The organism is Alkalihalobacterium sp. TH-98 (assembly GCF_057473385.1).
This window is the reverse complement of record NZ_JBYCKM010000026.1, coordinates 1-57,671: the sequence shown is the minus strand read 5'-3', so window position 1 is coordinate 57,671 and position 57,671 is coordinate 1. Positions and strand designations below refer to the sequence as shown.

Here is a 57,671-nt window from a genome sequence, read left to right as displayed (position 1 = left end):
GCTCAAGGAGCCGTTTTTAGAATATCATCAACAAAATGCGTGAAGATATTTGCTAACAAAAAACACAAACTTTTGGAAGAGTCTGTATTAACAAGTGCACAATCTTCGCCATTTTTCCCGAAAGTCTATGAAGTTGGAGCGAATTATATTGTCATGGAGTACATTAAAGGAGATTCTTTACGGAACTACCTAAATAAAAATAACAGTATACCAGAATGGCTTTCATTACAATTATTCACCATGCTCAAGGAAATGAAAAGGCTGAATTTTACTCGTCACGATGCCAGACTTCGCCACATTATTGTTATGGAAAATAAAAAACAGATAAAAGTAATTGATCACGTAAACTCAAAAAGAGTTAATGAACCTAAACCAAGACATTTATTTAGAGGACTAAAAAAAGCAGAAGTATTAGATCAATTTTTAGCTCATATTAAATCAGCTGATGAGTTAACCTATAAAAATTGGCAAGTTTCTATGAAGAAATATCTTTAAAATACTAACTAATCTAATCGGTTTCAATAGATTAGGAGGTGAATTTATGTCAGATGATTTTAAAAAGATTAAAGTATACCCGGGTAAAAGAGCTGTCAAATATAATAATCCAACCTCATATCCATTAATCGGCAGAGGACAATCTGGCGCTGTTTTTAAACTATCCAATAATAAATGTGTAAAAGTTTTTTATAGTTCTAATAGTGCTCGTTTAGAAGCTAAAGCATTAGAAATTGGACAAAGTTCCCCTATCATCCCAAGACTATATGATACAGGAAGCAAATATATTGTAATGGAATATATAACTGGTTTAGATCTATATGAGTATCTGCGTTTAAAAAAAGAATTACCTGATCATATTTCCAAACAAATACTCTACTGTTTAAAAGAATTAAAAAAAATAGGCTTTACAAGATTAAACATTCATGCCCGCCATTTTATCGTTACAGAAAATGAGCAACTTAGAGTGATAGATCATGGTCATGCTTTTAAAAACGTAGAACCTAAACCAATTTATTTATTAAGAAAGCTAAAAAAGCTTGGTGTTAAGAAAGATTTTTTAAATTATGTAAAACGTACCGAACCTAAGATTTATAAGAACTGGATGAGTTGATATATCTTTTACTTGAATTTAAAATCGATCTGAATGTAAGTAAGTAAGTAAGTAAGTATAAAAATATCCATGTAAGGTAATTGAGGAATAACCTTACATGGATTTTAAATTACAACTTTCCTTTCAATAAGGAGATATACAGTTGTTCTATCTGATTTGTTGTTGTTTTATTATCAAAGTGTTTCTTTATAAATTCAAAGCCTCGTTTACCAATCTTTTCTCTTTTCTCTTTATTTTTATCAAGTAACATTTTTCTTAAACAGTCCTCTAATAATATAGAAGTACATAGAGGTAACTCATTACTAGCATGATCTCCAAAACCAGTTCTTAACGCTTTATTATAATTTTTATTATCAACAATTCCTACGAAGCCTTTAATACCTGCAGCTATTAAGGGGCGCTCACATGCCATCGCTTCCATTGCCGACCTTCCTGTGGCAACAACAACAGTACTTGATGAATACAACTTCGGCATATCGTAGTATCTTCCAATCACATGAAGAAATGGCCCACCCATTTCTTCATTATAAATATTGGCTGCTTGCACCATCTTGTTATGGTTGCTACCACTACCCGCAAAGACAGCATGTAAAGGAATATTATAATTTTTACGTAGATTGTAACATGCTTCCATTAAATGTCTGCCAATTCGATACTTTCTTCCATCCTGTCTTGACGGGTAAAGAATTATTGGCTCATGATTTGTTATTCCTAAATTTTTTCTAATTGAAGGGTCATCACTTTTATAGAAAAACTGCTCAAAATTAATCCCATTTTGAATCATGACTGATGGAATTTTTAGCTTTTCTGATAAATATTTTTCCACTGCAGGACTACAGCTTATAATAGCTGTACTTTTTTTGGCTACAGATATTATTTTTTTATCTTTATAATACGTGCCGTGATAAGTTGTAACTAAGGGAAGTTTATATTTCTTTGAAATTTTACCCGCATATCCTGCAGCAACTAATTGATGAGCATGCATGATTTGTATACGTTCTTCTTTAACTATCTTCTTAAGTTTTTGATAAGCTTTATCTCGTGAACCTTTAAAATTGATATAATATACTGGAAATCCCTTTTGTTTAAACACCTTCGCAAAAGCACCTTTGCTACCAGTAATAACTACTTTCATTCCACGCTCCCTCAAATCCTGAGCTAAACTAAGCACGTGAGTTTTTGAACCGCTTATATTTAAATAATCAAGAAGCATGAGAATACGCACTCCTTTTACCGATCCCAATTTTACCCCTCCCCTTTATTACTTTTATAATGACGTACCGTTTCTTTTAGTCCATTACTAAGTGAATAAACTGGGGTCCAGTTTAACAACTTTTCCGCTTTTCTATTACTAACCATGCTGTCTCTTATTTCTCCTGGTCTGCCATTTATAAATTCAGCATCCCTTGAAACTCCGGTAATATTTTTAATACATTCATATAGTTTATTAATAGAGATGGAATGGTTATACGAAATATTTATCGTTTCATTACATCCCTCAGTTAAAGATTTAAGGTTTGCCCTCGCTACATCTTTAACAAAGATAAAATCTCTAGTTTGCTCTCCATCATTATAAATTACAGGCGTTTTATTCGAGAGCAGTTGATGGATAAATATAGATACAACCCCACCTTCCCCGTCCCATCGCTGCCTCGGTCCATATACATTGGAATACCTTAGGATTGTATAGTTCAAGTTATATAATTTGCTATACATCTTGATGTACATTTCAGGAATTAATTTAGAATACCCATAAAAAGATTCTGGGTTTGCCTGTAATTCTTCGTGAATCATTTGTTTCCCGTTATCACCATAAATTGCACAGCTCGAAGCGTATATTAATTTCTTTATATTATATTTTCTGCATAACTCAACGATATTGATTGTACCGATTATATTAACTCTTGCATCCTTAACTGGATTTTCCATGGATGCTGTAACAGAAACTTGTGCTGCTTGGTGTATCACGTATTGTGGACTCTCATTGTTAAAGACATCTTCCAATGATTGACTCAATATATCTATTGGATAATACGTAATACCCCTTGGTATATTTTCACTCTTACCTGTTGAGATATTATCCACAACGATCACTTCAAAACCATTGTTTAATAACATTTCAACTATATGGGAACCGATAAATCCAGCCCCTCCAGTTACTAATACTTTGTCCAAGAGTTACAACTCCTTTTGATTAAGATATTTTATAATACCTTATGAAAAAATAAGGCTGTCCGAATAAGTAAAATATCCATTTTCACCATAAATTGGCACAAATCTAAATATAAATACAAAAGATTTATGAAACTCTTAAGTTTTCTAGGACAAAGGTAGTTACAACTCCTTTCAAAATTCATATCAATATAAATATAGAAAGAGACGATGTGACTATTTAATAATAGGAGCTGATCTTATGCTTTATCTTCTAAAAGGGAGATATGAGATATCAGGAGAAAAGTTAGGGGAAGGTAACTCTAGCAAAGTATTTAAAGCAATAGATACGTACAAAAATAGAGTGGTAGCTATAAAAAGAATGAAAAATAAAAAACAGGCCAAAAAAGAAGCAAAAATAATGGAAAGATATCCATCTCATCCTCATTTAATTGAGTTTTATGATTTTTTTATTGAGGATCGATATGCGTATATCATCATGGAAGCATATAGTGGAAAACGATTAGGTTATTACAAATATGGAGCGCAGTACCCTATAGAGACTGCAGTCAGAATAACCGTTAGTACATTAAAAGCTATTTATGTTTTAAATGAATATGGAATTCTTCATGGTGACATTATGCCACATAATGTTTTAATCAAAGACAATAATCCAGAAAACTTAAAATTAATTGATTTTGGTGTAGCAGTAAAGAAGAACGAAGACAACTCATTTAGAGGGAAAAGAAAATGGGGAACCAAAGAATATTCTCCTCCAGAGTCCAAGCACCGTTACATTGAAATTAATGATAGTGCAGATGTCTTTGGAGCAGGATGTCTATGCCTATATTTAATAACTGGAAAAGCCCCGACTGATTTAAACAAAGCTTATAAATTAGTAAAGAATAAAAAATTAAAAGTCATATTAAAAAAAGCAACTTCTTCTAATCCAAGTGATAGATATCAATCTGCACAGGAGTTTATGAGGGCATTGGAATGCAACTATCTCAATTGATTTAACAAAAGCTCATATAAGGTATTTTCCTTAAATGAGCTTTTTAATACTGATATGTTGAAGTTCTTCATATGATTTGCAAGGGCCTAATCTATTTCCGTGGCTTTTAGTTCACAAAGACAAGCTCACAGATGACGTATATCTTCAATTATTACCGAATGAGCTGCTGTAATTCATCATTTACATATTGGATTGGAATTGCTAACCCTACTGAGTTGTTATCATCAAGTAATCGTGGAACCGTTCGAGCATAGACTACCCCAATAACCTTTCCTTCTTCATTGATAACAGGACTTCCGCTATTACCGCTATAAATCGGTGCCGAAATTTTTAACACATGTAGACGGTCTTCATTTTCCACGATTTCCCCGTCGGTCACAATTTGAGAATGCATTAATGGATTACCGATGACATAAATCGGATCTCCAATGGATCCACTGTTTTCATCTAAAGCAAGGTGCGGAACATCCTTGGCAGGAACAGATACAAAAGCGAGATCTAAGTCTTCATTGGAATCAATTACCGTTCCTTCATACAAATCTCCATTTGGAAAACTAACGACAAGTTGTCCTTTCCCATCCACTACGTGGTGATTGGTAATGATCATCCCGTCTGGCGACACAGCAAAGCCCGTTCCTCTTGAGTTGCTACCTTGAATGGTGACAACGGCTTCTTTATATAATTGAATATCTTCTTGTTTGGATAGTTCATTAGACGTTCTTAAAAATTGCAGTGCATTTAAATTAAACATATTTAACCATACACCTAATACGTTCAAAACTAATAAAAAAGAAACACTAATGGCAACGGTTTTTATAATAAAGACTTTACGCTTTTTTTGCTTTTCAACTCGTTCAAGATCTTCTTCGTCTTCTTCAAATAAAAAATCTTCCGGTGACGGCTCCTCGTATTGATGCTCTTCTATATTTTCATTTTCTTTATCGCTCATAAGCTCCTCCACCCTCTTATAAATACTATTCTAATCATATCATTTTTATTTAGAAAACACGAAGTATCACTGTACTCTCTATCGCTATAGAGGAACAAATATGTAATCCTTATCCTGGACTTTTTGTCCATATAAAAAAGACAGGAATTCATCCTGTCTTTTATCGTATCCTAAGACTAGTAACTACTCTAACAAGTCTAAAGAAGCTATATTCCGTTTACTTTTTCACCAATTGCCCTCTTGTTACGCCCAGCTGGTTTGTAGCTTTTAACTCTCTCCACACACTGCCGCCAGAACGTTTGCCGTCTAAGGCTTCACGGTACAACGATAAGACTTCTTTTACCTTTTCACCCGTTTCTTCTAAAAATTCAACGCGATAATGTTGAATCCCTAATTGTAAGAATTGCGGTATATATTCTGCCCCAGATTGTTCAATCGCATTGTAGACCGTATTTCTACAACCGATATCCACACGAACTGGGTGAGAAAAGCCGACACGGTCTTGTAAGGAGATACGATGTTCCTCACAAGGACGGCCACAGTTTGTAAAATCTGTTCCTTCACTTAAGAATGTGCAGTACACACAGTGTTCTGTATGGAACATCGGCAAGTGTTGATGAATCACCAGCTCCATTTGATCGGTTGGTGCTACTTCAAGCATATCGACCATTTGCTGAACATTTAAGTCATAAGAAGGCGTTACACGTTCTAATCCACGACTTAAGAATAATTCAGCTGCTTTATGATTGGCGATATTAAGTGAGAAATCACCAAACAATGGTAAATCTAAATTTTGAGAAGTATAATATTGCACCGCACCTAAGCTTCGAACAAGAATAGCATCTGGTTTTGCTTTTAAAATTCCATTTAAAATACCATTTTCGCCAGGCATATGAATACGAGGCGTTGCTAGGGCGATCGGCTTATTATATTTTCTAGCGACTTCAACCGCAGCCGGATAATCTGTCGTAAACTCAAAGTCCGCATATACATAATGGACATCCGTCTGACAAGCTGCTTCGATTTGCTCCATCGAGCGGCAAAGAGCAATCAACTCACTTGTCATTGCTTTTCCTGCACGTTGATTTTTATCAAAAAGTGGTAACTCTTCATTTACTTTGTATTGACGCGGTCTTTCTCGAAGTTCAAGCAATTGTTCAGTTGCAACCCGGCGCATGCGGTTAAGTTCTTTTACTGGAACAATTACGTCTCCTTCTATCTGAAGCTCTAACTGTGCCAATTCAAAAATGGTCCCGCCTAAACGCCCCCATTGCTCCGCTAAATATTCTTTCGTTAAAGGTCGCTTCATCGCCATCTCTAGTTCCATATCAGAATGGACAACGACCGAATTTCCGTTAACTACATCGGTCCATTTCGCAACAAGCGGTTGTCCTTGTGCACCACTCACTTCAATTCGAACAGGGAATAACTTAAACGTAATCTCACCCTCAAATGTTTTACGTAAGCGATTTTCAAGCTCTTGGTCACTCGTTTTCCATATTTTATCGCCAACTTTAACTTTTGTTAAGTTCACATCATGGCGTCCGGGAACAATTTCAATCAAACCAGAAGGAATTTCACCTGGCACTTTTTCTCCACGTTTTCGAAGGTCATATACGCGTCCGCCTTCTTCTTTTTTTTCAGGTCGACCCGCATCAAATACAATTCCATCGCCACGTTTTAATGGGGCTTCAATGTCACAGAGCACTGCATCCTTTAATACTTTTTTAACCGTACCTAAATAAACACCACGTTTTTTCGGGAACGTTCCATCAAGAAGTTTTTTATGATTTGTTCCTTCTAGGAATCCGTGTGTAAATCCACGGCTAAAACTCTGTTCTAGTTCACGAATATCTTCTACTGACGGGCGGTAATCTGACCCTGCCATATATTCATCAATGGCTTTACGGTATTTACTAACAACGTTTGCAACATACTCAGGAGACTTTAAGCGTCCTTCAATTTTAAAAGAAGAAACTCCAGCCTCAATCAGCTCTGGTACGAGGTCAATGGCCGCAAGATCTTTCGGCGATAGAACGTAAGCGATATTGCCCATTTCTTTTCTTTCCCCATCAACCATTAGATCATATGGCAAACGACAGGCTTGGGCACATTCGCCGCGGTTGGCTGAACGCCCTCCCCACATTTCTGAAGTTAAGCATTGTCCGGAATACGATACACAAAGTGCACCGTGAACAAACACTTCTAGTGGCGTTTCCGTCTTATTGGAAATCGATTTAATCTGTTTTAAGTTATTTTCGCGTCCAAGTACGACAACTTCAATGTCATATGGTGCTAAAAAGTCAACTGCTTCTGCAGAAGTTACTGTCATTTGAGTAGAGCCATGGATCGGAAAGTCAGGGGACATTTCGCGAATCATCTGCATAAGACCCATATCTTGAACAATTAATGCATCAACACCTGCTTCGATACAGGCTGTAACGAGTTGTCTTGCATCATTTAGCTCGTTTTCAAATACTAAAATGTTAAAAGTTACATAACCGCGTACATTATATTTGTGTAAGTACGCCATAATATGAGGGAGCTCTTCCATTTGAAAATTATCCGCTCGGACTCTGGCGTTATATTTTCCAATACCAAAAAAAACAGCATCTGCCCCGTTGGCAACAGCTGCACGTAAACAATCCCAATTTCCGACAGGTGCTAATAATTCAACATTTTTATTTAAAAAAGGATTCAAGAGTGAACCATCCTTTCATTATCACGACAATTTTTATTAAAATACCTATAACCAAAATAGAAAGGTAAAATTTAGATTTTTTATTTTTTGATTTATAGCCTTAAGAAAGTTTTAACTTCGTAAAGATTGTAAACGACCTTTTCTATTTTATACGATAATCTGCAACTCTGTAAGCTTTTTTATTTATCTAACAATTTCGACATGCAATACTCGTCCACGTACTCTTCATTGACGAGTAATGAATGACGTTTCGTTCCCTCGAGTTCAAAGCCGACTTTTTTATATAATTGGAAGGCTCTCTCGTTATGGGTCATTACGGATAATTCCAAACGCGTGATGTGATGGTCCCTTGCCCATTTTTCTAATTCAGAAAATAAGTCTTTTCCTAAGCCTTGTCCAGTTGCTTGCTGAAGAATTCCGATAACAATACTCGCGCTGTGCCGGTTTCTATTTGCGTTTCGACCTTTTGCTAAAATGTGTCCGATTAGTCTCCCGTTGTTTTCTGCTACTAGTATGGTCGAATTTTCTTGCTTTAAAAACACTTCAATCATTTTTTCGGTATGTCCTTTTGATGTATTTCTTTCGCCCGGTTCTAATAATAAAAAATCTGTTTCTTCTTCTAATTTTTTCAAAAGAATTCCGTACTCAACTGCATCATTAAGCGCTATCGTCCGTATCATTAGCTTCACCCCACGTATAGTTATTTCATATACATTTGTACATACTAACGGTAATGAAAAAGATTTAAGGAGTGGTTATCATTTTTAAACATTTAAACCCCATCCTCATAAAAATGGCTATGACAATCATTGTACTCGTTCTTGTTATGTCTGTCGCCTATAACTACCCGCTTTGGACTCCGATTGGGATAGGGATATTGGTTGCTGCGGTTAGTTATTCTGTAGGTGATTTGTATATCTTAAAGATTTCAAATAACGTCATCGCTTCCTTAGCAGATCTCTTTATGGCCACTTGGTTAATTTGGATCATTGGGCCGCTGTTCCAGGGCTTAAGAATTCCATTTTTCGTTGCCTTGATATCCGCGCTACTCATTACTGGTGGAGAATGGTTTTTTCATAAGTACATGGTCAATTACAGAAAAAATATCCACCATAATCCTAAATATCCAAATTAATATTCTGAATACACTACAATGCACAATTTCAAATTAGGCATGGAGAAACGTTCTCCATGCCTTTTCATTACTCCTTATTCATAAAAAACAAGAACAGCCTTAGTAAACATCTCACTTATAGGTGCAATGAACGAACTTATATTTAGCTTCAATTCCTTAAACAGAAAACTCCAACTCTACTCCCCAAACATCTACTCTAGTAATTTTTTTAAAATCAAAGTATAAATTACTAGATTCGCTCATAGTCTAGAACAAACCATTTAGGAGGTAGTCAAATGATTACAAAATGGAAACGTCTAGATCTTCAAGAAAAGAGCCTTGTTATTGGAATGTCTTTATCTGTAGCGTTCTTTCTGTTTATGAGTGCCGTTAAATATATGTAACTTCTCTTACATACGAGCGAACTCCGCTTCAATTTAAACGTCTATTCCAATCCTCAACAGACAGACCACAAAAGACACCTTTAACACAATAAAGCATTAAAGGTGCCTGGTACCATGTTTTTAAATGTCGTTGAAAAATTGTTGAATGTATCGATAGCTTTGTCCGAGGTCTCCGAATGGGCCTTGTTTTGAACAGTGAATATCAATTGCACATTTAAAAGGGTCTATTTTAAATACTGTAATTATCATTAAATAAGGCATACCCTTTTTCTTTTCTACAATAATTTCACCACGCTCTTTATCGACTTTCTTTATCTGCCAATCAGGAAACTTTTGGTTGATCGTAGTTGAAACATGTTCAATCATCGCTTGCTGATTTTTGCTAAAATATCGTGTTTTTAATTCCGGAACTTTTGGTTGTTCACTCGTTTCTTCTGAACTTCTCCATAGCCCGGTTAACGTTCGCATTAAGCTCATGTATTGAGTCCCTCCTCTTGGTGCCACTATTCTTTCATTATTTCTTCTTTCATAAGCTTTTATAGCATATCATTTATTTTCTTGTATTTCATCTCTCGTTCCATTACTTTTAAAATATAAATGTACAAGGTCAGGTATATAATCGTTTACACTTCTAAAGGTAAAGCCTATCTGTTCTGCCTTTTTGGAACAAAGTGAATAGGAGGCAGGTAAAGTATACGGCGACATTGTGTTTTCATTCTGTTCATCCGTATAAATTGCTTTTTTATCTACTATGCTTTCTATTTGTTTCATTAGATCTCGAAAGGATAGATCATCAGGTGCTGCACCGTTAATCGGACCTTCAAACGAACTGAGTCCTAATTCATATAAAAAATTAGCTGCTTCATCCGAAGTGATGAAATCAAGGATGTTATCAAGGTTAGGAATATGAAGCGGTTCTCCGTTAACTACTTTTTCGACATGAAACTTTAAACGTTCTGTATAATCATCTTCTCCAACAACTAGCGGTAACCTAACTGCGACGACAGGAAAGCTCGCCTTTTGAAAATAGACGGCTTCTGCAGTACGTTTTGCTTCCTGGTAACCTAAAATACCTTTGTACTGTCGTCTTCCTTTTAACTCAGAAGTGGAATACGTATACGGATCGAAATCACCTTCAACTTTATCCACTCCAAAATCATATACCGCCCCACTCGATGTAAAAACTAGTTTAGAAATCTTGCCATTCAAAATATCACAAATATCTAATGCCTCTTGTGGCGAAAAACAGCTTTGATCATAGACGATGTCAAATGACCGATTAGATAGAGCTGCAACTATTGTGTTTTTATCTTCACGGTCAACAATTAACCGTTCCACACGGTCACCAAAGTCATCATTCGCCTGTCCCCTCGTTGCAATCGTTACAGTAACACCTTCTTTTAATAAGCGTTCAACTAGCTTTTTTCCAAAAAACATCGTTCCACCTAATACTAGAGCTTTTTTCATTTTATCCCCTTCTTTCAGTCATTTTTTTGTCTGTTCTCATTCTAGCTATGTTTACTCGCATACAAATTAATTTTCGTTCACCCAAATTGCTAGAAATATGATATCGTAAAATTAAGTAGATTAGAAAAATGAAAGGGTGCATGGTTGTGATTAAAACTGTAACAACTCGATTAGCCGCTGAATCAGACATAGATGTAGTAAAAATTATTTATAACCAAGGAATTGAAGATCGAATTGCTACATTAGAAACAGAAACAAAAGACCATGCCTATATGCAAGAATGGTTTAGAAATCACCAAGGTCGTTATGGTGTCATAGTCGCAGAGATTGAAGGAATGATTGCGGGATGGGCTTCTCTTAATCAATATTCGCCTCGCGCTGCTTATGATGGAGTGGCTAGTTTATCGATATACATTCACAGAGATTTTCGTGGAAAAGGTATTGGCAGCCACCTCTTGCAATCGATTGAACATTTCGCGAGACAAAATGATTTTTATAAAATTGTTCTCTTCACATTTCCTCATAATGAGATGGCACAATCTCTTTATCGTAAAAATGGCTATCGCGAAGTAGGTATCTTCCACAACCAGGGCAGATTGGACGGAAAATTTATTGATATTATGGCAATGGAAAAATGCTTCGTATAATATAGATAAAACGGCACTCTGGGTGCCGTTTTTATGTTTATAACAATTTCAAAATCACCGGATCATCTCTTTTTGTAACCGATCAACTGTCGGAATATCAGCTGGCGCCCAGTTTAATTGGTGAAGACTTTCTATAGGCACCCATCTTAACTCAGCGTGTTCCATCGGTTTAGGCGCACCCTCAATAATCTTTGCTAAGTAAGTGTGTAAATGAACGATCACGGAGTCGGTTTGATGATGTGTATCCATAATCTTTTCTACTACTTCAATCTGACAACCCAGTTCTTCATCAATTTCTCGAATTAACGCATCTTCCAAGTTCTCGCCCTTTTCTATTTTCCCGCCTGGAAACTCCCAATAATTCGCCATCGACATCGTTTCAGACCGTAATGCACAAAGAATATGATTGTTTTCATTGATCATAACGGCTCCGACTACTTCAATCGTTTTCAATTAAAATCACTCACTTTTAGCTATTTGTTCCAGTGTGACATAGTCTGTTTTTCCGCTGCCCAAAAGAGGAATTTCTTCAACTTGCTTTACTTCAGCTGGAATTAATAGGGCCGAATGTTTATGAGCTTTGACATACCGCTTTAGTTCACGCATATTAAATTCTTCTTTATTCGTAAACAATACGATCTTTTCACCTTTTCGCTTATCTGGAATACTAACAGCAGCAAACCCGATATCATCGAAACATTGGGCAACAATTTCTTCGACGAGATTTAATGAGACCATCTCACCACCGATTTTTGCAAAACGTTTTAATCGTGATTTGATTGTAATGTAGCCGTAATCATCGATTTCAACGACATCTCCCGTATCATACCAATCATTCAGTGGCACAAACCCTTTTCCATGGATTAGATATCCTTTCATTAAGTTCGGTCCTTTGATTAACAGGCTTCCACCATTTTCGATCCCTTCAACCTTTTGGAGTTTGTATTGAACACCAGGGATCATTTTTCCTACCGACTGTTCTTTTGCATGCATTGCAGTATTTACTGCTAACAGAGGTGAAGCTTCTGTTGCACCGTAACCTTCTAATATCCGAATGCCAAACTTGCGTTGAAACAGCTCTTTAATTTCTTCTTTTACGCTTTCCGCTCCTGCGATGACATAACGGACGGTATGAAAATCAAATGGATGACCGTTTTTCCCATATCCATTTAAAAACGTTGGTGTACTTAAAATAATTGTAATGTCCTCATTATAAAGAAGTTCCGGAATGACCTTATATTGAATCGGCGACGGATGTATGACAACAGAAATACCTGATAATAACGGTAAAAATGTTCCAATTGTTAATCCAAAGCTATGAAACATAGGTAACGGATTTAACATTCGATCTCCGGTATGTAAATCAATAACAGATAAAGCTTGGTGTATGTTTGCATAAATATTGTCGTGGGTTAAGATAACACCTTTAGGTTTATTCTCACTACCGGAAGTAAATAAAATAACCTCATTTTTAGCATGAACAGATCGCTGTGAACTTGCATGATTTTTTAAGCCGACAATTTTATCTTTTGAATTCAAGCTTTCTTTTACATCTTCAAGATAAATGATCGACAGGCCATTGTTTTTAAATACATCAATAATCTCATCTAATTCTGCTTTTTCAATAAATACTTTTGATGTTAAAATCGTTTTTACACTTGCTGTTTCACAACAATCAATCAACGTGGAGTGACCCATCGTAAAGTTTAATACCGCTGGCGTAATACCGATCTTAAATAAAGAAAACAAGCAAACGGCTTGTCCAATAGAGGAAGGCAAGAATACCCCGACTCTTTCTTCATCTAAAATCGTTTCTAACTTAGAGCTTAACACTTGAACTCCTAGCAAAAACTTTTTGTACGATAGTGCATTTGTAGGGTCCTTAATAATAATCTTGTTTTGATCATGTACCTTTGATGCTTCAAGAAGTTCGTTAAATAAATTGACATTATATTTGTACATTGATTTTGCATAAAGGTTCGTCATCTTTTGGTAAATGATAGATGTTGCCAGTTGCTTTTCATTCACACCAGGCTTCTTCTCAATGTTAATTTGAAAAGGTTCTCCAATATGTATCGATGCATCTTTTTCTGAAAATGGATTTAACGATGTAAAGTTTATCAAGGCGTTCTTGGTGTCATTCGTTTGAATGATAACCGGATATATCGTCGCTTCCGTGCGATTTGCAATAAATGCAATTTCTTCATAGATTTTCATAATATTACCCGTTCGAGAAATTCTGATCTCTGGAAATACAAGTACAGGCTCTTCTGATTCTATAATCGAGATCGCTTTTTTTAACACATCAGCCGTAATCTCTTCAAAGTATGTTACTTTTCGTCCGACCAAGTTCTTTTCATTCAGTTCATACTCTTCTTTATTAAAAATAAAAAAATGTACATGTAACGGAAGTTCCCGGTGCAAATAAACTAAATCATTTTTGGAAACATGGTTTGACATGTATATGACTCGATTTGTTTTCGGTTTCTCTATCTTATTTTCTGTTTTCTTTTTAAATAATCCAAACAATGGAAGTCCTCCAGTCTTGTCTAACCTTTTGTAAAGTTTTAATTATATCCATTATAGTATTTTACAGGTAAATTGAAAAATGTCACACTGTTTAAACTAATAAAAAGTAACGTTTAACCAATTTTCTTTATCCCATACTTCATCCGTCCATTCCTATGTTTCAATACTCATAAATTTCTAAGTTTGTTAAATTATCCTTGTAAACGTTAGGTGTGAGTTGATATCGCTGTGGATACATTAAAATACGGGAGGTGAATAGGATGACCAAGAACAAGAAAAAGGCCGATATGAGTATGGACCATATTCGTACAGAGTTAGGCGGAATGGGACTTTATGGGACAACTGGAACAACAGAAGTCGCAGGTTATAAAATGTCTGGAGATATAGAAAATGCAGGTCAGCTGGACAAAGGCTTTAAAAAAGAAGATGGTACATCAGGTTCTACAGCTTCCTTACGTAAAAGCCCGCAGCGCGGTAATTATTAAAAAATCGGTAAAAAGGTATCCCACGTCAAGTGAGATACCTTTAAAATTAATTATATTGAGCAAAACGACCGCGCTGTCGCATGAGCTCACGGTATAAATTTGGATTTTTCTCAAATGCTGCCCTGCCGTGGAGCCAGAATAGATTGTTTAACATCACAAGATCTCCTGTTGGCAACACAAGCTCCAATAAGTTTTTATCATTCTCCATGGAGTCGGATAAATCCTTCAAATACTTCGCTTGGTCGGTCGTTTCTGGATTTACAAATTGGTCAATAAAGCACATGCACGGTTTATTGTTAACAAGGAAAAACGGTGCTCGCTTCACTTCTTGAGCAACATTTTTACTTGCGGGTGCTTTATACGTAAATTCATAGGAAGCCAATGGATGTTGGTAGAACACATCTAACTCTTCCCAGTCATCCAAATGCAGTAAACGAGACTCTCCACCTACCGCATTTTCTTCCTGCATTTTCATCATTAGTAACCAGTCAGTTGCTTCATCAACAAACGTTCCATCTGTATGCAGGGTGAACAGTCGATAAGCTTGGCGTAAGTAAGAGTCACTATTATCCGTATCCTGAACCGTAAAGCGAGCATAATATTTTCCTGACATCGCATCGTGGTTTGGAATACCTACTAAGTGGGTTATAGCTGTAGCAAAGATGACATAGTCTTCATGACTCGTAGTTTCTCCCTGAACACCAACGGTAAAGCCACCTGTTTGACGGTCTTGCAAAATATTGCGCAATACCTCTTTAAACTGACTGCCTAAAATTTCTTCAAGCTGCGCTGCCACAATTAATCTCATGTACGGTACATATTCTAAGCGTTGCGGGCTGACGTCATTTAGTTTTGATAAAAACTGTTGTACAATTCCGGGTGCAAACTCAATATGATATAAACGTTCACTTTGTGGATGTCTCTTAATCTCATAGCTCACCGTCTTTTGTAAAAATATCATAGCCTTTTCTTGTAACATACTCATATTTACTACCTCCATTGATTTAGTTTGCAGGCTATTAGTAGGAGAAAAATATAAAAGCCAGCTATTTCATGACGAGTCATAAAATAACTGGCTTATAATTTACTTCGCTGCTCTACGGCAATAGAGTCATAGTAAACCGACAGTTGAATGATATTAATTTTTCTTCACTATTAACCTTTTTATATAACCAAACTCACGTACATTGAAAGAGGTCATCGATCACGCGGCGAGTTTTTGTTATTTATTACAATTATTAGTTTATATTACCGAAGTTTAATTGTCAATAAATTCTGATAAAATAATTCATTAAAGGTTATTTATCTGTCTTTTTTATCTGCTCATATTGTAAGTGGAGATCTTTAATGGCTGAAGCAAGTGCATTGATAGCCTTCCCACGATAATGCTCTTGGATGAGTTGGATAGGTTTATCAATTCCATCATTCAGACTAATCCCACGTAACAAGTTCCCGATAAATTCACGACCATGTTTTGTAGCAAGCGTACAGGACGCCTCAACAATGACCCCATATTTCTTATCCACTTCTGCTGTAATCGTCAGCGTATCAAACACACTTTTTGCCGCCATTCCTTGCGGCAGTCTTGCGTGACCTGCTATAAAGTATAGATTTGAAACCATGCCTACCTTCCCCACTTTCCATTTTGAATTTCTTATTTGCTGCATATATTAACTGGCCAATTTTCAAATTGATTTTACGCTATATTGCCTTAGACAGAAGGTGCTCTTGGTTTGGTATTTTCGAGACAACCTCCTTGCCAATTTGGATAGAAGCCGTTGCTGCAGGCGAAGGGGCATTACAGACATGGACACTATGTTTTCCAAAGATTATATGAAAATCATCAACTAAACTTCCATCTCTTTTTAACGCTTGGGCCCTTACTCCTGCAGGTGCACTTTCTAGGTCCGTTGCAGTCACTTCTGGAATTAATTCTTGCAGGCTCTCTACAAATTTGGCTTTACTAAAAGAACGGATCATCTCATCGAGACCTTCTTTCATATACTTGCTTGCAAGCTTCCAAAAACCTGGGTAGCCCATCACTTCCATAAAGTCTTGTAAATTAAAATCTGTTTTTTTGTATCCTTCTCTTTTTAAGCTCAACACAGCATTCGGACCGGCCTCAACACCTCCTCCTATCATTCTCGTAAAATGAACTCCAAGAAAAGGAAAGTTAGGATTGGGAACCGGGTATACTAAATGTTTTACTAAATCTCGACTATCAGGCTTAAGTTCATAATACTCACCGCGGAACGGAATGATCTTCATATCAGTTTCATAGCCGGCCAGCTTAGCGATTCGATCACTATGTAGACCCGCACAATTAATCATGAGCTTCGCCTGAATAACACCCTTATTTGTTTCGATTTCTACGCCCGACCCGTTTTCTCGGATGTTCTCAACTTTTGTGTTTAGTTTCAGTTCTCCCCCATGATTACGAATAATTTTCGCGAACGTTTCACTAACTTGCTTATAATTGACGATCCCTGCCATTGGAACTTGAATTGCCGCTTTTCCACTGACATGCGGCTCTATTTCCTTTAGTTCATCTGAAGTAATTTTTTTGATCGCTAATTCATTGTCTAACCCTCTTTCATACAAGTCTTCTAGTAGAGGAAGTTCCTCTTCCTTTGTCGCCACAATCACTTTTCCGCATATGTCATGGTCAATATCGTATTCCTCACAGAAACGAACCATTGACTGACTGCCTTCTCGAGCGAAGCGAGCTTTATAGCTTCCCGGTTTATAGTAAATACCTGAGTGAATGACCCCGCTATTGTGTCCTGTCTGGTGTGAGGCCCACTCATTTTCTTTTTCAAGAACTACTAACTTCGCATTTGGATACTTTTCATAAAGTGCTTTTCCTACCGATAACCCAACTATTCCCCCACCGATGATAGCAAAATCGTACATCTTCATTCCTCCCCTTCCATTTAGCAGACAAAAAACCAGTTATATTCAATACGATATTACAACATCCATTGTAATAGATAAATAAATGATGTCGCTAAAGCAAACATAAACAAAACATAGATCCCGTTCCATTTCAAACCAACAACTAAACCACTTTGTTTGACATAACTGGCGACTAACATATTAATCGCATTTAACGGACTAAGAACAGCCGACATTGTCCAACCTAAAATAAATATAAATGCCAGAATTTCCGGTTGTGTCCCGACCATTTCCGCATTAATTTGCATCGCTAAGATTGGAACGACAATAATTTGGTGTACCCCAATAAAAGACAATAAGATGATTGTCCCAATAACAACGACGATAAATAAGAAAAAAGAATAGCTGGACACCCCAGTTAACACTTGACGAATCCATTCAGCAAATACGGTTTGAGACAGAGCACTCCCGAACAAACCAGCACTTAAAAACAGTACAATTTCATTATTCATAAATGATGGCAGACCTTTAGCGTAATCCTTCATATGTGAAACAATCTCTTTTACACTCCGAACAACAAGCATCCACAAAAACGGGAATACTACCGCAATTAGGCTGACTAGCATGATCATTGGATACCCGCTTACATATTCTAGTACTAGTAAAATCGTAATCAGTGAAAAGAGCATAATAATAAGCTTAACCATATTATGCTTATGAATGACTGGTGTCATCTCTTCGGAATTACAAACGTGTTCTTCTGGCAAATGCTGTTTAGACCACGTCCGGAATAATAGATTACCAATACAAAGTTGAATGACAGCAAAAAGCAGTCCGATAAAAACGTAGTTAATAATCGGTACATCCACGTAAAACAGAACTAACGCAACAGAAGCAAAATAAGGCGACCAAAACATAGTCGTTGAAAACCCCACTAAGTAAGATTTCCCTAGAATGACAGGCTTTAATTTTAATTCGTCTGCTATTTCATGAATCATGCGAACTGTCCCCATGTTTAAAATCGGTCCGAGTAAGGCAATTAACCCGGATAAACCAAAAAATGCCTGGGTCGAACGGTGCTTCCAATGGTTCATATAATATAGCGCGGATTCGATATAACCACTCACTTTCATCGGAATGGCGATCAAAGGGACGAGCAAGAGCAGAGTTAATAACGGTAGATTTCTCGTTAATCCTTCTAAAGTCTCCCAAAAGTTATTTCCCGTCCAAACGTTGAGCAATAAACCCCCAGATAAAAGGAGTAAGCCGATCGTGAGTAAGACTTTACCCACTTTAAAAAGGCTTAGCAGTAACACGACGGCTGTAATGATTGATAGAGTGGTAGACAACCACGCGATCGGATAAAAAAAGTAAATAATATAAAGCATACACATCATTAAGATAAGAACACTTTTTAACATCATACCAACTGCTTTCAAAACAGACTTCTAGGTCATTCTACGAACATTTAACCATTGACCGCCTCGGAAATAGAGTTACCCCCCTGCATTATTCATTAAATGGACTAACTTACAATACCCTTGCTTCCATCTGTCACAATGAACCTCTTATTTTCGATCTCAAATTCTCCTCCCTTATAAATGAACGCCACCATCGACGATAAGAGTGTGGCCTGTCACAAAGTCACTAGCACTTGAGGCTAGGTAAAGTGCAGCACCTTTTAACATATTTTCATCGCCAATCCTTTTTAAAGGAATATGAGCGGTAACTTTGTCACCCTTCCTATCAAGAACAGCCTTCGTCATCTTCGTCGGGAAAAATCCAGGTGCAATCGAGTTAACGTAAACCCCATGTTCTGCCCATTTACGAGCCAAATCTTTGGTAAAATGAATGACTGCTGCTTTACTCGTACTGTAACCGACTGCGTTTAACACCTCAGGAGGCTCTGCTTTAATTCCAGCGACAGAAGAAATATTGACGATTTTCCCCGTTTGATTTCCAATCATATGTTTTCCGACTGCCTGGGACATGAGAAAAGTCCCTTTAACGTTGACATTCATGACCTTATCCCATGCTTCCTCTGGCATCTCCTCGACAGTTGCTCCCCAGGTTGCTCCACTATTATTGACCAAAATATCGATCCTGCCAAACTCAGCAATAACTTGTTTGACGACCTGTTTTACATCTTCTTTACTAGTTACATCACAGGCGATCGCCATGGTTTGTATACCCTTATCCTGAAGCTCTTTAGCTGTTTCCTCACAGTTTTCTAATTTTCGGGAACAGACAACAATATGAGCTCCTGCATCTGCATACGCCTCAGCTATTTGCTTTCCCAGCCCTCGCCCGCCACCTGTAATTAACGCTACTTTTCCGCTTAAATCAAATAGTTCAAATACGTTCATAGAGCTCCTCCTTATGTAGAATGCCCAGCCCAACTTTTTTTCGTTGAACTGGGTCATTCCATGATTCCTCCTTAATTGATGATACCAGCTTCTTGGTAGAACTTAAGTGCACCTGGGTGTAATTGATCAACTTCTAAACCATTTAAAGCGGTGTCTAACGTCATGTATTCCGCACGTGCCGGCAGTTGGTCTACATACATCTGATGATTATCCCAAATCATTTTGGTTAAGTAATAAACAAATTCTTCATCCAAGTCCGCCTTTACTGTAAACATAGATTCCATCGTCCAAGTTGGAATCTCTTCCGTTTGACCGTCATATGTGCCTGCAGGCAGTTTAGCTGAAGCCATACCATATCCTTTTTCTTCAACTGTAGTTAAAACATCCTCATTAATTGGGATGATCTTTACTTTGTTTGTAACTTCGAGCTCATGTAATGCCACAACCCCTGGCGCTCCCCCGCCGAAGAACACATCAACATTTCCATCACTTAACATAGATGCACCATCATTGTAATTTCCATACGAAATGCGTCCACCGTTTTCTCTAAAGGTATCTTCTGTAATTCCATATTCCTCCATGACTCTCCAGAACCCAACGATAGAACCGCCACCCTGTGGCCCAAGAAACACGTGTTTACTAACAATATCCTCAACAGTATTAATATCATTACGACTTGCTAGAGTTGCAATCTGCGAGAATGCAGGATAGAGAGAACCTATCGCCGCAATATTATCATAAGGTGTATCGAAATCGCCCCGTCCACTTAAAGCATCCGCAAAGTCTGAAGAAAAGTTAATCGCCATATCTATATCTTGACCTTGCTGTAGTAAACGAAGATTGGACGTTGAACCCCCTTCAATTTGAGAAACATTAAGACCATTAAAGTTATCCATATATATCTCTGCAGCCAGAGTTGTAACTGGATACCAACCTGAACCCATCGGACCACTTCCAATTCGTAAAAATTGGACCGGTGCTGATGCTTTATCGGTGTCGCCCTCTTTACCCGAAGTTGATGTCCCTTCAGAACTTCCACATGCTATTAGTACTGGAACCATTGTCAATATCATTACAAGAGTAACAAACCATTTTTTCAATATAATCTCTCCCTTTAATTTTTTTTATTTATGCACTTAACCTTTGCTCACTTCGAACGTTTTTTCGATGAGCTAAGTATACAGCGACTAATAACACAATCCCAATAATGTCCGTTACATAACCTGGGACTACTAATAAAACTGCTGATAGTAGCACAAGTAGTCTCGTCAACTGCTGCAATGGCTGGATCCAATATTTTTCAATACCAATCGCAAAGGCGTAACAGCTAATGACCGCGGTAAATACTGCTAAAACACTATTTACAATGGAGTCAGTTTGCAACAGCAATTCCGGGCTATAAACAAAGATGAATGGAATGATAAACCCACCTATCCCTATCCGCATGGAGTAAAAGGCCGTTGCCATCGGTTTGGATCCGGCTATACCCGCGGTCGTAAATGAAGTGATCGCAACAGGAGGTGTAATTCCCGACATGACACCAAAATAAAACACAAAGAAATGAGCAGCGACAAGGTCTACACCTAATTGAGTTAATGCTGGTACACCTAACACCGCTAATATGACATAAGCAGAAACGGTTGGCATCCCCATCCCAAGAATGATGGAAGCTACGGCCGTTAATACGAGTAGTAATAATAGGTTTTCGCCAGAAATGTTAATGACAAAGCGAGAAAAGGTCAGACCGAGTCCGGTTAGCGACACAGCACCGACGATAATTCCCGCTGTCGCACAGGCAGCAATAACAACTAACGAACTTCTAGCTCCCTTTTCTAACGCCGCTAAAATATCAAGCAGCCCCATACGTGTTTCTGAACGAACCCAGCTCAAGATGACCGTTAAAATGATCGCATAAAAACCAGCCTTCATCGGGCTGTAGCCCATTAACATAAAGCCAATAATGGCCAGTATCGGTAAAAATAAATATCCTTGTGTTATCAATACCATTTTTAAATCCGGAAGCTGGCTTTTCGGGACCCCAGATAACTGGAGTTTTTTTGCATGGAAGTAAATAAGAAACGCAGTGATTAAAAAGTAAATCAATGCTGGAATAAGCGCATAAAGAGCTAGTTTGATATAAGGAATACCCGTCGTTTCAGCCATAATAAAAATCGATGCTCCCATGATCGGCGGCATGATTTGTCCGCCTTGTGAGGCAACTGCTTCTACTGAAGCAGCAAACTTGGAACGGTATCCTAGTTTCTTCATTAGAGGAATAGTGAATGCCCCCGTAATCGCAGCATTGGCTGCACCATTACCTGTAATCGTGCCTACGAGTGCACTCGCCCCAACCCCCGACAACGCCGGGCCGCCGGTTTTGTTTCCTAATGCTGCAAAGGCAAAATTCGTAAAGAATTGTCCACCGCCTGAACGCATGAGAAAAGCACCAAATATAACAAACAGGACGAGAACAGTGGAACTGACGTAGATAGGCGTGCTAAAAATACCTAATGTACCGTTAAACATATTACTGATCATCGTCTCATAACGGACACCTGGGTGCGCAAGAGCGCCCGGAAAATACTTGCCGTAAAAAATGTACACTAAGAAGAAGGCTGCAATCCCGGACATTAAGAGTCCATTGGTCCGGCGCGTCGCTTCTAATACGAGAATGATAAGCAATGTCCCCATCATTAAGTCCAGATCACTAATTTGTCCTTGGCGTTGCTCAATCTCTGGGTAACCCGTTAAAATGACCCAAAACATAACCAAGCTGGCGAAAATCGTAATCACATCAATCCATGTAAATCCTTTGGCTTTTCTAGCCGGGAACAGTAGGAAGATTAACAATAAAGCCCATGCGACATGTATACTGCGTTGATGCCAGGATGGTAAAGTTCCAAAACCAGCAGTATATAGGTGAAAGGCAGAAAAGCCGATTGATAAAATGACAACGATCAGCATCGCTAACCGTTTTAAATTCCATTTTTCTTTACGTTCTTTCCACAACATTTCTATATCTGCCGGTTTTTCTTTTAAAGTTAAATCCATTTTCTTTGGTTGAGTGTTCGTCAAGACTATCTTCCTCCTTTCTTTCACACCAAGAAGAAAGCGCTTACCATACTTGGTGTGATTGAATATGGTAAATAAATATGATTACAATTTTTCAAGCATAATCGCCATTCCCTGGCCTCCGCCAATACATAAAGTAGCCATTCCAAACTGCTCGTTTCGTCTTCTCATTTCAAAGAGTAACGTCGTCGTGATTTTGCAGCCGGTCGCTCCTAGTGGATGACCTAAGGCAATTGCACCTCCGTTGACATTCACTTTGTCGATATCTAATTTAGCTTCTTGAATGACCCCAAGCGCTTGAGCCGCAAATGCTTCATTCAATTCAATCAACCCAATGTCATCCAACGTTTTACCAGTTCGCGTTAACAGCCTTTCGATAGCTGGAACAGGTCCTATGCCCATTACTTCTGGCGAAACTCCAGCCGTTGCCCAGTCGACGATTTTGGCTAACGGTTTCAGTCCTAGTGCGTTTGCTTTTGCAGCAGTCATCAGAACGACTGCCGCAGCACCATCATTACGGCCACAAGCATTTCCAGCCGTTACTGTACCATTTTCTTTAAACGCGGGTTTAAGGCGTTGTAAGTCTTCGATTGTCGTTTGCGGCCTTGGAAATTCGTCGGTGTCGAAGGTCAAGGTTTTCTTCTTTTCCTTTACTACAATTGGTACAATTTCATCTTTGAAAACACCTTTTTCAAGTGCTACTGCCGCTTTTTGCTGACTTAACAGCGCAAATTGATCCTGCTGCTCACGTGTAATTCCATAAAGTTCTGCAACATTTTCAGCCGTAATCCCCATCCCAAGCTTGGATCCGAAAATTTCATTCGGTTGCTGACCGTTCTCAAGATTGGAGTCTACTAATACAGGATTCCCTTCTCCAAATCGTGAATTCTTTAAGTAGATCGGGGCTTTACTCATCGCTTCCGTTCCACCCGCAACAATGATCTCCGCTTGATTAGATATGATTTGCTGGATCCCTGAAGTGATCGCCTGCATCCCAGACGCACAAAGGCGGTTCACTGTAAATGCTGGTGCGGTGTCAGGTACCCCGGCTCTTAGGGCAGCAACTCTTGCAACGTTAGACGATTCAGTCGTTTGCCTCACTTCTCCTAAAATAACTTCGTCAATTTGCTCAGGTGCTACGTTTGCTCGCTCGATCGCTTCTTTAATGACGACAGCCCCGAGTTGTCCAGAGTTAAACCCCTTAAGAGACCCGCCAAAGCGACCTACCGCTGTTCGTGCTGCACTTACGATTACGATATCTTGACTCATAAACTAGCAACCTCCTTTATTTTTTATACTCTTTACGCAGCTGGGCAGAAATAATGTTTTTCTGAATTTCAGACGTTCCTTCGTAGATTCTAGTAATTCGAGCGTCTCTAAAGTAACGTTCAATCGGATACTCTTGAATATAACCAATTCCCCCGTGTATTTGCACTGCTTTATCCGCTACCCGGTTATACACTTCAGATCCATACAATTTAAGCATAGCGGCCTCTTTTATCACCGTTTTCCCTTCATCTACCATCCAAGCAACACGGTATGTAAACGAGCGCAAAGCTTCTATTTCCATTGCCATTTCGGCCACCATATGAGCGACTGCTTGATGTTCAATTATCGGTACACCAAATTGTTCACGTTCTTCAACAAACGCCATCGTTAGATCTAAAAGCTTTTGACAAGAGCCTAGGTTTCTAGCAGCAAGGCCTGCTCTGCCATTCGCTAATATTTTCAGAGCATTCACATATCCTTGCCCTTCCGTTCCAAGCACATTCTCAACTGGAACCTCACAATCTTCGAAAAATAATTCTGCAGACTGCGAACCTCTTAGTCCCATCTTCTTTTCCTTTGCGCCGATTTTAAAACCTGGAAAGTCTTTTTCCACGATGAAAGAAGTAATTCCTTTTGCTCCTTTCGAAGGGTCAGTCACTGCCATGACCGTAAACACATCAGCAATCGGTGCGTTAGTAATATAGTGCTTCGACCCGTTTAAAATGAACTTATCTCCTTTTCTAACCGCTGTTGTCTTTAAGTTCGTTGCATGTGACCCTGCAGATGGTTCCGTTAAAGCAAAGGCACCGATTTTCTCACCACGCGCCATCACAGGTAGGTATTTCTTTTTTTGTTCTTCATTACCCATCTCCACAATACCAACCGTTCCAATCCCTGTATGAGCACCGATTAATGTCGTATAGCCGTTATGGGTCTTACCAATTTCTTCGAACAAAGCACATTTCCCAACCATTCCGATACCAAGGCCGCCATACTCTTCAGGAATACTTAATCCAAATAGACCGAGCTCCTTAGACATTTCAACAATTTTAGCTGGTATCTCATCGCTTTCTTCTATTTCCATCGCTAGTGGATCTACTTCATTTTTCACGAAATCTAGAATGTTTCTTTTTAAAAACTGAATTTCTTCATCGAGTTGAAAATTCATGCTCCCCACCCCTATGTGTAGTCATAAAATCCTTTTCCTGTTTTTCTCCCAAGCCTTCCTGCTTTTACATATTTTACAAGAATCGGACAAGGGCGATACTTTTCCCCTAATGTTTGATACAAGTACTCCATATTACGAAGACGTGTATCAAGTCCAACTAAGTCGGCAAGCTCCAAAGGTCCCATCGGATGATTTAAGCCAAGCTTCATCGCTTTATCAATGTCCTCTGCGGCTGCAACACCTTCCATCAGCATGTTCATCGCTTCGTTACCGATGAGGCAGTTCATCCGACTGACAGCAAACCCTGGAAACTCGTTCACTTTAATACATTCCTTCCCCATCTTCTCCCCGACAGCAAATGCTTTTTCAATCGTTTCCTCGGCCGTCTCCAATCCGCAAATGACTTCGATCAGCTTCATTTTAGGAACCGGATTAAAAAAGTGCATCGCAATACATTGATCTGGTCTCGATGTTTGTGCGGCAATTTCTGTCGGACTCATCGTCGAAGTATTGGTCGCTAATATTGCATGTGGTGGAGCTATATCATCCAGTTGTTTGAAAATGTTAGTTTTCAGTTCCATAATTTCTAGAACCGCTTCAATCACGAGATCGGCATCATAAGCCGCCATTTTTAGGTCCGTTGTATAAGAAATTCTTGTTTGAACCTCAGCTGCTTGATCCTCCATCAGCCACCCTTTGATTACACTTTTCTCCAACTGCTTCGTGATATAACTTTCAGCAACCTTTAAAGACTCTTCATTAATATCCTGCACCTTCACCTGAAACCCAGCCACAACGGCAGAATACGCAATACCTCTTCCCATCGTCCCTGACCCTATAACAGCTATATTGTTCATATCGTGAACATCCCCTTACACCCGTAGAGGAGTACTTTTTTTAATTCTTCTGTAAGTAACGGAACGACTTCCCCTAAAACAAAAACTTTTTTCGTCATCGTTTTATCCTCCTTTACAGAATTTTCGCTTCATTTTTGTATGAAACAAACTCTATTACCTCGGACGATTGACTTTGAATGTCCCTGACCCTTTGACGAGCAGATTTCCTTGGTCGTCAAAGATTTCCCCTTCCCCCGTTACAATCCGGTAGCCCTGCTGCAACAGCTTCCCTTTTGCCATAAGATACCCTTCTTTAATAGGAGCTAAGTAATGAATGTTTAGATTCACAGTGACGACAGGATTTTTAGCAGCAGCCCGGACGACTAAGCTTAAAATATTATCAACCATCGTTGCTAAAACCCCACCATGAACCGTACCATTCGTATTAATAAGTTCCGGAGTAATCGGGAGTTTTAATAAAATTTCTTCCTCATCGCTTCTGACAATTTCAAATCCGAGGTGGGTAAAGAACGGGCTCGTTTCAAATGTATACCTTAACTCGTTTGTGATATTCGACAAATAGAGCCCCTCCTATCTTCCTGTAAAACTTGGTTTTCTTTTTTCCAGAAACGCAGCCGTCCCTTCCCGTTTATCTTCTGAAGCAAAAAGGATTGCTTGAGCTAATTTCTCTATCATTAGTCCTGTTTTCAGGTCGGTTTCACTACCCATGTTAATGGCTAGCTTTGCTAGTTTAACAGCAAGCGGTCCCTTAGCTAGTATTTGGTTTGCAACTTCCTCTGTTTTAGCCTGCAACTCGCCAGGAGCAACGACTTCACTTACGAGTCCGAACCGTTCCGCTTGTTCAGCACTCACAATTTTTCCTGTTAAGATCATTTCTAACGCTTTTCCTTTACCGACAATTCTTGCTAGACGCTGTGTTCCACCCGCTCCAGGGATAATGGAAAGATTGAGTTCCGGGAGACCAAGCTTGGCGTTCGTAGAGGCAATGCGAATATCACACGCCATCGCCAGTTCACAGCCCCCTCCAAGAGCAAAGCCGTTAATCATGGCAATCGTTGGCTTCTCGTAACTTTCAATATAATCATAGACTTGTTGCATCCCATCTGAACGAAGCGCATCAACCGTTGTCTTTTCTTTTAACTGGGCAATGTCAGCGCCTGCAGCAAACGACCTCTCACCACTCCCAGTAAATACAACACATCCGATTTGCTCATCCTGTTGCAGAGTTTGCATAGCATACACTATTTCCTCCAACGTTTGCTTGTTTAAAGCATTACGAACTTCGGGTCGATTAATGACGATATAAGCAAGCTGATCTTTTGCTTCCACATAAATATTTTGATACTCCATGTTGCACCCCCATTCTTCTGAGTATTCAGAAAATTATTGATACGAATAAAACCCTTTGCCTGTTTTTCTTCCGAGCTCGCCCCGATCCACTCGTTCCGTGACCGTGTGTGAAGGTTTATCCTCTTCATCTCCGCTCTCGTTATAGCGCTGCATCCGAACATTATAGTGAACATCCAATCCGGTGAGATCAATGAGCTTGAATGGACCAATTGGATGATTTAACGCTTTTGTACAGGCGAGGTCAATTTCTTCAAAGGTTGCTATATCATTTTCTAATAGGAAAATCGCTTCGTTCATCAGTTTTCCGAGAATACGGTTTGCGACAAAACCAGAAATCTCTTTTTTTAACCAAATCGGTGTCTTGCCTAAACTTTTTGATAAATCATAAGTGACTTTCGCCGTTTCCTCAGATGTGTGTGGTCCTTGAACCACTTCAACGAGCTCCATTACTAATGCTGGATTAAAGAAGTGCATATTACACACTTTTTCTGGACGATTCGTTGCATCAGCTACTTTCGAGCTAACGATTGTCGAGCTATTTGTTGCTAAAATCGTATGAGCAGGAGTCAATTCATCTAGCTGCTTAAACAGCTCACGTTTAATATCTATTTTTTCCACGATGGCCTCGATCACATAATCTGTGTCTTGGACCGCTTCTTTTAAGTCAGAGACAAAGGCTAAACGGTTGAATGCTTCTTGAACTTTGCCCTCTGTTAATCTTCCTTTTTCAATCCGACGTTTCATATGACCTTCGAGTGACTGTTTAGCTGTATCAAGACTTACTTCGTTTATATCCTGTAAAACAACCTCATAGCCAGCCAATACACAAACCATCGCTATTTGCGAACCCATCGCACCCGAACCAATGACGCTGATCTTTTTTAGTTCTTCAATATTCATCGTTTCACCTCTTCTATCGTTCTAGCAATAACACAATTTCTTGGCTGCCACTATTCAAGCGGATACAAGACTGTGTTTTACATCAATTATTTACCCATTATTCGCTGTTTTTTCAATTTCTTCTTCCACAAGCTTTCTTCTCAAAATTTTACCCACCGTTGTTTTCGGAAGCTCGGTTCTAAAGCTCACGGCTTTTGGAACTTTATATTTAGCCATCTTCGCAGAACACCAGTCTATCAATTCTTCCTCAGTAAGCTGATGACCTTGCTTCAATACGATGACCGCTTTCACGGTTTCTCCGCGGTACGAGTTCGGAACTCCAAACACACACACCTCGGCAATGGCATGATGCTGATATAAAATATCCTCGACTTCAGCCGGATAAATATTATAACCGCTCGCAATGATCATGTCTTTTTTACGTCCAACGATATAAAAATATCCATCTTCGTCCATCATCGCTAAATCACCTGTAAATAACCACCCGTCGCGGACTGTTTGAAACGTTTCTTCCTCATTGTTCCAATAGCCTTTCATGACCTGCGGCCCTTTAACGACTAGTTCCCCAACTTCCCCCGGGTGAAGATCCTTGAGACCTGTTTCTTGGTCAACAATTTTAGCATCCGTATTGGGAAGCGGAATACCGATACTACCAGCTTTTTTCACGCCAAAGATCGGATTCCGATGGGTCACTGGTGATGACTCCGATAAGCCGTAACCTTCAACAATCGCTGCCCCTGTTTTGTCTTCAAACTCTCTAATTAGCTCAATCGGCATCGGAGCTGAACCACTATTACAAATTTTAATAGACTGTAAGATTTCCGGGGATGAATCCGGATGATGAAGTAAGGCAATGTACATCGTCGGCACTCCAGGAAAAATCGTCGGTCGATATTTTTTCATTAGCTCTAATGTTTTTTCGACAGTAAACCGCTGTAAGCAAATTACAGTACCTGCAGCAAAAATTGCCACGTTCATCGCACTTGTCATACCGTAAACATGAAAGAAAGGAGACACACTTAGTACTCTTTCCCCTGGCCGTTCATAGACACCAGCTGAAAACACATAGCTTTGATAAACATTGGAGATTAAGTTGAAATGGGTTAACATTACACCCTTACTTTTTCCCGTTGTCCCTCCTGTATATTGAAGTACTGCGATCCCTTCTTTTGGATCTATGTGAACATCCGGAGGATCTTCCCTCGTTTCTTCTACCAATTGATAAAGGGAATATTCTTGACTGCCCAACTCTTCCTCTTCCTTCACATGAAAGATCTTGTTCATGCCCGTGCAATATGGAATAGCTTGGAGCTTTCTCTTTTGAGAGTATAGACCGACAAACCATCTAGCCCTAGAATTTTCTAAAATATACTCCAGCTCCCCAAGCTGATACATCGGGTTGACCTGAACAACGACACCGCCAAGGCGCTGGGTTGCAAAATACGCGAGCATGTACTCAGCCGAGTTCGGAAACATGACGGCCATGCGGTCGCCCTGTTGAAAACCGAGCTGGTGAAGTGCCGTTGCCAGACGCTCCACCTTCGATTTTAGTTCCGCATACGTCCATTGCTGTTCCTCATCTATGACCGCGATTTGATCTGGATAATCTTTCTCAGTACGGTCTAATATTTGAAAGATATCCATCGAAGGAATATCAATTTCTGTCGGGACTCGCTCTGGGTAAAATTTATACCAAGGTCTACTCAAGCTTTCCCCTCCTTTTAATTTTCATCGAGGACATGACGTGCCACGACAATACGCTGAATTTCATTAGTTCCTTCATAAATTTTTGTAATTCTCGCATCTCGGTAAAAACGTTCCACGGGGTATTCTGCAATATAGCCCATTCCGCCGTGGATTTGTACCGCTTTGTCTGCAACACGGTTAAATACTTCGGTTGCAAACATTTTCGCCATCGACGCTTCTTTTATTGCTTTTTTTCCTTCATCTATTAAACTAGCGGTTTTTAAGGTTAGAACTCTCGCTGCTTCTGTTTCTGTAGCCATATCTGCAATCATCCACTGAATCCCTTGATTGCTTGCAATTGGTTTCCCGAATTGAACACGTTCCTTCGCGTAACGGGCAGAAAGTTCAATTAATTTGTCACAAGAACCTACGGAACGAGCAGCTAAACCAACTCGACCTTCGCCTAAAATTTTGAGTGCTGACATATAGCCCATGCCCACTTCACCAATTACATTCTCCTCTGGTACTTCACAATCCTCAAAAATGATTTGGCATGTATAAGAACCGCGCAAGCCCATTTTCTTATCTTCTTTTCCACGGATGAAACCAGGAAAGTCTTTTTCTACCAAGAATGCTGTGATGCCGCCTTTGGCTCCTTTTTCCTTATCGGTTACAGCAAATACAGTGAACACATCAGCTACCGGACCATTGGTAATAAAATGCTTCATTCCATTTAAGATCCATTTGTCACCGACTTTATGAGCTTTTGTTGATAAGTTCGTAGCATCCGATCCGGCTCCTGGTTCAGATAGAGCAAATGCGGCTATTTTCTCTCCAGCAGCCATCGCTGGTAGGTATTTGCGTTTTAACTGTTCATTCGCAAGCTTGACAAGCCCTGTGCTTCCAATTCCTGTATGTGCACTAATTAGCGATACATAACCATTGTGTGTACGGCCCAATTGCTCAAGGACTACCGCTTTTCCTGTCATGTTCAAGCCAATTCCACCATACTCTTCTGGAATACTCATACCGAAAAGCCCTAATTCTTTCGCTTTGTCAATTAAGTGTTCTGGAATTCGATCTTCATCTTCAATGATTTGGGCGTATGGTTCTACCTCGTTTTCTACAAAACTTCTAATCATTGTTTTCATTTGTAGCAGTTCATCTGTAATGAATGCAGTTGTCATAATTCCACCCCATCTTTTTAGTTTGTTCATTTTATCTATTGCAAAAACTGTGCCAAATTCTTAATAGGTTTATTTTAAAGCACTTTCAGATATTTGGATTTTAATAGAAATTCATTATTGAATTAATATAGTCGAAGATATAGCAAATTAACCAATTCATATTTGAATTGAGTAATTCAAATATGAATTGGTTAAAGGTCTATAAAAATAGCCAGTCTCTTTAAAAAGAGCCGGCTATTAATTATCTATGTCACCTCGGTTATTTGTGGGTGGATAGCTGATATTTTTGTAATTTACGGACAATCGTCGCTTGGCTGGAACCTAACTGATTTGCAATCTCATACGTCGTTCCCCACTTTTGAACAGCTTGCTGTAGGATTTTTCGTTCTGCCTCTTCAACTGCCTCTGTCAAGGATTGAATTTCAGTTGATTTGTTTCGTTCTTTTTTTTCACGGTATTCTTCCGGTAAATCTTCGAAAGTTAACGTTTTAGCTGGAATTGTGAGCATCAAGCGTTCTACTAGATTAGCAAGCTCTCTGACATTCCCCGGCCACTCATAAAGATAGAAATATTCTCTTAGACCAGGGTCAATCGTTTTAGAGATTTTATACTTGCTGTTGCATTGATCAATAAAATGTTGTACTAAAGGTAAAATATCATCCTTTCGTTCACGCAAAGGCGGAATTAAAACTGGCACAACATGTAAACGGTAATATAAATCCTCACGGAACTTCCCCTCTTTTACCATTTCCCTTAAGTCTCGATTAGTAGCTGCAATGACCCGGACGTCAATCTTCTTTGTCTTCGTGCCACCAATGCGTTGAATTTCTTTTTCTTGTAGAACCCGGAGCAGCTTCACCTGGAGATCTAGCGGTAGTTCTCCAACTTCATCTAAAAATAAAATTCCATCGTGAGCCAACTCAAACATCCCTATTTTTCCTGCTTTACTTGCGCCGGAAAAAGCGCCGCCTTCATAACCAAAAAGTTCCGACTCCAACAGATCCTTAGGTATCGCTCCACAGTTAATCTTTACAAATTTTCCTTTGTCAAAACGTTCACTTACTCGGTATAAATGTCTAGCAAATACATCTTTTCCAACCCCTGTTTCTCCAAGTACAAGTACTGTGGCATCTACATTTGCTAAACGCTCAGCAATTGAAAATAGCTCTAACATCTTTTTACTCTTTAGGACCACATCGGAATTTTGTATTGAGACGGCTTTTAACTTTTCAAGTTCTCGCTTGTACTTCTCATTTAACTTTTGAACTTTATTAAGCTCTGAATGTAGATGGTTCAGCTCGCTTAAATCACGAATATTGGTGACTACTTTTTCTACTTCACCCTCCTCGTTAAATATTGGGCTTCCGGTAAGCAAAGTTTCTTTATGATTATAGTTTTTTTGAACGACACTGACAGTTGCTCTTCGCTCAAGTACTTTTGTTGTAACTGACTCTTTTAATATCCCTCGCCCAATTAAATCTTGAATATTTTTCCCTAAATAATAGTGCTTCGGAATTCCTGTAATCCTTTCAATAGCAGAATTTGTCTTTAAGGTTACCCCTTGGTTATCCGTAATGTAAATACCGTCATAGGAAGACTCAATGATTGCATCTAGTTCTTTATTCGCTTTATCGAGCTCTTTTAATTTTTTATGTAATTTGTAAAATTTCGTCCCATCAATGATCACATTTATAGACAGCTTTGGACTTATCTTTTCAATAAGAAGTACATAATATTGAGCTCCTCTTTTAACATAAATTATATTATTTTCTTCTTCATCCTGGATTTCAAAAAGCTGTTCGTACGAAATCCCTATTTGGATGTCTTGTAATATTCCTTGTGATTTTCGGTTGTACTTTTGAATTTTGCCTTTTTCATCTGTAATAAACATTGGTAGCGGTATCAATTCTAGATTTTCTAATACCATTCGATCACCGCGCTTTATCGATGAAAGCTAGTACTGAATAAATGGCTTTTAGTGTGGGAACCTCAACTCCAAGACTATGCGCCTTTTTTACATAGTAACCACATAATGCTTCAACTTCCATCGGCTTTCCTCTTTCAAGATCTTGAAGCATAGATGTTTTATGGCCACGAACAAGAGCCGCATCTGAGAACACTCGTTTCTTTGCTTCCTCTTTAACAGTAAAACCAGCACTTCTGCATAATGCAATCATTTCGGAAAGAACTGTTTCAGCGGTTTGAGTAAGTAGCGGATCATCGAGAATTTCACCAACGGTTGCTTTCGTAACTGCTGACAGCGGATTAAAGGTCACATTCCAAAGTGTCTTCTCCCATTTTTTTTGCATAATATTTGGCAATTGAGATGATCGAATACCTGCTTCATTAAAATGGCTGACGATCTCCGCTAATTTATCTTCCCTAGTTCCCTTTAGGTCGCCGATAAAAAACACAAAATCTCCCTTCTGCTTAATTACCCCAGGTCTTTCTACTTCCGCTGATATATAAGAAGCTCCTGACAGTACATGGTCCTTGCCAAAATGAGAGCTAAGAATTTCTTCATTGTTTACACCATTTTGAAGTGTCAATATGTAAGCCTCTTTATTTACATAAGGTTTGAGTTGTTCAGCTATTTTGTTTGTTTCTGTGGCTTTTACGGTAAAGAGAATTAGCTCAGCTCCTTGCACCTGGGCCAGATCATTTGTAAATGTTTGGTTTACAGTAACTGACTGATGATCTTGCTTTACTGTAAGCCCATAATTCTGCATGGCTTCTAAATGGGCTCCCCTAGCAACAAACGTGACATCATGACCATTATTTTGTAATAAACCTCCTACAAATCCACCAACAGCTCCTGCGCCTATAACTGCTATCTTCATATAAATCCCCCTTTTTAATGTTATATTTCTATAGTGTACCTAAAAATCCCTGTTTATAGTTAGAATTTTTCGAATATAAAAACTCTAAATTGACCACTTGCCTTACTTTAAGTTGACAAAAGAGAAATTTCTTATGCAGTTATCCTCCATCAAAAACTTATACAAAAAAAGCGGTACCTGACACCTTTAAAGGTGTCAGGTACCGCCACTCTATTAAAGCATTAAAGCAATCCGCTCTACATAAACGCATTATTATTTTTCTCGTTAATATATAGGAAAAGTGAAAAATACGTTTTAAGTTCTTTGATTGACAAGTAATCATAGTCTTCAAACGAAAAGTAACTAAAAAATGACTCTAGCGCTTCTTCTTCTGCGCTCATCAAAATAGTTTCTTGTAGAATATAACTACGAATTTGTTCAAATAATTGGCCGTAACCGTAAAGTTTAAACACATCACCGACTTGCTCATCTTCCATCCATCATCCCTCCACTACTAGTATGGTATGAAGGTTAACTAAATAAACGTGTCATAAAATCTAACAATCATGTAGTCTTAAATCTTTGTTCTTGAGTAAAATTAAATGATCAAAGTTTTATCAAGGGGTTTTTTTATGAACAAATGGGTTTCTGCACACGAAAAGAAAGCTTTCTTAATGTGGTTTCTTGAAAACCATCGATTAAAGAAAGCGGATGCGAGACGATTATTAGAGGTTTTAATAAAAAACTTTCATATATTAGACCATGTTCATTTCACAGACGAGTTAAAAACCAATCGAAGAACCGTCGTTATCTCAAGTATCAACTCAGATGAAATAGGATTTAAATACTACCAATCGGGACGGTTATATGAAGAAGTTGCTGTTGCTTACAATGACATCACTACGAATCCAACGGAACCCGTTTATCTTTTATTACATTTTTACGGTAAATTAAACAATCAGCGATACTTACAGCTGATTGAGAACAAAATGATCGATAATATTAGGCGTTATGAATACTACGAAAAAGTCACGAAAGAAGCCGAACGAGTGATTGGGCAATCCCTTGATGAAAATAAAAAAGAGATATTACTACGCCAAATCGATAAAGCTTTAGATGAGAAAGATGAAGAACTCTTCCAACAGCTCGCAAAGCAACTACAAAACTATAATTAAGTCCTCTGAATTATAGTCTGAGTTCTTTCTTGCCTTCATATGATGAAATAGAATTCGTGAATGAAGAGGTAACTTTATCTCTCCTTAGGAAGGATTCTTGAGACAGCGAAGAAATAAGGAGGTATAAGATTGTGACCTGGTATGAGGTATTCCTCTTTTTGAAATTAGTTTTAGCGATTTACTTCATTCTCTTTATTCATAAATGGGGCCATTACTGCTTTGCCCGTTTCACTGGTTTAAAAGTGACTAACTTCAACATAGGGCGTGGGCCAATTATTTATCATACCGTTAAAAATCATTGCAGGTGGTCTTTTCAGTTGTTCCCCGTAAGCGGAAAAGTATCGGTTCACCCCATACAATTTCAACGATCCAATATAAGTATTAAGGTAGGATATATTCTGGCAGGTTCACTAACCAATCTAATGCTTTATGTACTATGTTATGGTTACTTCAGTTTTCAACAAACAGGTGCATTTTGGGGAGGCATCGTCCAAGCAATAAGAGGGATTTATCACCTATTATTACTTATACCTTCTATAAAAATTTCAACGATCTACTCACCAGAGCGCGACTTGGTCGGCCAACTTGAATTATATACTTCTTTAGCGCAATTAATGAACAGTACTGTACTCGGTTTAGCACTTCTCAGTTTACTATATGCGATGATTAACCTGCTCCCCATCCCTGGCCTTGACGGTGGGCGGATGGTCTTACTTATCCTTGAAGAGGTTGGAACTCAGCTAGGCTTAAAAGAAAGTTTTTTACAAAAAAGTATGAAGGCTTGTCTTATAGTAGGAACCTTTTTTCTTTTATCACCATTCATTATTAACAACATCTGGTCGATAAGTCTGGAGCTTGGACTACCATTTATAGAAATCACCCTATGGATCATGCTGCTTATTAGTGTCCTTATGAATATCCGTATTTTTCTGGAAAAACAAGAAGTTCTAAGAAAACGTTAAAGAAAACTCGCCGATTGGCGAGCCTTAGGGGCAGACAGGGACGTAGTTGCCCTTATACTTCGTACTTTAAAATTTTCACCCTCGTCAAGAACCATTTATGCTAATAAAATATAACAACCTAAAAAAGGAGAGCGACAATCGCCCTCCTTTTATTATCACGTCATGGTCCTTCCTGCTTAGCTTAGCTCATTACCTGGAATATTCAATCCTACATTTTTTCGCATAAAATCCCCTTAAAAATTAAGCAGACTTTTTGGAGTTTCACTCTGTTTTTAATGGCTCGACATTCCAATAATAAATCTTTGGCAAATGAATATATGTTATATAATCTTGAACTAATGAAATCCCGACAAACGATAGCATTTGCAGTTCAATTCCTTTTATCATGCTGATCCCCCCTCTTCGTATATTTATGGGATTTACAGTTTGTCTCAATACATCTAAACTCAGCTAGTGTATAATAAAATGAAAATCCACTTTTTATGAATGAGGAGTCATAATGAAACAAACGGAAATTTACATCCTTTCGGGGTTTTTAGGCAGTGGAAAGACCACTCTATTGAGAAAGTTATTACAACATGAAAAAGAAACTGGTAGAAATGTCGGCGTCGTAATGAATGAAATTGGAAAGGTTTCAATTGATAGTACTGCTGTATCTGAGGATTTACCATTAAGAGAATTACTTGATGGATGTGTGTGCTGTACAATTATTGATCAATTTGAGGATCAGTTAGCCAAATTACTTGAGGAACACGAACTTGATGCCATATATATAGAAACGACAGGAGCCGCTCACCCATTAGAAGTATTTGATGCATGCTTGGCTCCATCCATCGCAGCTAAAATTCAAATGAAAGGCATCATTACGGTCGTTGATCTCCCACTTTGGTTGAAGCGACATTCACTTGACCCCAATGTAGAAGACCTAATCATTGAACAAGTAAAGCATGCGGATTTATTACTATTAAATAAAAGTGATCTGCTTCAAGAAAGCGATCAAGCGTCTGTTCTTTATTCAATTCAGGGCTTGAACTCGAAAGCATTAGCTATACTCACATCTAATGCCGACATTAACCCAGCAATTATTACCGGCCTTATATTAAATGAAAAAGACGAGAAATCTTCAGTAACTATTGATAAACTAGCATTACAAACTTATGTCCATACGTTCAACGCCCCTGTTCATCACGAGCGGTTTGAACAATTTATCTCTAGATTACCGGCATCCATCTATCGGGTGAAAGGCTTTATTCGCTTTATGGAGTCCAACTTACTATATTCCTTTCAATATACAAATGGACAACCCATTCTATTGCCTGATCTGTCCGACCACCCGGCAACAATTGTGTTTATCGGTTCACAATTAAACAAAGAAGAATTAAAGGAAGCATTAGATTTACTATAAAAAAGACTGACTCCCTTGACCTCAAACCTCTTTTTGGCGTTATATCATAAATAACGCCTGAAAAGGAGAGCGACGGAGTCAGTCTTTTCACATGAATTCAGTTAAAATACCCTCAATTATTAATTCCGATGAGTTCTAATAGTTAAACTTCTTGAAAGTAATCTTTGTAATAGCCTCCAACTTTACCTGTGTTGTCGACAACAAAATAAAACTCTTCTGTTTCATTTTTTACTTCGTACACTTTATCAGCAGTTAATGCACGGTCGACCATATATTTTTTTGCATTTGTATGTACGCATTTTACTTTTTTGATCGTTTGACTCTCACTCCACGTTTGATGGATCATGACTTTTACCTCCTTTTAGTACGTCTAACCATTATCATATCAAAAAAAGGCAAAAGATAGAATAACCGCAAATCATCTTAAACAATTATCTTGTAAATTCACGATTTAAATCAATCGCCATTCCACTCCAAACATAACATTCTGGTCCTTCTTCAGATGTAATAAAGTTACCGTTTCGCGTAAGAGTCATTACACATCCATATTCATCTTCAACAGACTTTGCTACATTACCATTCTTAATCGCATATGCCCCTTCAATTTCACCTACATGAGTATAGGCTACCTGAATATCAAAGTAAAAGCCTTCATCTGTTTCGTCATAAATATGTATGTATCCACCTACATCTGGGTGATCATTAATATTCCACTGTCCTTCCCAAGCCAACTCTTCTTTGTAAATTTCTGTATGTGATTCCTTTTCTTCTATTGCCTCTGTTTTTGATTCTTCCTCCAGTATTTGTTCACGCAATTCATTTTCAAGCTCTTCTTTTAACTCTTTACGCAATTCTTCTTTTAACTCATTTTTTAGATCACTTAACATTTCGTCTGCTGTTACTTCAACAACAACATCTTTTTCATCTACACTACTACCTGTTACGGATTCACCAGTGCCACAAGCAGACACAACAAATATAAAGCTAAACACCAAAATTAACAGTTTATTGGTAGCGACCATAAAACCACTCCTTTTTTCCTACAACTTATAAAGATTATACTTGTTTTAACAAAAAATTAGTATTATTTATTTAGCTGAAAATAACACCTATATCATGATGAGCTAAATCCTTAATACGGAAAAAAAAGGTTGGGTTTTCTTAAATTTACCCCAACCTTTTTTATTGAATTTTTATTGCGCTTATTAAAATACAACCCGTGTCCGTTCGTTATCCATATGAAGACCATTTCCCTTCCAGTTCTTCCTTAGTTTGTCTTCAGTGGTTTCATTGAAGAACTGTCCACCTTGCATAGAACTTAGAACTAAAACTTAATTTCCACTTGGATCATCAAACATATCATTTAATCGTTCATATGTTGCTGGATATTGATTTTCATACCGCAAGAAGGTTGGAACGGGGTAACGAACACCACCTCGGTGGGTGCCTTCTAACCCTTCCATAAAGGACGATACATTAGAATACGGAAAAGAAAAAGCCATTTCATGATCATGCGTTTGACCAAACACTCGGTCACCATAGCACGGTAAAATAACTTGCGACTTATCAGTTTGCATCGTACGAATGATAATATCTGCACAATCGGCACGAGCTGAAAAATGCGAAGTGATCTCCCCACCTGTTGTATATAATGATGCTGCAACCATCCGCATGACTTGAGCAGAATTTCCATAAGTAACCACAATTTGCGGTTCAAACGTCGCCCGGTTTAATGGTGCAATCACTACTGTACCTGCTTCAGCTTTTGAAAACTTCGGTACTGCTTTTTCTGTTTCTGCACCTATTTCACAGGTCTTCGCATACATTCCATGAGCAAGATTCCCGTCAGAATAAAAATCTACTTCATTCTCATAAGCAAAAGCTACTTTTGCGATAGGACAGGACTGGTCCTCACTCCCCATTGCCAATGACCAGCCGTACCTTCTTGACATAGTAATAGCTTGGCAAATACTAAACCTCGACCCTAAATCCCTTAATGGACGCTTTACTTTCTCGGGCAATACTTCGCCTTCTTTCATGACCCTTATCCCTAAAGGAAACGTATCTGGTCTTACAAATTTATCAATCGCTTTCCCTAATAAACCTACCGTTTCACTGTGATTTACTGCATTCTCCATCTAACTCTCCCCCTCAACTATAATAGTTAGATTATTCTGCAAACAACAGTGAAAACCCTTTCTTTTAGCGAATATCCTTCATATCAACACTTGGATTTTTCTTTACGCCTGTATGCTCAATCGTTAAATGAATACTTATATCGTGTAAAGAAGTTTTTGTGAGTATTGGATCGCCATTCTTCTTTAGCCTTTGCCAGGCAGGAAAGTTTTTACGGAACAACTCATGCTCTAAGTTATAAAAATCAACCCCCTCATCCACCCCTAATAAATATAAGTTCTTTATTTCATCCGTAATAGTTTCCTTCGTTTTCTTCTCAATTTCTTGTAGCTTCATCGTCTCATTGACGTTACGATTAACGAAATACCCTGTTACATCAAGTTGGATATTGAATTTAGGGGTGTTTTCAATAAATAAAACTTCGACATTAGCGGACGGGTATTCAAATACAACATGGTATTCGACATCCTCATTATCCCCTTGGACTGCTACGTCTGCTCGAACTGTCTCAGGTGTTAACCACCTGAGGCCATTAAGTTGTTCCGTTTCATAGAACCCTTTAAATTCATCATTCTTAATGAAATAAGCCCCATTAAGTAGAATCTTCGGATCTGTTACTTGATCTTTTTCCCACATAGTATGATCTATGGCAACTGAAGCAACGTGGGTCGTTTCTGCTGGTTCGAATATTTCTCTCGCCAACCTTTGTAATTTAATCGGACGAATAACAGAGCTTTGCTCATATATTCTTTTCGGTGCATGTAATATTGTATCTAAAGTCGTTTGTCCAAAAAAACCAGGTGTTGACAGGACTTTTTCAACCGACTCGTTCGTACCAAAAACCCATGGGGTTAAACGAAATTCATAATATCTCGTTAAAGAATCAAATATGTTATCAAACCCTTTCTCAATAGCTGTCTCACTTAATAAAATCGTTGTGACATGAGCCCATATAATTCTTTCTTGTGCAGTTTTGTATACTACAAAGAAAGAATCTTCAAATGTATCAGCTACCGCTTCTGAGACCCACACACTCCCTTCTGATGTTTGCCCTTCAGTCCTCGCAATGCCTTCAAAAGAAACTAATTGGATATAACTATGGTATTTTCCATCCTTGTAATCTACGCCAATAGCTGTTGCATAGCTCAAATGCTGAATTTCTTTAACATCTTTACATCCAGAAATGCACACGACACACAAACAAATAATGACCAGAATCTTGTAATTTTGCTTCATTCCGACTTTCTCCACTTCCTTAACATCGGTGCTGTCCACTTACTTCTTTTAAATGGATTGATGACTAATGCAGAAAGGAATTCTTTAAAATCTAAAGAAGTAATTGGCTCAAGATAAGCCACCTTAAATGACTCAAGTCGGCACAGGTAGATAAGAATGCTAAACATCGTTACAAAAAAACCATACACCCCTAATAGCGCAGAAAAAAGCAATGAATATATTCTTAAAATCGTCACTGTACCAGTTAATGATTGATTGACAAGCGTATAAGTCGCTACAGCTGTAAGGGCGATGACTACAATAAGTGCCGGTGATGCTAATCCTGCACGTATTGCAGCATCTCCAATAATAAGCCCCCCAACTATAGAGATGGTTTGTCCCAGTGCTCTTGGCATTCGAACCCCCGCTTCTCTAAGTAATTCGAACAACCCTAGGATAAAGAATGCCTCAACTGCTGCTGGGAATGGTAAGCCATCTCTTGCAACAACAACCGTAGCTAATAACGGGAACGGAAGTTGATCAAGGTTCACAGAAGAGATTGCAATCCAAAACCCTGGTAGAAAAATAGCAATATTTACTCCAATAATTCTTAAAAGCCGTTGAAAAATGACATAAAAATATGGATAATGTACGTCCTCTGGTGATTTAATTAGTTCAAAGAAATTAATGGGTCCGATTAGTACTACAGGAGAACCGTCAACTACAATGATAAATCGTCCGCGAAGTAAACACTCGATTACAAAATCTGGTCTTAAAATATGGTCAAATAATGGAAATAAAGAAAAAGTACGATCAGATAGCCATTGTTCTAATTGGCCACTACTGACAACAGACTCTATTTCAAATGTTTCTAATCTTTTTCTCACAGACTTTATTAGAGCTTTATTTGTCTTGTTTTCCAAATAAAGCAAAGCTACTTTTGTTTGCGAAAGTGAACCTATTGTAAAGATTTCATTATATAAATACTTTGTCTTCATACGTTTTCGAAGTAGTGATATGTTAACAAACAGTTCTTCAGTGAAAGCATCTTTCGGTCCTTTTATCGAAACTTCTGTAGACGATTCGGCAGGAACCCTTTGAGGAATTTTTGATATATCGACACCATAAAAGAAATGATCATTGACTTTATAAAATACTAGAAATCCCGAAAAGACTTTTTCAAACAGTTTGGAAAACGATGCAATACGTTCAATTGGTGGCAACTCAACAGAGTTATGTTGTTCGTCAGGTGATGTATTTTTATGTTTTATTTGATTCACTACAACTTGATAGTAATCATTAAGTTGGGTTGCATCAACCATTCCCTCACAATAAAAAGCTGTAATTTCTGAGTCTGGTTCACTAGGTATAAATTGTATTTCTCCATAACTAATGAGTATTTTCTTCAATATTTTTTGATTGAGCTTTCCTTTTTGAAGTTCATCTTCAGGTTTGTGTTTTCGAGAGACACGGCTCCAATTTAACTTCATACGCTCTCACCCACGTTTTTCCTTTGTGGCAAATAACTAAACACAACGAGGACTAATGTTAGAGTAACTCCAAATGTAAGTGCCACTGGATAAAAGTAGTTTCTAAGTACTGTGGTCATCCAAATATCACTTGTAGGATAAATTGAAAACATAGCGAGTAAAATACTATACAAAATGAGAGTAGTCCTTTTTTTGAAGGTCGATAAATTATCAAATAAGTCATAAATTAAGAATAAAAATAATGCAATTCGTAACGTTGCCCCACTAAGTAATTGAAAGATCGCTAAAAAATCTAAATGAGAGAAGTATTCTCCAAGCATTACAAGTCTCCATTGTTCAAAAGCAGGAAAACGTATTAAAGCAGCTACATTCGGACCAAATGCTGAAATGGAGCCAAATGCTGGACCTAGAACTAATCCCATTAGTATAGTAATTAATATAAAAATAGATAGAAAATTAAATGATTTTTTCACATGATGTTGCAAGAGAAGAAGAATGAGTATATCAACACTACCTCCTAAAACAATCACTATCCCTTCTAAAATTGGTCCTATTCCGTGTGTAAATAATGGAAAAAGGTATGCATAATCTTTTTCTGGCAATGTAGCAACCGCAACAAAATGCCCTAGTAACCAAACAAACGGTAAAAGAACGGTCGACATATAGACGATCGTCTTAAGGTTATAGAATGCCGCTCCAATACATAACAAGAGAAAAGTGAAGACTAATATCCAAGTAGGTGTAAGCGGAAGAAAATAAATATGTATTTTTTTTATGAAATCCTCAAAAGTTATTATTCCTGATACGGCTATGTAAATAAAAAGCAATAAAGTTATGACACCGGAAGTAAAGCTATTTGTTCGGTACTTTAACCAACTGGATAATTTTTCTTTACCATTCTTTTTTATGATTAGATGTATCAACCAACCCCAGAAAATTAAAATCAAATAAGCAATAAGAACGCAAACCCAAGCATCACGTTTGGCAGTTTTTAATAAATGTGGGAGTAAAAGAACATGATTAGATATACCTAGAGATAAAATAAGAACAAACAGTAATTGCAGACGAGAAAACTTCATAACTTGTTCACCCAATTCAAGGAAGTTATGGTTATTTTCTCTTTGATGATGTAAGCTATACACTTTTAATTAAAAATTTTATATTAAAATTTTTTACTTACACCTATCATAAGCCAGTAAACTGCTATACTTCTTTCATCATTAAACTCCTTCAATCTCTCCCTTTCATCCCAATAAATACTTAAATTTTAAACAAATAAAACAAGCCCTATAGGAAAAATTATTACTATTCAAAAGGTAAATCATTGTTTGGTTTGATGAAAGGATGATCATAAAAGATGAATATTAACGAGTTACATGATGGAGACTCTGTCTATGTAATTTACCGAAATCCGCATACACAAAATGTGGCCACAGTTCAAGAAGCAACAGTTACAACTAATCCTGAAAATCCACATGAATTATCCCTTTTTATATACGATACATACTATCCTCTAACAGATGAATATGCGATGTATCAAACCGCTGAAGAAGCTGAACAAATGTATGAATATTATTTTGGCCCAACTATGTAATGAATATGGCCAATGAAGGATGTGACTTATGATCAAACCATTCGTGCCACAACTCGTCTATATTGAACCTCAAGCACTCGAATATGAGCTTGGCAGAGAACTTAATGCAAAATTTGAGAAAATGGGGCTAGAAATTAGAGAAACGACTTCACATAACCAAGTTCGCAATATCCCTGGTGATAATGACTTTCAAAAATATCGTACGGCCAAGTCAACTTTAGTTGTCGGTGTGAGACGGACGTTAAAGTTTGATACGTCCAAACCTTCAGCTGAATATGCTATTCCGTTTGCAACAGGCTGTATGGGGCACTGTCATTATTGTTATTTGCAAACGACGATGGGTAGTAAACCGTATATACGAACGTATGTAAATACTGATGAAATTCTAGAAGCTGCACAAAAATATATGGATGAGCGTGCTCCTGAGATCACTCGGTTTGAAGCATCTTGTACATCTGATATTGTTGGAATCGATCACCTTACCCATTCGTTAAAGCGAGCTATCGAATTTTTTGGTAAATCCGATTTTGGTAAGCTGCGTTTTGTTACAAAGTTTCACCATGTCGACCATTTACTCGATGCTGAACACAATGGCCGTACTCGCTTTCGCTTTAGTGTAAACGCTGACTTTATTATAAAAAATTTCGAACCTGGAACATCCGCGTTACAGCAACGCATAGAGGCCGCTGCTAAAGTGGCTCATGCAGGTTATCCGTTAGGGTTTATTGTCGCGCCTATTTATCTTCATGAGGGATGGCAAGAAGGATACAAAAAAATGTTTATAACCTTAAATGAAACATTACCAGCAGAGGCGAAAAAAGATGTGACATTTGAATTAATCCAACATCGCTTTACGAAGCCAGCCAAACGTGTTATCGAAAAAAATTATCCAATGACGAAATTAGAATTGGATGAAGAAAAACGAAAATACAAATGGGGAAAATACGGGATTGGGAAGTATGTTTATCAAACAGATGAACAGGAAGAAATAAAAGAGACGCTCTACAGCTATATTCATGAATATTTCCCTGATGCAAAAATCGAGTATTTTACTTAATATTGTATTATAACAGAAAAACCAATAAACACATTATATACAAGAATAATATAACAATATCTGCTTTCCATATACAAAAAAGCCGTCTCATTTAGACGGCTTCTTTGTTGAGGTAAGTATGTGATTTATGGTAAATGGAAATTGAAAACAAAATTAGTTTCTTGCGTAGTAATCGTTGATCATATCAAGGATTGTTTGCTCTTCCTGTACTTCTTCAAATTGGCCTTTATTCTTATTCTCAGTTGACATTCTCATTAAAAACAACTCCTTGTTTGAATTTTTTATTTATTCCTTCTTCTTGTTTTCTATTATATTACCCTGTTATATAATAGTCAACTAGTTTTTTAAAATTGTTATATTACATTTTGTCCCTTTTTTATTACACCAAAAAAAGAACCTCCATGCTTTAATTAGCATGAAGGTTCGATTCACTCAACTTTGCAACATTAATTTTTCAGGGTTCTCCAATAGTTCTTTAACTTTCACAAGAAAACTGACAGCTTCTTTTCCATCTATAATGCGATGATCATAAGAAAGAGCAATATACATCATGGGTCGATTCTCCATTTGCTCTTTCTCTATAGCGATAGGTCTCCATTGTATTTTATGCATACCTAATATTCCAACTTGAGGTGTATTAAGAATCGGTGTAGATAGTAACGATCCAAAAATCCCACCATTAGTAATCGTAAATGTACCACCTTGCAAATCTTGAATTTTTAAGCTTTGGTTTCTAGCTGCCTCTGCAAGTCTTGCAATCTCCTTTTCTAGTTCACCAAAATCCCTTTGATCTGCATTTCGGACAACAGGGACGACTAATCCTTCATCTGTAGAAACGGCCACACCAATATCATAGAAGTTTTTCTTAATGATATCTGTTCCTTCAATTTCTGCGTTTAGTAAAGGGAACTTTTTCAATGCAGCAATAATGGCTTTTGTAAAGAATGACATAAACCCTAATTTAATTCCGTACTCTTCTTGAAATTCTTCTTTATGTCGATTTCTCATCTCCATTACAGCTGTCATGTCGACTTCATTAAACGTTGTTAACATCGCTGCAGATTGTTGAGCCTCAACGAGACGTTTCGCGATCGTCTGCCGTCTTCGAGACATTGGTATTCTCTCGATATTTTCCTTATTTTCTTGTACGACAGATGGATTTTCTTGATATGGCTGCTTTTTTTCTTCGCTTGAACTTTTATCATAGAGCTCAATGTCCGATTTCCTTAAACGGCCTAAAGGATCTTTTGCTGGAACCTCCTCTAAGTTGATTCCTTTTTCCCGAGCTAATTTCCTTGCAGCTGGAGAAGCAATCGGGTCCTTACGTTTATCTTTTTCCGCTTCTTTATGTTTAGAGTCTTTGTTATCTTTTGTCTTTTCCTTATCTATAGTACTTTCCCTGTCCTCTGGCTGATTAGTTTCATTATTGTTGCTACTCTGGTCTTCGTTTTTACCTTCTTTCACAATAGCAATCGTTTCGCCTACTTGGACTGTATCCCCTTCTTCCTTACTATGCTTTTCTATCACACCCGATACTTCACTAGTAATCTCTACATTTACTTTATCTGTCTCTAGCTCAACGACATATTCTCCCTTTTCAACAAATTCTCCAGGCTGTTTTAACCATTTAATTATGGTTCCTTCGGTTATCGATTCAGCTAGTTCAGGTACTTTTATCTCCACCCTCATTCTCCTTTCCCTTTGAACTGTATCGCCTCACTTATAATCCGTTCTTGATCTTTTTTATGAATATTAGGATCCCCTTCTGCAGGACTTGATCTCGAAACCCTTCCGATATATTGAATAAGTATTCTTTCTTGGAAAAGGTTTCTTAATTTCGGCTCAATATAAGTCCAGGCTCCCATATTTTTCGGTTCCTCTTGTACCCAAAATACTTCTTCCACATTTGTGTATTTCTCCAATAGTTCTTTTAACGACTCGAATGGAAAAGGATATAATTCTTCAAGACTAATATGTTGCAAGGGTTCTTGTTCCTCTTCTTCTAACGTTTCGATTTTCTCCATCAGTTCAACAGACATTTTCCCTGAAGAAAAAATCATTCTCTTCACTTTGTCTTCACGGCCTTTTTGTTTAGGGAGCATGGTGATAAACGATTGAAAAGAACCTTTGCTCAGTTCCTCTATAGTCGAAGCTGTCTTTGAATGACGCAACATGCTTTTAGGTGTCATGATAATGAGTGGCCTTACTTCATCCATCTTTAAAATCGCAGCCTGACGACGCAAGAGATGAAAATATTGAGCGGCTGTAGATACATTAGCGATCGTCCAGTTGTTCTCTGCAGATAATTGAAGAAAGCGTTCTAATTTGGCACTTGAATGCTCAGGCCCTTGACCTTCATATCCATGCGGCAATAGCATGACTAATCCCGAACGTTGCCCCCACTTGGCTCGCCCTGCAGAAATAAATTGGTCCATTAACACTTGGGCTGAGTTTGCAAAATCGCCATATTGCGCTTCCCACAGCACTAACGTTTCTGGTGCAAATACGTTATAACCATATTCAAATCCAACAACAGCTGCTTCAGAAAGTGGGCTATTATGGATCGCAAAAGAAGCTTTGGCTTGAGGTAAACGATGCAGTGGTGAATACCTCTCTCCAGTCTCTCGATCATGTAATATAAGATGCCGTTGTGCAAAAGTTCCCCGTTCTGAGTCTTGCCCGGTAATTCTAATCGGTGTTCCATCTCTTAAAATCGTTGCAAAGGCGAGAGTTTCGGCGAATCCCCAATCCATTTTTCCTCGTTCCTCGAAAGATTGTGATCGTCTCTTTAAGATACGCTCTAGTTTTTTATTGACTTTGAATTGTTCAGGCCACGTTAATAAAGCCTCATTTATTTCTTTCAATTCCTTTGCTTCTACTTTTGTTTCAATTGTCGGCAGACCTTCTCTAATCTTTTTCGGTACGTCTATTTCCCGCTTCCCTTGTTGTTTTACTTGTTTCATTTTTTCATAAGCACTATCAAGCGTTTCACGAATGGAGGTTTCCATCCCTTTCATTTCATCATTCGTAATAACACCACTTTTTAATAAATGATTACCGTAGATCGTTTTTACAGGTGGATGATCCTTAATGTGCGAGTACATTTTCGGTTGGGTCATCATTGGTTCATCCATTTCATTATGCCCGTAACGCCGATAGCCGACTAAATCAATGATGATATCTTTTTTAAAGCGAATTCGATATTGAGACGCTAAATGAATGGCAGCTAAACAAGCTTCTGGGTCATCAGCATTTACATGGATGATGGGAATTTCAAACCCTTTGGCCAGATCACTAGCGTAACGAGTTGAACGGGAATCTCCTGTATCTGTTGTAAAGCCAATTAAGTTATTAGCAATAATATGAATCGTCCCGCCTGTTTGATAGCCTTGCAAACGGCTAAGATTGAGAGTTTCAGCAACAATTCCTTGACCAGGGAATGCAGCATCACCATGAATTAAGATCGAAAAGGCTTGAGAAGAATGGTGTATTGGAAACCCTCGGTTAGTCCGTACGTCTTGTGATGCTCGCGTAAACCCTTCAACCACCGGATTAACAAATTCAAGGTGACTTGGGTTATTCGCTAATGTTAACTTCGCTTGCTCCGTTTTGCGATCGGAAATTTTCCGGTTAGCCCCTAAATGGTACTTCACATCTCCGCTCCATCCATAATTAATTCCAATCGATCCTTCTGATGGAACTAGGTTTTTATTTGGTGCATGGAGAAACTCTGAAAAAATCAACTCATACGGTTTTCCTAGAACATGGGCCAGTACGTTTAATCGACCGCGATGAGCCATGCCGACCGTAATATTTTTCACACCTTCTTGAACGGCTTCTTCAACAGCACTGTCCAGGATCGGAATGAGAGTATCTAAACCTTCAATCGAAAATCGCTTTTGACCTACAAAGGTTCGATGTAAAAAAGCTTCAAACTCTTGAACTTCGGTTAACCTCTCAAGCAACGCTTGCCGATCTTCTGTTGTTAGCGGGCGGTAGATTGCTCCTGATTCCACCATTTCTGTTAACCACTCTCGTTCGTATTCCTCATGCACATGGCTAAATTCAAAGGCCAATGTGTCTGTATATACATCCTTCAAATATTCCATCGCTTCTTTTCCTGTAGAAACTTGAGACGGTGCATAAGGACATAACAATTGATATGGGATCTGTAATAAATCCTCTTCCGTTAACTGATACCTTTCTAAATTAAATTTGTGACCTTCTTTTTCCACAATCGGAAATGGATAAATATTAGCTATCATATGCCCATTTTGTCGTATCGAATCCGCCATCTTGATAGCAGATGCTACCTTTTCAAACGGAATGGAAGGTAACTCGTTTTTTTGCCCTTCATTTTCTTGCTCACCTGTACCGGTCCAATCATAAAAAGTCTCAATTTCGTCATTTAGCTCCTTTGATAAGTCCTCGTGCCTTTCAAGAACATACCCTAAATTGGGGCCGTGAAACTGTTGCCAAAGCTTCTTTTGCTTTGACTGTTTTTTGTTCATATCAATTCCTCCATCATAAGACATTGGTTTGATGGTCTTTTTATGAATTTTTAATATAGCGCTTTTCTCAGGTTTTACGGAAACAACCTTCAATTAAATACTAAAATTACTACTATTACTATAATGAATACATAAATACAATTACCGTTATGCCAAAATACAAACAATATTTTTATCCAAAATAAAAATTAGAAGTTTTTCTAATTTTCAAATTCATTTTTTGTAGTACAATCAATAGTAGACAAACAGAATTTCTAAAGGAGTGGAGTTAAAGGTGGTAAAAGCTGTAATTTTCGACTTAGATGATACATTATTATGGGATAAAAAAAGCGTAGCTGAATCATTCAAAGCTACTTGTGAGGCAGCCACAGATAAATACGATGTAAATATTGATCGATTGGAAGAGGCAGTAAGAGAAGCGGCCCGTCAGTTATACAGTCAATACGAAACGTATGAATTCACGAAAATGATTGGGATTAATCCATTTGAAGGTTTATGGGGGAACTTTGGTGATAAAATCAATGTAAATTTTCGAAAAATGAAGGAAATTGTCCCGCAATACCGAACAGATGCTTGGACACAAGGGTTAAAAACACTGGGAATTGAAGATCCCGCATTTGGCGCTGAACTCGGTGAATTGTTTGCGAAAAACCGAAGAACGTTGCCATTCGTATACGAGGATACCTTCACACTTTTAGAGGATTTAAAACAAGCAGACTATCAACTACTATTACTAACAAACGGCTCTCCAGAATTACAAAACGAAAAACTGGACATGACTCCGGAATTAGTTCCTTATTTTGACCACATTATCATTTCTGGTGCATTCGGTCGTGGAAAACCGGACCCTGCCATTTTTGAGCACTGCTTATATTTAACTGGACTAACAAAAGATGAAGCTGTAATGGTCGGTGATAATCTACATACGGATATTATCGGTTCCAACAAAATCGGTATGAGAAATGTGTGGATTAACCGTGACAATAAAGATATCGTTGACGATATTTATCCATCCTATACTATAAAAGAATTATCGGAGCTTCCATCATTGTTAAAACAACTTTAAACAACACTTAAAAAGATGAAGAGGCTTGCCTATTGTACAGCGAGCCTCTTTTGGTTCTTTTTTCATTATGCGTTCTTTTTTGCTTTCACCATTTTCTTTTTTGTTGTTGTAGTTGCTGCTGGTTTCGTTTTTGTTTTGTCAATGGATGCTTGTAAGGCAGCCATTAGATCTGTTACATTTCCTGTCGCTGCTGGGGTTTTCTTATCCGTAGCCGTAACAACCTCTTCACCATTTTTCTTCTGTTCAATTAATTCCATTAAAGCATTTCGGTATTCATCGTGATACTTTTCAGGATCAAACTCTGTCGTCAGTTGATCAATTAACATTTTCGCAGTCTCTAATTCTTTATCGGTCACCTCATCACTGCTCGGTACATTTGGAACATCAGCGACATTTCGAACTTCATCCGGAAAATGTATCGTTTCCATAACCAATGTATTATTGTAAACACGAACGACCGCTAGATGTTCTTTGGAACGAATAATAATTTTCGCTATACCGATTTTTCCCGAATCTTGAAGTGCTTTCCTTAATAACGTGTAAGCTTTCGTTCCGCCTTCATTCGGTGCAATAAAATAACTGCGTTCAAAGTAAATTGGATCAATTTCTTCTAGTTTTACAAAATCAATAATTTCAACAGCTTTATCTTCATTTTCTTTTCTTAATTTTTCAAGGTCTTCTTCATCAAGAATGACAAATTTATTTTTAGCATACTCATATGCTTTTACAATTTCATCATTTTCTACTTCTTTTTCACAAACCGGACATTTTTTCTCGTATTTTAGAGGGGTTTTACACTCCGCATGTAAATTACGCAATTTAATATCTTTATTCTCTGTTGCTGCATGAAGCTTTATTGGAATGTTAACTAAGCCAAAACTAATGCTACCTCTCCAGACTGTATGCATTTATAGCGCCTTCTTTCTGTCATTTTACTCATTAGTATTTGGTGCATGATATGAATTATGTAAAACGTTCAATGATAATTGCAGTATCTTAATGGCAATTTTAGTCCTTTACCACTTAGTACTCATTCATCTGGGTAAACTAATACCGATTAGGAAGAGAAAGGATCGTAAATCATGAAAAAACCAATGAGTCCGACGTTGTCATTTGAAACGCCAGTCGGGGAAAAGTGGAAATTTGAAATAAAATATGATGGCTATCGGTGTCTCCTCAAATGGAGTAACTCTGAGTTTTCACTTATTAGTAAAAATGGACGGATTTTAAATGAACATTTCCCTGAACTCGTTGCTGCAGGAGAAAGCATTCAGTCTAAAATGAAAGATTTATTACCTCTTGAATTAGACGGCGAAATTGTCGTTCTAGAAAATGAGTTAAAAGGAGACTTTGAAGCTATACAAAGGCGCGGAAGATTACGAAATGAAGAAACGATTAAAGCAGAGTCAAATAAGCATCCAGTTACTTTTTGTATATTTGACATCTTAGAACTTAACGGAAAAAATCTTAAAACCGAAAGTTATTCCGAGCGAAAACAAAAATTGTATCAAATGTTTCAAGAGAAATTTCAATCCGAACGTACGTTTAAATTGGTTCCATCTTATGACTCGTTTGATCCCATATGGATGAAAGCGATCGAACATGATAGTGAAGGCGTTATCGCAAAACTGGATCATAGTAAATGGGAAAATGGACGAACCCGTTCGTGGCTGAAAATAAAGAACTATAAAAGAATCAATTGTTTTATAACCGCCTTTGAAAAAGAGAATGGCTACTTCCACGTCGGATTATGGAACAAGGGTCAAATAGTACCAATTGGGTTATTTAAGCATGGGATGAAAAACGAGGAAGAACGAGCATTAATTGATACGATAAAGAACAATAAATCAAGTGAAAATAAGCAATTTATATACGTTGATCCTGGGATTTGTATAGAAATTAAATACTTGCAATTTTATAAAGAGCAATTAAGAGAGCCTTTTTTTGAACAATTTCGCTTTGATCTCACATATGAAGATTGTTCGCTTGACCAGCTGCATAATAACAAACAGCCTCCAGTCACCGAACATGAAGTTGAAATCACCAGCCCAGACAAAGTGTATTGGAAAGCACTATCACTTACGAAAAAACATTATATTGATTATATAGAAAACATCGCACCTTATTTTTTACCTTTTTTAAAAGATCGTCATTTGACCGTTATTCGATACCCTAACGGTGTTGAGGGAGAAGCATTTTTTCAAAAAAACATTCCAGACTATGCTCCTTCATTTGTCGATACCTCAATGCATGAAGGTATTAATTATATCGTTTGTCAATCTTTTGATACGCTCCTATGGCTAGGAAATCAAGGAGCCATCGAATTTCATATTCCTTTTCAAACGATTAATTCTCATCTACCGAGAGAGATTGTATTCGACTTAGATCCACATTCTGTCGATGACTTCCAAGTCGCTGTAAAAGGAGCACGAATGATTAAAGAGATATGTGATCAGCTCGGTCTCTTCCCTTTTGTTAAAACATCTGGTGGTAAAGGCATTCAAGTTCATTTACCTTTAAAAGGTGGGAAATATACATTCGAAGAAACTCGTATTTTCACTTCATTCGTTGCAGATTTTCTCGTTTCCCAGGAACCTGATTTATTTACGATTGAACGGATGAAAAAAAACCGTGGTAAAAGATTATATGTTGATTATATTCAACACGCCGAGGGAAAAACGATTATCGCTCCATATTCCGCAAGAGGTCGTAAAGAAGCAACTGTAGCTACACCGTTATTTTGGGAGGAAGTTAATGAACAGCTAGCCCCTACTCTCTTTACGATTGATACGGTTATTGAGCGTCTAAATAAAAAAGGTTGTCCATTTGAAAATTATTTCGAGGTCGATCAACCATTAGATCAAGTGATTGAGTTCTTGACGCAAAAAAAGTAATACACGGGTGCGCTTGGCACCCGTTGTTTATAAGCCGGCAGATCGCATTAAGCGTTTTACAATTTCCTGATAATCTTCAGCTGAAATACCAGGAGCAAATTCTTCTGGCACTTCTTCAAAATCAGGAGTTGGTGCTCCTTCTGGTGCTCCAATAATAACTTCTAATGGTTTACCATCTTCTGGGTGAGTTCCCTTCCAAATTTTATTAATATCACGGAAATCTGTCGGACTCCATGTGTATAACTTCGTATGAATGCCTTCATCTTCAAATTTCTGCGCTGTTTCAAAGGCACGGTTACTTAAATTAGGAATCGGAAGCATCTTTGTCATATCAACACCTGTAACCACTTCAATAGCCTTCGCATACGCAACGATATGAACTCCGCCACGTACAAGTAAATAGCCGATCATTTCACGTGCAGTCGGATTTTCAGTCATTTCATATACACGCATTTTATGTGTTCTTGCCCCACACTCTAAGAAGAAATTATGAATTAAATCTAATAATAAATTGCCACTATTAAAGACATTATCTCCTGTCCACGGGCGCCCGTGTGAATCTGCTGGTTTTGCTGTTTGTGCTGTATCTATAAAATGATGATGAAACCTTAAATCTTTCGCATTTTGCATCGGTGCAATATCAGGGTCCCCAGGGAATGTCGTGTTATTTAACATAATATTAATTGTATTGGATACTAGCTGAACATGACCAAATTCTTCAGCTGTAATACTTGCAACTAAATCATAAAACGGTTTAAACTTCTTTTTATTACGGAAGTTAAACGATTGGTACATATAGTTATTCAATGTTGACATCTCACCAAATTTTCCACCAAGTAACTCTTGGACGGCGGAAGCACCATTGGGATCAGAATATTCAGGCCTTGGTAAGTCTATTAACATCTTATCAAAACGTATTATCACAGTCCGTCTCCTCCTTCTCTCCTAACCATTTGGAAGCTTAACGTGCTAATTACTGCGGCATTACCCAAATAATACTTTGAGTCCGTATAAAAAAAGGTGAACCTGCAACATCTACTACGACATGATCAGGCTTTACGTCAGTTAATGTGCCACGAATATTTCCTTGAGCGGTTTGAACAACGACAATTCTGCCGATAATTGTTTGTAACGTCTGATATACGTAAGGGTCAACTAATGAAACCATTTGCGGGGCGCTCGCGTGACCGTGCTGATGACCTTGATGATGATTCATGGTAACGACTCCCTTCATTTTGTCAGTCGCTCCCATTGTATGAAGCATTGTGCATGTACCATACCAATTATTTCTGCTTTTCACCTATCTTCGCTTAATGAAGGACAAATTAACTCTCGTTCAAGAGCCTCTTTAAATTAAAAAGGGTAGAAATGATGGTGTTTCTGGTAATTCAATCATTTTTAGTCTAAAATTTTAAGTATGAAGCCATTTGAAAGGAAGGTATACTACATGACCGATAAAAAAAATCTTTATGATCGCGCGAAGCAAGTATTAATGGAAACGAGTCGGACATTTTTTATTCCTATTAGCAAATTGCCGGATGAATTAGAAGAAGCTGTCATGTCTGCTTATCTGTGTATGAGAGCAATCGACGAAATTGAAGACAGCGCCGTACTTTCTACAGAAGCAAAAGTTAACCTATTAAATAGAATTAGTGTTCTGTTAAAAGAACCGTTCAGCGAAGCTGAGCTAGATGCTTTATTTGATCCTTATAGATCTTCTTTACCAGAAGTCACATTAGAGCTTAACGACTGGATTGCTCTATGTCCTGAATCAGCAACTCCCTCCGTATTAAGTGCAACTTCAGAGATGGCGGAAGGAATGGGAAAATGGGTGAATAAGGCCTTCAACATTGAGACTGAGGAAGATTTAGATGAATACACCTATTACGTGGCAGGTTTAGTAGGAGTAATGCTTTCTGATCTTTGGAAATGGTACGACGGTACAGATTGTGATCGAGATCTTGCAGTTGGATTCGGACGTGGACTGCAAGCTGTTAACATGATCCGCAATCGTGAAGAAGACTTATCTCGAGACGGTGTAGACTTTTTCCCAAATGGATGGGACATGAAAGATATGTTTACATATGCTCGTAGAAACCTTGATCTAGGGGACGAGTATACGAAAGATTTAACCGTTGGACCGGTTTATTATTTCTGTAAAATTCCGTTAGCGCTCGCTTTTAGTACACTAGACGCTATTGAAGCCGGACAAGAAAAGCTAACACGTAACTCCGTCATGGAAATTGTTAACGAGGTTGTCGCAGAGTAATCATTATTTAAAATGGACAACCAGAAATTAATTTCACAACAAAAGGATGACTCATGAGTGGCACTAGCCCTCGTTTGAGTCACCCTTTTTAATGTTGTCCTTACTCTTATATACTTTAGTTCATATGACGCGATTTATATAACACGTACTATATTTTCTCTAACGCTTGCTCGATATCTGCCCAAATGTCCTCCCATGCTTCTAAGCCAACGGATAAACGGATCAATTCGGGTCCAATCCCCATCTTCTCACGCTTTTCTTCTGGTACTACAGAATGTGTCATCGTTGCCGGATGCTGAATGAGCGTCTCCGCATCCCCTAAACTTACAGCAATTTTTATTAACTGTAATTCATTCATAAATCGTTGTGCAGTTTCTTTTCCACCGTCAATTAAGAAGCTGATCATTCCACCTGCTTGCTTCATTTGCGATTTTACAATTTCGGCTTGCGGAAACTGGTCATCTCCTGGAAAAATAATACCTTTGACCTTTGGATGCGCTTTCATTTTTTTTGCTAGTTTCACAGCATTCGTACAATGGCGGTCCATTCGGACTGGGAGCGTCTTTAAGCCACGAATTAACAACCAAGCATCAAACGGACTAATAATTCCACCAATGTCTTTCTGCGTAGTCATACGAACTTCATTAACAAATTCGCGGCTTCCAACCATGAGACCCGCAACAACGTCGCCGTGCCCGCTAATATATTTGGTCGCACTATGAACAACGACATCAGCACCAAAGGTTATTGGTCTTTGAAGATATGGAGTAGCAAAAGTATTATCAACCACTACTTTGGCTTCGATCTTTTTTCCGAGTTTGCAAACTAACTCGAGATCTACTAATTTCATCGTCGGATTAATTGGTGTTTCAACATAAATTACTTTTGTTTCAGGACGAATATAGGAGCGAATATGGTCTTCTTCATCCATTGCAATTAAGTCATAGTCCACATTAAAGCGGTCTTTTAACAATTCTAATAAACCATACGTACACCCGTAAACGCCTTCTGAGACAAGGATATGGTCCCCTGAACGAACAAGTCCAAATAACGTCGCAGAAACAGCAGCCATACCCGAACTAAAAGCAAGCCCTGCTTCCCCTCCTTCTAGTTCAGCAATTCGTTCTTCTAGGACGGTTACCGTCGGGTTTCCTAATCTGGAGTATACATAGCCTTCTTCTTCTCCTGCAAACCGGCGCTCACCTTGCTCCGCCGATTTCATTGTGAAAGTTGAGGATTGAAAGAGCGGTGGTGTTAAACTCCCTTGAAAAGATTGACTATCATAACCTTTGTGAATGACCTCTGTTTCTAATCTGTAGTTTTTCAAAACAATCACCCTTCTACGATTATTTCTCATTCTCTCCTCTTATATTATTCTATGAAAGTATCATTCGGTCAATGGAAACGCTTACATTTTTTTTTAAAAATACACAATATCTTCTATTCTTATTAGCTTTACTCAAGAAACTGTTGCTTTGAGCTATTGAGGTTAACCAAAGCTAACTTTAGTCGGACTTACAAGCATAATTTGGCGCCTCCTTCAAATTCAAGCTAATGGATAGAAACTTTCCTGCTTTTCCTCTTAGGTGCTCCTATTATTGCTTTTGGTTACTAATTGCCGTAATTTTTTCCTTGACTGCTCACCATTCAGCGCTTTTGGTTGAGGTTTCCCCCTAATTTTTCCCTCTACCGCTCACGATTCAGCTCTTTTCGTTACTGCTTTCTCCTAATTTTTCCCTCTACCGCTCACGATTCAGC

Annotated in this window: 54 protein-coding genes (1 of these 54 running past the window's edge); 14 read left to right on the top strand and 40 right to left on the bottom strand. The window is 38.0% G+C overall.

Annotated features, from left to right (window positions below):
• Positions 1 to 495 carry the 3' portion of a hypothetical protein gene (locus tag AC2VNP_RS09810; protein WP_486917162.1) on the top strand. 96 nt of this gene lie to the left of the window's left edge, so 495 of the gene's 591 nt are visible here — the last part of the coding sequence; its start codon lies off the left edge, out of view; the stop codon is at positions 493 to 495.
• A 46-nt stretch (positions 496 to 541) separates the two neighbouring features.
• Complete coding sequence (locus tag AC2VNP_RS09805; protein ID WP_486917161.1) at positions 542 to 1,108, top strand: AarF/UbiB family protein; 567 nt, start codon at positions 542 to 544, stop codon at positions 1,106 to 1,108.
• A 109-nt stretch (positions 1,109 to 1,217) separates the two neighbouring features.
• Here AC2VNP_RS09805 and AC2VNP_RS09800 read toward each other — a convergent pair whose 3' ends face one another.
• On the bottom strand, positions 1,218 to 2,351 hold the full coding sequence (locus tag AC2VNP_RS09800) for a glycosyltransferase family 4 protein (protein WP_486917160.1): 1,134 nt from the start codon (positions 2,349 to 2,351) through the stop codon (positions 1,218 to 1,220).
• A 2-nt stretch (positions 2,352 to 2,353) separates the two neighbouring features.
• Complete coding sequence (locus AC2VNP_RS09795) at positions 2,354 to 3,283, bottom strand: NAD-dependent epimerase/dehydratase family protein (protein ID WP_486917159.1); 930 nt, start codon at positions 3,281 to 3,283, stop codon at positions 2,354 to 2,356.
• 238 nt (positions 3,284 to 3,521) lie between these two features.
• Here AC2VNP_RS09795 and AC2VNP_RS09790 point away from each other — a divergent pair, with 238 nt between their 5' ends.
• Entirely contained in the window at positions 3,522 to 4,274 is a 753-nt protein-coding gene (locus tag AC2VNP_RS09790; protein WP_486917158.1) for a serine/threonine-protein kinase, read from the top strand.
• A 151-nt stretch (positions 4,275 to 4,425) separates the two neighbouring features.
• Here AC2VNP_RS09790 and AC2VNP_RS09785 read toward each other — a convergent pair whose 3' ends face one another.
• From AC2VNP_RS09785 to AC2VNP_RS09775, 3 genes are all read right to left on the bottom strand, one after another.
• Positions 4,426 to 5,223: a S1C family serine protease gene (locus AC2VNP_RS09785; protein ID WP_486917157.1), complete on the bottom strand. Its 798-nt coding sequence runs from the start codon at positions 5,221 to 5,223 to the stop codon at positions 4,426 to 4,428.
• A 217-nt stretch (positions 5,224 to 5,440) separates the two neighbouring features.
• On the bottom strand, positions 5,441 to 7,924 hold the full coding sequence (locus AC2VNP_RS09780; RefSeq protein WP_486917156.1) for a U32 family peptidase: 2,484 nt from the start codon (positions 7,922 to 7,924) through the stop codon (positions 5,441 to 5,443).
• Between the two features lie 179 nt (positions 7,925 to 8,103).
• Positions 8,104 to 8,604, bottom strand: a complete 501-nt coding sequence (locus tag AC2VNP_RS09775) for a GNAT family N-acetyltransferase (RefSeq protein WP_486917155.1) — start codon at positions 8,602 to 8,604, stop codon at positions 8,104 to 8,106.
• Between the two features lie 71 nt (positions 8,605 to 8,675).
• On the opposite strand from AC2VNP_RS09775, the gene AC2VNP_RS09770 reads away from it, so the two are divergent.
• The gene (locus AC2VNP_RS09770) at positions 8,676 to 9,059 is read left to right on the top strand and encodes a DUF2512 family protein (RefSeq protein ID WP_486917154.1); all 384 of its coding nucleotides are present in this window, start codon (positions 8,676 to 8,678) and stop codon (positions 9,057 to 9,059) included.
• Positions 9,060 to 9,562: 503 nt separating this feature from the next.
• Here AC2VNP_RS09770 and AC2VNP_RS09765 read toward each other — a convergent pair.
• The gene (locus AC2VNP_RS09765; RefSeq protein WP_486917153.1) at positions 9,563 to 9,919 is read right to left on the bottom strand and encodes a DUF1499 domain-containing protein; all 357 of its coding nucleotides are present in this window, start codon (positions 9,917 to 9,919) and stop codon (positions 9,563 to 9,565) included.
• Positions 9,920 to 9,988: 69 nt separating this feature from the next.
• Complete coding sequence (locus AC2VNP_RS09760) at positions 9,989 to 10,909, bottom strand: NAD-dependent epimerase/dehydratase family protein (RefSeq protein ID WP_486917152.1); 921 nt, start codon at positions 10,907 to 10,909, stop codon at positions 9,989 to 9,991.
• A 149-nt stretch (positions 10,910 to 11,058) separates the two neighbouring features.
• Here AC2VNP_RS09760 and AC2VNP_RS09755 point away from each other — a divergent pair, with 149 nt between their 5' ends.
• Positions 11,059 to 11,556 (top strand): arsinothricin resistance N-acetyltransferase ArsN1 family A, encoded by a 498-nt coding sequence (locus AC2VNP_RS09755; RefSeq protein ID WP_486917267.1) that lies wholly within the window; start codon positions 11,059 to 11,061, stop codon positions 11,554 to 11,556.
• 54 nt (positions 11,557 to 11,610) lie between these two features.
• Here AC2VNP_RS09755 and AC2VNP_RS09750 read toward each other — a convergent pair whose 3' ends face one another.
• Together AC2VNP_RS09750 and AC2VNP_RS09745 are read right to left on the bottom strand one after the other, a co-directional pair.
• Complete coding sequence (locus AC2VNP_RS09750; protein ID WP_486917151.1) at positions 11,611 to 12,009, bottom strand: (deoxy)nucleoside triphosphate pyrophosphohydrolase; 399 nt, start codon at positions 12,007 to 12,009, stop codon at positions 11,611 to 11,613.
• A 6-nt stretch (positions 12,010 to 12,015) separates the two neighbouring features.
• Positions 12,016 to 14,085, bottom strand: coding sequence for an AMP-binding protein (locus tag AC2VNP_RS09745; protein ID WP_486917150.1), 2,070 nt, complete (start codon positions 14,083 to 14,085; stop codon positions 12,016 to 12,018).
• 260 nt (positions 14,086 to 14,345) lie between these two features.
• Here AC2VNP_RS09745 and AC2VNP_RS09740 point away from each other — a divergent pair, with 260 nt between their 5' ends.
• The gene (locus tag AC2VNP_RS09740) at positions 14,346 to 14,570 is read left to right on the top strand and encodes a hypothetical protein (protein ID WP_486917149.1); all 225 of its coding nucleotides are present in this window, start codon (positions 14,346 to 14,348) and stop codon (positions 14,568 to 14,570) included.
• 46 nt (positions 14,571 to 14,616) lie between these two features.
• On the opposite strand, the gene glaH is transcribed toward AC2VNP_RS09740, so the two are convergent.
• The 18 genes from glaH to AC2VNP_RS09650 all read right to left on the bottom strand — a co-directional run bounded on the left by glaH (position 14,617) and on the right by AC2VNP_RS09650 (position 34,636).
• Entirely contained in the window at positions 14,617 to 15,555 is a 939-nt protein-coding gene (glaH, locus tag AC2VNP_RS09735; RefSeq protein WP_486917148.1) for a glutarate dioxygenase GlaH, read from the bottom strand.
• Between the two features lie 313 nt (positions 15,556 to 15,868).
• Positions 15,869 to 16,192, bottom strand: coding sequence for a DUF3870 domain-containing protein (locus AC2VNP_RS09730; RefSeq protein ID WP_486917147.1), 324 nt, complete (start codon positions 16,190 to 16,192; stop codon positions 15,869 to 15,871).
• Positions 16,193 to 16,271: 79 nt separating this feature from the next.
• The gene (lhgO, locus tag AC2VNP_RS09725) at positions 16,272 to 17,483 is read right to left on the bottom strand and encodes an L-2-hydroxyglutarate oxidase (protein WP_486917146.1); all 1,212 of its coding nucleotides are present in this window, start codon (positions 17,481 to 17,483) and stop codon (positions 16,272 to 16,274) included.
• Positions 17,484 to 17,539: 56 nt separating this feature from the next.
• Complete coding sequence (locus tag AC2VNP_RS09720; RefSeq protein ID WP_486917145.1) at positions 17,540 to 18,853, bottom strand: hypothetical protein; 1,314 nt, start codon at positions 18,851 to 18,853, stop codon at positions 17,540 to 17,542.
• Positions 18,854 to 19,060: 207 nt separating this feature from the next.
• Complete coding sequence (locus tag AC2VNP_RS09715; RefSeq protein WP_486917144.1) at positions 19,061 to 19,831, bottom strand: SDR family oxidoreductase; 771 nt, start codon at positions 19,829 to 19,831, stop codon at positions 19,061 to 19,063.
• A 71-nt stretch (positions 19,832 to 19,902) separates the two neighbouring features.
• Positions 19,903 to 20,931: a TAXI family TRAP transporter solute-binding subunit gene (locus AC2VNP_RS09710; RefSeq protein ID WP_486917143.1), complete on the bottom strand. Its 1,029-nt coding sequence runs from the start codon at positions 20,929 to 20,931 to the stop codon at positions 19,903 to 19,905.
• 28 nt (positions 20,932 to 20,959) lie between these two features.
• Positions 20,960 to 22,906 carry a TRAP transporter permease gene (locus AC2VNP_RS09705; RefSeq protein ID WP_486917142.1) on the bottom strand — a complete coding sequence of 649 codons (1,947 nt, stop codon included), beginning with the start codon at positions 22,904 to 22,906 and terminating at the stop codon, positions 20,960 to 20,962.
• 81 nt (positions 22,907 to 22,987) lie between these two features.
• Complete coding sequence (locus AC2VNP_RS09700; RefSeq protein ID WP_486917141.1) at positions 22,988 to 24,172, bottom strand: thiolase family protein; 1,185 nt, start codon at positions 24,170 to 24,172, stop codon at positions 22,988 to 22,990.
• 16 nt (positions 24,173 to 24,188) lie between these two features.
• Positions 24,189 to 25,340, bottom strand: coding sequence for an acyl-CoA dehydrogenase family protein (locus AC2VNP_RS09695; RefSeq protein WP_486917140.1), 1,152 nt, complete (start codon positions 25,338 to 25,340; stop codon positions 24,189 to 24,191).
• An 11-nt stretch (positions 25,341 to 25,351) separates the two neighbouring features.
• A complete protein-coding gene (locus AC2VNP_RS09690) occupies positions 25,352 to 26,197 on the bottom strand; it encodes a 3-hydroxyacyl-CoA dehydrogenase family protein (RefSeq protein ID WP_486917139.1) in 846 nt (281 codons plus the stop codon).
• 153 nt (positions 26,198 to 26,350) lie between these two features.
• Entirely contained in the window at positions 26,351 to 26,755 is a 405-nt protein-coding gene (locus AC2VNP_RS09685) for a PaaI family thioesterase (RefSeq protein ID WP_486917138.1), read from the bottom strand.
• A 12-nt stretch (positions 26,756 to 26,767) separates the two neighbouring features.
• Positions 26,768 to 27,547: an enoyl-CoA hydratase/isomerase family protein gene (locus tag AC2VNP_RS09680; RefSeq protein WP_486917137.1), complete on the bottom strand. Its 780-nt coding sequence runs from the start codon at positions 27,545 to 27,547 to the stop codon at positions 26,768 to 26,770.
• A gap of 33 nt (positions 27,548 to 27,580) precedes the next feature.
• A complete protein-coding gene (locus tag AC2VNP_RS09675; protein ID WP_486917136.1) occupies positions 27,581 to 28,447 on the bottom strand; it encodes a 3-hydroxyacyl-CoA dehydrogenase family protein in 867 nt (288 codons plus the stop codon).
• 90 nt (positions 28,448 to 28,537) lie between these two features.
• Positions 28,538 to 30,154: a long-chain-fatty-acid--CoA ligase gene (locus tag AC2VNP_RS09670; RefSeq protein WP_486917135.1), complete on the bottom strand. Its 1,617-nt coding sequence runs from the start codon at positions 30,152 to 30,154 to the stop codon at positions 28,538 to 28,540.
• A gap of 14 nt (positions 30,155 to 30,168) precedes the next feature.
• Entirely contained in the window at positions 30,169 to 31,350 is a 1,182-nt protein-coding gene (locus AC2VNP_RS09665) for an acyl-CoA dehydrogenase family protein (RefSeq protein WP_486917134.1), read from the bottom strand.
• A 229-nt stretch (positions 31,351 to 31,579) separates the two neighbouring features.
• Positions 31,580 to 33,247 carry a sigma-54 interaction domain-containing protein gene (locus AC2VNP_RS09660; protein ID WP_486917133.1) on the bottom strand — a complete coding sequence of 556 codons (1,668 nt, stop codon included), beginning with the start codon at positions 33,245 to 33,247 and terminating at the stop codon, positions 31,580 to 31,582.
• A 4-nt stretch (positions 33,248 to 33,251) separates the two neighbouring features.
• Complete coding sequence (locus tag AC2VNP_RS09655) at positions 33,252 to 34,160, bottom strand: ketopantoate reductase family protein (RefSeq protein ID WP_486917132.1); 909 nt, start codon at positions 34,158 to 34,160, stop codon at positions 33,252 to 33,254.
• A gap of 236 nt (positions 34,161 to 34,396) precedes the next feature.
• On the bottom strand, positions 34,397 to 34,636 hold the full coding sequence (locus AC2VNP_RS09650; protein WP_486917131.1) for a hypothetical protein: 240 nt from the start codon (positions 34,634 to 34,636) through the stop codon (positions 34,397 to 34,399).
• Between the two features lie 135 nt (positions 34,637 to 34,771).
• Between AC2VNP_RS09650 and AC2VNP_RS09645 the strand changes: the two genes are divergently transcribed.
• Both AC2VNP_RS09645 and AC2VNP_RS09640 read left to right on the top strand, forming a co-directional pair.
• Positions 34,772 to 35,314 carry a YpiB family protein gene (locus AC2VNP_RS09645; protein WP_486917130.1) on the top strand — a complete coding sequence of 181 codons (543 nt, stop codon included), beginning with the start codon at positions 34,772 to 34,774 and terminating at the stop codon, positions 35,312 to 35,314.
• A gap of 131 nt (positions 35,315 to 35,445) precedes the next feature.
• Positions 35,446 to 36,276, top strand: a complete 831-nt coding sequence (locus AC2VNP_RS09640; protein WP_486917129.1) for a site-2 protease family protein — start codon at positions 35,446 to 35,448, stop codon at positions 36,274 to 36,276.
• Positions 36,277 to 36,537: 261 nt separating this feature from the next.
• On the opposite strand, the gene AC2VNP_RS09635 is transcribed toward AC2VNP_RS09640, so the two are convergent.
• Positions 36,538 to 36,663, bottom strand: a complete 126-nt coding sequence (locus AC2VNP_RS09635; protein WP_486917128.1) for a hypothetical protein — start codon at positions 36,661 to 36,663, stop codon at positions 36,538 to 36,540.
• 112 nt (positions 36,664 to 36,775) lie between these two features.
• Between AC2VNP_RS09635 and AC2VNP_RS09630 the strand changes: the two genes are divergently transcribed.
• Positions 36,776 to 37,681 (top strand): CobW family GTP-binding protein, encoded by a 906-nt coding sequence (locus AC2VNP_RS09630; protein WP_486917127.1) that lies wholly within the window; start codon positions 36,776 to 36,778, stop codon positions 37,679 to 37,681.
• A 142-nt stretch (positions 37,682 to 37,823) separates the two neighbouring features.
• On the opposite strand, the gene AC2VNP_RS09625 is transcribed toward AC2VNP_RS09630, so the two are convergent.
• From AC2VNP_RS09625 to AC2VNP_RS09600, 6 genes are all read right to left on the bottom strand, one after another.
• On the bottom strand, positions 37,824 to 38,027 hold the full coding sequence (locus tag AC2VNP_RS09625; protein ID WP_486917126.1) for a DUF6501 family protein: 204 nt from the start codon (positions 38,025 to 38,027) through the stop codon (positions 37,824 to 37,826).
• An 85-nt stretch (positions 38,028 to 38,112) separates the two neighbouring features.
• Complete coding sequence (locus AC2VNP_RS09620) at positions 38,113 to 38,703, bottom strand: hypothetical protein (RefSeq protein WP_486917125.1); 591 nt, start codon at positions 38,701 to 38,703, stop codon at positions 38,113 to 38,115.
• Positions 38,704 to 39,012: 309 nt separating this feature from the next.
• On the bottom strand, positions 39,013 to 39,819 hold the full coding sequence (locus AC2VNP_RS09615) for a DUF169 domain-containing protein (protein ID WP_486917124.1): 807 nt from the start codon (positions 39,817 to 39,819) through the stop codon (positions 39,013 to 39,015).
• Between the two features lie 64 nt (positions 39,820 to 39,883).
• Complete coding sequence (locus tag AC2VNP_RS09610; protein WP_486917123.1) at positions 39,884 to 41,053, bottom strand: Ger(x)C family spore germination protein; 1,170 nt, start codon at positions 41,051 to 41,053, stop codon at positions 39,884 to 39,886.
• Complete coding sequence (locus AC2VNP_RS09605; protein WP_486917122.1) at positions 41,050 to 42,522, bottom strand: spore germination protein; 1,473 nt, start codon at positions 42,520 to 42,522, stop codon at positions 41,050 to 41,052. The genes AC2VNP_RS09610 and AC2VNP_RS09605 overlap by 4 nt, the downstream gene beginning before the upstream one ends.
• The gene (locus AC2VNP_RS09600; protein ID WP_486917121.1) at positions 42,519 to 43,601 is read right to left on the bottom strand and encodes an endospore germination permease; all 1,083 of its coding nucleotides are present in this window, start codon (positions 43,599 to 43,601) and stop codon (positions 42,519 to 42,521) included. The genes AC2VNP_RS09605 and AC2VNP_RS09600 overlap by 4 nt, the downstream gene beginning before the upstream one ends.
• 278 nt (positions 43,602 to 43,879) lie before the next feature.
• On the opposite strand from AC2VNP_RS09600, the gene AC2VNP_RS09595 reads away from it, so the two are divergent.
• Together AC2VNP_RS09595 and splB are read left to right on the top strand one after the other, a co-directional pair.
• Complete coding sequence (locus AC2VNP_RS09595) at positions 43,880 to 44,116, top strand: transcriptional regulator SplA domain-containing protein (protein ID WP_486917120.1); 237 nt, start codon at positions 43,880 to 43,882, stop codon at positions 44,114 to 44,116.
• 28 nt (positions 44,117 to 44,144) lie between these two features.
• Positions 44,145 to 45,173: a spore photoproduct lyase gene (gene splB, locus AC2VNP_RS09590; RefSeq protein WP_486917119.1), complete on the top strand. Its 1,029-nt coding sequence runs from the start codon at positions 44,145 to 44,147 to the stop codon at positions 45,171 to 45,173.
• A 432-nt stretch (positions 45,174 to 45,605) separates the two neighbouring features.
• Here splB and odhB read toward each other — a convergent pair whose 3' ends face one another.
• Both odhB and AC2VNP_RS09580 read right to left on the bottom strand, forming a co-directional pair.
• Positions 45,606 to 46,862 (bottom strand): 2-oxoglutarate dehydrogenase complex dihydrolipoyllysine-residue succinyltransferase, encoded by a 1,257-nt coding sequence (gene odhB / locus AC2VNP_RS09585; protein ID WP_486917118.1) that lies wholly within the window; start codon positions 46,860 to 46,862, stop codon positions 45,606 to 45,608.
• The gene (locus AC2VNP_RS09580) at positions 46,859 to 49,684 is read right to left on the bottom strand and encodes a 2-oxoglutarate dehydrogenase E1 component (protein ID WP_486917117.1); all 2,826 of its coding nucleotides are present in this window, start codon (positions 49,682 to 49,684) and stop codon (positions 46,859 to 46,861) included. The genes odhB and AC2VNP_RS09580 overlap by 4 nt, the downstream gene beginning before the upstream one ends.
• Positions 49,685 to 49,958: 274 nt before the next feature.
• Between AC2VNP_RS09580 and AC2VNP_RS09575 the strand changes: the two genes are divergently transcribed.
• Positions 49,959 to 50,750: an HAD family hydrolase gene (locus AC2VNP_RS09575; RefSeq protein ID WP_486917116.1), complete on the top strand. Its 792-nt coding sequence runs from the start codon at positions 49,959 to 49,961 to the stop codon at positions 50,748 to 50,750.
• Positions 50,751 to 50,815: 65 nt separating this feature from the next.
• On the opposite strand, the gene ku is transcribed toward AC2VNP_RS09575, so the two are convergent.
• Entirely contained in the window at positions 50,816 to 51,658 is an 843-nt protein-coding gene (gene ku, locus AC2VNP_RS09570) for a non-homologous end joining protein Ku (RefSeq protein ID WP_486917115.1), read from the bottom strand.
• 174 nt (positions 51,659 to 51,832) lie between these two features.
• Here ku and AC2VNP_RS09565 point away from each other — a divergent pair, with 174 nt between their 5' ends.
• On the top strand, positions 51,833 to 53,644 hold the full coding sequence (locus tag AC2VNP_RS09565; protein WP_486917114.1) for a DNA ligase D: 1,812 nt from the start codon (positions 51,833 to 51,835) through the stop codon (positions 53,642 to 53,644).
• A 27-nt stretch (positions 53,645 to 53,671) separates the two neighbouring features.
• On the opposite strand, the gene AC2VNP_RS09560 is transcribed toward AC2VNP_RS09565, so the two are convergent.
• Both AC2VNP_RS09560 and AC2VNP_RS09555 read right to left on the bottom strand, forming a co-directional pair.
• The gene (locus AC2VNP_RS09560) at positions 53,672 to 54,568 is read right to left on the bottom strand and encodes a manganese catalase family protein (protein ID WP_486917113.1); all 897 of its coding nucleotides are present in this window, start codon (positions 54,566 to 54,568) and stop codon (positions 53,672 to 53,674) included.
• Positions 54,569 to 54,617: 49 nt separating this feature from the next.
• Positions 54,618 to 54,860, bottom strand: a complete 243-nt coding sequence (locus AC2VNP_RS09555; protein WP_486917112.1) for a YuzF family protein — start codon at positions 54,858 to 54,860, stop codon at positions 54,618 to 54,620.
• A gap of 231 nt (positions 54,861 to 55,091) precedes the next feature.
• On the opposite strand from AC2VNP_RS09555, the gene AC2VNP_RS09550 reads away from it, so the two are divergent.
• Positions 55,092 to 55,913: a squalene/phytoene synthase family protein gene (locus AC2VNP_RS09550; protein ID WP_486917111.1), complete on the top strand. Its 822-nt coding sequence runs from the start codon at positions 55,092 to 55,094 to the stop codon at positions 55,911 to 55,913.
• 148 nt (positions 55,914 to 56,061) lie between these two features.
• On the opposite strand, the gene megL is transcribed toward AC2VNP_RS09550, so the two are convergent.
• Positions 56,062 to 57,270 (bottom strand): methionine gamma-lyase, encoded by a 1,209-nt coding sequence (gene megL / locus AC2VNP_RS09545; protein ID WP_486917110.1) that lies wholly within the window; start codon positions 57,268 to 57,270, stop codon positions 56,062 to 56,064.
• Positions 57,271 to 57,671: the final 401 nt, after the last annotated feature.

Coding starts and splice junctions, on each gene's coding strand:
- AC2VNP_RS09805 (WP_486917161.1), top strand. CDS start 542: ATGTCAGATGATTTTAAAAAGATTAAAGTATACCCGGGTAAAAGAGCT.
- AC2VNP_RS09790 (WP_486917158.1), top strand. CDS start 3,522: ATGCTTTATCTTCTAAAAGGGAGATATGAGATATCAGGAGAAAAGTTA.
- AC2VNP_RS09785 (WP_486917157.1), bottom strand. CDS start 5,223: ATGAGCGATAAAGAAAATGAAAATATAGAAGAGCATCAATACGAGGAG.
- AC2VNP_RS09775 (WP_486917155.1), bottom strand. CDS start 8,604: ATGATACGGACGATAGCGCTTAATGATGCAGTTGAGTACGGAATTCTT.
- AC2VNP_RS09765 (WP_486917153.1), bottom strand. CDS start 9,919: ATGAGCTTAATGCGAACGTTAACCGGGCTATGGAGAAGTTCAGAAGAA.
- AC2VNP_RS09760 (WP_486917152.1), bottom strand. CDS start 10,909: ATGAAAAAAGCTCTAGTATTAGGTGGAACGATGTTTTTTGGAAAAAAG.
- AC2VNP_RS09740 (WP_486917149.1), top strand. CDS start 14,346: ATGACCAAGAACAAGAAAAAGGCCGATATGAGTATGGACCATATTCGT.
- glaH (WP_486917148.1), bottom strand. CDS start 15,555: ATGAGTATGTTACAAGAAAAGGCTATGATATTTTTACAAAAGACGGTG.
- AC2VNP_RS09730 (WP_486917147.1), bottom strand. CDS start 16,192: ATGGTTTCAAATCTATACTTTATAGCAGGTCACGCAAGACTGCCGCAA.
- lhgO (WP_486917146.1), bottom strand. CDS start 17,483: ATGTACGATTTTGCTATCATCGGTGGGGGAATAGTTGGGTTATCGGTA.
- AC2VNP_RS09720 (WP_486917145.1), bottom strand. CDS start 18,853: ATGCTTTATATTATTTACTTTTTTTATCCGATCGCGTGGTTGTCTACC.
- AC2VNP_RS09715 (WP_486917144.1), bottom strand. CDS start 19,831: ATGAACGTATTTGAACTATTTGATTTAAGCGGAAAAGTAGCGTTAATT.
- AC2VNP_RS09700 (WP_486917141.1), bottom strand. CDS start 24,172: ATGAGTCAAGATATCGTAATCGTAAGTGCAGCACGAACAGCGGTAGGT.
- AC2VNP_RS09695 (WP_486917140.1), bottom strand. CDS start 25,340: ATGAATTTTCAACTCGATGAAGAAATTCAGTTTTTAAAAAGAAACATT.
- AC2VNP_RS09690 (WP_486917139.1), bottom strand. CDS start 26,197: ATGAACAATATAGCTGTTATAGGGTCAGGGACGATGGGAAGAGGTATT.
- AC2VNP_RS09680 (WP_486917137.1), bottom strand. CDS start 27,547: ATGGAGTATCAAAATATTTATGTGGAAGCAAAAGATCAGCTTGCTTAT.
- AC2VNP_RS09675 (WP_486917136.1), bottom strand. CDS start 28,447: ATGAATATTGAAGAACTAAAAAAGATCAGCGTCATTGGTTCGGGTGCG.
- AC2VNP_RS09665 (WP_486917134.1), bottom strand. CDS start 31,350: ATGAACAAACTAAAAAGATGGGGTGGAATTATGACAACTGCATTCATT.
- AC2VNP_RS09660 (WP_486917133.1), bottom strand. CDS start 33,247: ATGGTATTAGAAAATCTAGAATTGATACCGCTACCAATGTTTATTACA.
- AC2VNP_RS09655 (WP_486917132.1), bottom strand. CDS start 34,160: ATGAAGATAGCAGTTATAGGCGCAGGAGCTGTTGGTGGATTTGTAGGA.
- AC2VNP_RS09650 (WP_486917131.1), bottom strand. CDS start 34,636: ATGGAAGATGAGCAAGTCGGTGATGTGTTTAAACTTTACGGTTACGGC.
- AC2VNP_RS09645 (WP_486917130.1), top strand. CDS start 34,772: ATGAACAAATGGGTTTCTGCACACGAAAAGAAAGCTTTCTTAATGTGG.
- AC2VNP_RS09635 (WP_486917128.1), bottom strand. CDS start 36,663: ATGATAAAAGGAATTGAACTGCAAATGCTATCGTTTGTCGGGATTTCA.
- AC2VNP_RS09630 (WP_486917127.1), top strand. CDS start 36,776: ATGAAACAAACGGAAATTTACATCCTTTCGGGGTTTTTAGGCAGTGGA.
- AC2VNP_RS09625 (WP_486917126.1), bottom strand. CDS start 38,027: ATGATCCATCAAACGTGGAGTGAGAGTCAAACGATCAAAAAAGTAAAA.
- AC2VNP_RS09620 (WP_486917125.1), bottom strand. CDS start 38,703: ATGGTCGCTACCAATAAACTGTTAATTTTGGTGTTTAGCTTTATATTT.
- AC2VNP_RS09615 (WP_486917124.1), bottom strand. CDS start 39,819: ATGGAGAATGCAGTAAATCACAGTGAAACGGTAGGTTTATTAGGGAAA.
- AC2VNP_RS09610 (WP_486917123.1), bottom strand. CDS start 41,053: ATGAAGCAAAATTACAAGATTCTGGTCATTATTTGTTTGTGTGTCGTG.
- AC2VNP_RS09605 (WP_486917122.1), bottom strand. CDS start 42,522: ATGAAGTTAAATTGGAGCCGTGTCTCTCGAAAACACAAACCTGAAGAT.
- AC2VNP_RS09600 (WP_486917121.1), bottom strand. CDS start 43,601: ATGAAGTTTTCTCGTCTGCAATTACTGTTTGTTCTTATTTTATCTCTA.
- AC2VNP_RS09595 (WP_486917120.1), top strand. CDS start 43,880: ATGAATATTAACGAGTTACATGATGGAGACTCTGTCTATGTAATTTAC.
- splB (WP_486917119.1), top strand. CDS start 44,145: ATGATCAAACCATTCGTGCCACAACTCGTCTATATTGAACCTCAAGCA.
- odhB (WP_486917118.1), bottom strand. CDS start 46,862: ATGAGGGTGGAGATAAAAGTACCTGAACTAGCTGAATCGATAACCGAA.
- AC2VNP_RS09580 (WP_486917117.1), bottom strand. CDS start 49,684: ATGAACAAAAAACAGTCAAAGCAAAAGAAGCTTTGGCAACAGTTTCAC.
- ku (WP_486917115.1), bottom strand. CDS start 51,658: ATGCATACAGTCTGGAGAGGTAGCATTAGTTTTGGCTTAGTTAACATT.
- AC2VNP_RS09565 (WP_486917114.1), top strand. CDS start 51,833: ATGAAAAAACCAATGAGTCCGACGTTGTCATTTGAAACGCCAGTCGGG.
- AC2VNP_RS09555 (WP_486917112.1), bottom strand. CDS start 54,860: ATGAATCATCATCAAGGTCATCAGCACGGTCACGCGAGCGCCCCGCAA.
- AC2VNP_RS09550 (WP_486917111.1), top strand. CDS start 55,092: ATGACCGATAAAAAAAATCTTTATGATCGCGCGAAGCAAGTATTAATG.
- megL (WP_486917110.1), bottom strand. CDS start 57,270: ATGAGAAATAATCGTAGAAGGGTGATTGTTTTGAAAAACTACAGATTA.